This window comes from Bacteroidales bacterium (genome assembly GCA_016709865.1).
Classification (GTDB): Bacteria; Bacteroidota; Bacteroidia; order Bacteroidales; family VadinHA17; genus LD21.
Genome location: JADJLX010000002.1, coordinates 807,401 through 862,045, shown reverse-complemented (window position 1 = coordinate 862,045; position 54,645 = coordinate 807,401). Strand labels below are relative to the sequence as shown.

General features: G+C 41.0%; 51 protein-coding genes and 1 pseudogene (1 of these 52 running past the window's edge). 22 read left to right on the top strand and 30 right to left on the bottom strand.

Annotated elements, in window-relative coordinates; translation table 11 throughout:
• Nucleotides 1-181: 181 nt before the first annotated feature.
• From IPJ16_05750 to IPJ16_05740, 3 genes are all read left to right on the top strand, one after another.
• On the top strand, nt 182-784 hold the full coding sequence (locus tag IPJ16_05750; protein MBK7626695.1) for a hypothetical protein: 603 nt from the start codon (nt 182-184) through the stop codon (nt 782-784).
• A 117-nt stretch (nt 785-901) separates the two neighbouring features.
• Nucleotides 902-1,021, top strand: coding sequence for a hypothetical protein (locus IPJ16_05745; GenBank protein MBK7626694.1), 120 nt, complete (start codon nt 902-904; stop codon nt 1,019-1,021).
• 60 nt (nt 1,022-1,081) lie between these two features.
• Nucleotides 1,082-1,294 (top strand): AIPR family protein, encoded by a 213-nt coding sequence (locus IPJ16_05740; GenBank protein ID MBK7626693.1) that lies wholly within the window; start codon nt 1,082-1,084, stop codon nt 1,292-1,294.
• Between the two features lie 906 nt (nt 1,295-2,200).
• Here the strand turns inward: IPJ16_05740 and IPJ16_05735 are convergent.
• The 6 genes and pseudogenes from IPJ16_05735 to IPJ16_05710 all read right to left on the bottom strand — a co-directional run bounded on the left by IPJ16_05735 (nt 2,201) and on the right by IPJ16_05710 (nt 5,779).
• Nucleotides 2,201-2,620, bottom strand: a complete 420-nt coding sequence (locus IPJ16_05735) for a DUF2075 domain-containing protein (GenBank protein MBK7626692.1) — start codon at nt 2,618-2,620, stop codon at nt 2,201-2,203.
• Nucleotides 2,550-3,353, bottom strand: a complete 804-nt coding sequence (locus IPJ16_05730) for a DUF2075 domain-containing protein (protein MBK7626691.1) — start codon at nt 3,351-3,353, stop codon at nt 2,550-2,552. Before IPJ16_05730 ends, IPJ16_05735 begins: the two co-directional genes overlap by 71 nt.
• A gap of 37 nt (nt 3,354-3,390) precedes the next feature.
• Nucleotides 3,391-3,675: a hypothetical protein gene (locus IPJ16_05725; protein MBK7626690.1), complete on the bottom strand. Its 285-nt coding sequence runs from the start codon at nt 3,673-3,675 to the stop codon at nt 3,391-3,393.
• Nucleotides 3,676-3,691: 16 nt separating this feature from the next.
• Nucleotides 3,692-4,018, bottom strand: a complete 327-nt coding sequence (locus IPJ16_05720; protein MBK7626689.1) for a hypothetical protein — start codon at nt 4,016-4,018, stop codon at nt 3,692-3,694.
• Nucleotides 4,019-4,176: 158 nt separating this feature from the next.
• Nucleotides 4,177-4,513, bottom strand: a pseudogene (locus IPJ16_05715) (nucleotide pyrophosphohydrolase).
• Between the two features lie 966 nt (nt 4,514-5,479).
• On the bottom strand, nt 5,480-5,779 hold the full coding sequence (locus IPJ16_05710; GenBank protein ID MBK7626688.1) for a type II toxin-antitoxin system HigB family toxin: 300 nt from the start codon (nt 5,777-5,779) through the stop codon (nt 5,480-5,482).
• Between the two features lie 359 nt (nt 5,780-6,138).
• On the opposite strand from IPJ16_05710, the gene IPJ16_05705 reads away from it, so the two are divergent.
• A complete protein-coding gene (locus IPJ16_05705; protein MBK7626687.1) occupies nt 6,139-6,387 on the top strand; it encodes a hypothetical protein in 249 nt (82 codons plus the stop codon).
• A gap of 8 nt (nt 6,388-6,395) precedes the next feature.
• On the top strand, nt 6,396-6,551 hold the full coding sequence (locus tag IPJ16_05700; GenBank protein ID MBK7626686.1) for a hypothetical protein: 156 nt from the start codon (nt 6,396-6,398) through the stop codon (nt 6,549-6,551).
• 246 nt (nt 6,552-6,797) lie between these two features.
• On the opposite strand, the gene IPJ16_05695 is transcribed toward IPJ16_05700, so the two are convergent.
• The 4 genes from IPJ16_05695 to IPJ16_05680 form a co-directional block, all read right to left on the bottom strand.
• On the bottom strand, nt 6,798-7,016 hold the full coding sequence (locus tag IPJ16_05695; GenBank protein MBK7626685.1) for a hypothetical protein: 219 nt from the start codon (nt 7,014-7,016) through the stop codon (nt 6,798-6,800).
• A complete protein-coding gene (locus IPJ16_05690; GenBank protein ID MBK7626684.1) occupies nt 6,982-7,173 on the bottom strand; it encodes a hypothetical protein in 192 nt (63 codons plus the stop codon). Before IPJ16_05690 ends, IPJ16_05695 begins: the two co-directional genes overlap by 35 nt.
• Nucleotides 7,174-7,437: 264 nt before the next feature.
• Complete coding sequence (locus tag IPJ16_05685; protein MBK7626683.1) at nt 7,438-7,653, bottom strand: hypothetical protein; 216 nt, start codon at nt 7,651-7,653, stop codon at nt 7,438-7,440.
• Between the two features lie 366 nt (nt 7,654-8,019).
• On the bottom strand, nt 8,020-9,453 hold the full coding sequence (locus IPJ16_05680) for a hypothetical protein (GenBank protein ID MBK7626682.1): 1,434 nt from the start codon (nt 9,451-9,453) through the stop codon (nt 8,020-8,022).
• A 201-nt stretch (nt 9,454-9,654) separates the two neighbouring features.
• Between IPJ16_05680 and IPJ16_05675 the strand changes: the two genes are divergently transcribed.
• From IPJ16_05675 to IPJ16_05665, 3 genes are all read left to right on the top strand, one after another.
• Nucleotides 9,655-10,137 carry a hypothetical protein gene (locus IPJ16_05675; protein ID MBK7626681.1) on the top strand — a complete coding sequence of 161 codons (483 nt, stop codon included), beginning with the start codon at nt 9,655-9,657 and terminating at the stop codon, nt 10,135-10,137.
• Between the two features lie 604 nt (nt 10,138-10,741).
• On the top strand, nt 10,742-11,950 hold the full coding sequence (locus IPJ16_05670; GenBank protein ID MBK7626680.1) for a glycoside hydrolase family 99-like domain-containing protein: 1,209 nt from the start codon (nt 10,742-10,744) through the stop codon (nt 11,948-11,950).
• Between the two features lie 375 nt (nt 11,951-12,325).
• A complete protein-coding gene (locus IPJ16_05665; GenBank protein MBK7626679.1) occupies nt 12,326-12,922 on the top strand; it encodes a 3'-5' exonuclease in 597 nt (198 codons plus the stop codon).
• Nucleotides 12,923-13,209: 287 nt separating this feature from the next.
• On the opposite strand, the gene IPJ16_05660 is transcribed toward IPJ16_05665, so the two are convergent.
• Together IPJ16_05660 and thyA are read right to left on the bottom strand one after the other, a co-directional pair.
• Nucleotides 13,210-13,848: a hypothetical protein gene (locus IPJ16_05660; GenBank protein MBK7626678.1), complete on the bottom strand. Its 639-nt coding sequence runs from the start codon at nt 13,846-13,848 to the stop codon at nt 13,210-13,212.
• A 467-nt stretch (nt 13,849-14,315) separates the two neighbouring features.
• Nucleotides 14,316-15,407, bottom strand: coding sequence for a thymidylate synthase (gene thyA / locus IPJ16_05655; GenBank protein ID MBK7626677.1), 1,092 nt, complete (start codon nt 15,405-15,407; stop codon nt 14,316-14,318).
• 565 nt (nt 15,408-15,972) lie between these two features.
• On the opposite strand from thyA, the gene IPJ16_05650 reads away from it, so the two are divergent.
• Complete coding sequence (locus IPJ16_05650; GenBank protein ID MBK7626676.1) at nt 15,973-17,934, top strand: tetratricopeptide repeat-containing sensor histidine kinase; 1,962 nt, start codon at nt 15,973-15,975, stop codon at nt 17,932-17,934.
• A 271-nt stretch (nt 17,935-18,205) separates the two neighbouring features.
• On the opposite strand, the gene IPJ16_05645 is transcribed toward IPJ16_05650, so the two are convergent.
• Nucleotides 18,206-18,589, bottom strand: a complete 384-nt coding sequence (locus IPJ16_05645) for a DUF559 domain-containing protein (GenBank protein ID MBK7626675.1) — start codon at nt 18,587-18,589, stop codon at nt 18,206-18,208.
• A gap of 351 nt (nt 18,590-18,940) precedes the next feature.
• Here IPJ16_05645 and IPJ16_05640 point away from each other — a divergent pair, with 351 nt between their 5' ends.
• The 5 genes from IPJ16_05640 (at nt 18,941) to IPJ16_05620 (ending at nt 24,965) form a co-directional block, all read left to right on the top strand.
• A complete protein-coding gene (locus IPJ16_05640; GenBank protein MBK7626674.1) occupies nt 18,941-21,370 on the top strand; it encodes a TonB-dependent receptor in 2,430 nt (809 codons plus the stop codon).
• A 108-nt stretch (nt 21,371-21,478) separates the two neighbouring features.
• On the top strand, nt 21,479-22,441 hold the full coding sequence (locus tag IPJ16_05635; GenBank protein ID MBK7626673.1) for an L-lactate dehydrogenase: 963 nt from the start codon (nt 21,479-21,481) through the stop codon (nt 22,439-22,441).
• A 237-nt stretch (nt 22,442-22,678) separates the two neighbouring features.
• Nucleotides 22,679-23,653, top strand: a complete 975-nt coding sequence (locus tag IPJ16_05630; GenBank protein MBK7626672.1) for a hypothetical protein — start codon at nt 22,679-22,681, stop codon at nt 23,651-23,653.
• A gap of 225 nt (nt 23,654-23,878) precedes the next feature.
• Nucleotides 23,879-24,394 (top strand): RNA polymerase sigma factor, encoded by a 516-nt coding sequence (locus IPJ16_05625; protein MBK7626671.1) that lies wholly within the window; start codon nt 23,879-23,881, stop codon nt 24,392-24,394.
• Nucleotides 24,381-24,965 carry a hypothetical protein gene (locus tag IPJ16_05620; GenBank protein MBK7626670.1) on the top strand — a complete coding sequence of 195 codons (585 nt, stop codon included), beginning with the start codon at nt 24,381-24,383 and terminating at the stop codon, nt 24,963-24,965. The genes IPJ16_05625 and IPJ16_05620 overlap by 14 nt, the downstream gene beginning before the upstream one ends.
• A gap of 176 nt (nt 24,966-25,141) precedes the next feature.
• Here IPJ16_05620 and IPJ16_05615 read toward each other — a convergent pair whose 3' ends face one another.
• The gene (locus IPJ16_05615) at nt 25,142-26,140 is read right to left on the bottom strand and encodes a hypothetical protein (GenBank protein ID MBK7626669.1); all 999 of its coding nucleotides are present in this window, start codon (nt 26,138-26,140) and stop codon (nt 25,142-25,144) included.
• Between the two features lie 272 nt (nt 26,141-26,412).
• On the opposite strand from IPJ16_05615, the gene IPJ16_05610 reads away from it, so the two are divergent.
• Nucleotides 26,413-27,285: a hypothetical protein gene (locus tag IPJ16_05610; protein MBK7626668.1), complete on the top strand. Its 873-nt coding sequence runs from the start codon at nt 26,413-26,415 to the stop codon at nt 27,283-27,285.
• Nucleotides 27,286-27,357: 72 nt separating this feature from the next.
• On the opposite strand, the gene IPJ16_05605 is transcribed toward IPJ16_05610, so the two are convergent.
• Nucleotides 27,358-28,866, bottom strand: a complete 1,509-nt coding sequence (locus IPJ16_05605) for an NAD(P)/FAD-dependent oxidoreductase (protein MBK7626667.1) — start codon at nt 28,864-28,866, stop codon at nt 27,358-27,360.
• Between the two features lie 176 nt (nt 28,867-29,042).
• On the opposite strand from IPJ16_05605, the gene IPJ16_05600 reads away from it, so the two are divergent.
• Nucleotides 29,043-31,604, top strand: a complete 2,562-nt coding sequence (locus tag IPJ16_05600; GenBank protein MBK7626666.1) for a carboxypeptidase-like regulatory domain-containing protein — start codon at nt 29,043-29,045, stop codon at nt 31,602-31,604.
• Between the two features lie 37 nt (nt 31,605-31,641).
• Here IPJ16_05600 and IPJ16_05595 read toward each other — a convergent pair whose 3' ends face one another.
• From IPJ16_05595 to IPJ16_05565, 7 genes are all read right to left on the bottom strand, one after another.
• The gene (locus IPJ16_05595) at nt 31,642-32,913 is read right to left on the bottom strand and encodes a fibrobacter succinogenes major paralogous domain-containing protein (GenBank protein MBK7626665.1); all 1,272 of its coding nucleotides are present in this window, start codon (nt 32,911-32,913) and stop codon (nt 31,642-31,644) included.
• A gap of 93 nt (nt 32,914-33,006) precedes the next feature.
• Entirely contained in the window at nt 33,007-33,945 is a 939-nt protein-coding gene (locus IPJ16_05590; protein ID MBK7626664.1) for a family 43 glycosylhydrolase, read from the bottom strand.
• Nucleotides 33,946-34,017: 72 nt separating this feature from the next.
• Nucleotides 34,018-36,666: a hypothetical protein gene (locus IPJ16_05585; protein MBK7626663.1), complete on the bottom strand. Its 2,649-nt coding sequence runs from the start codon at nt 36,664-36,666 to the stop codon at nt 34,018-34,020.
• 119 nt (nt 36,667-36,785) lie between these two features.
• The gene (locus IPJ16_05580; protein MBK7626662.1) at nt 36,786-37,421 is read right to left on the bottom strand and encodes a DUF4097 family beta strand repeat protein; all 636 of its coding nucleotides are present in this window, start codon (nt 37,419-37,421) and stop codon (nt 36,786-36,788) included.
• Between the two features lie 67 nt (nt 37,422-37,488).
• Nucleotides 37,489-38,259, bottom strand: a complete 771-nt coding sequence (locus IPJ16_05575; protein ID MBK7626661.1) for a DUF4097 family beta strand repeat protein — start codon at nt 38,257-38,259, stop codon at nt 37,489-37,491.
• A gap of 95 nt (nt 38,260-38,354) precedes the next feature.
• Nucleotides 38,355-39,152, bottom strand: coding sequence for a HEAT repeat domain-containing protein (locus IPJ16_05570; GenBank protein MBK7626660.1), 798 nt, complete (start codon nt 39,150-39,152; stop codon nt 38,355-38,357).
• Complete coding sequence (locus tag IPJ16_05565) at nt 39,149-39,703, bottom strand: RNA polymerase sigma factor (protein MBK7626659.1); 555 nt, start codon at nt 39,701-39,703, stop codon at nt 39,149-39,151. The genes IPJ16_05570 and IPJ16_05565 overlap by 4 nt, the downstream gene beginning before the upstream one ends.
• Nucleotides 39,704-39,888: 185 nt before the next feature.
• Here IPJ16_05565 and IPJ16_05560 point away from each other — a divergent pair, with 185 nt between their 5' ends.
• Entirely contained in the window at nt 39,889-40,668 is a 780-nt protein-coding gene (locus tag IPJ16_05560) for a lipolytic protein G-D-S-L family (GenBank protein ID MBK7626658.1), read from the top strand.
• Nucleotides 40,669-40,721: 53 nt separating this feature from the next.
• A complete protein-coding gene (gene acs / locus IPJ16_05555) occupies nt 40,722-42,674 on the top strand; it encodes an acetate--CoA ligase (GenBank protein ID MBK7626657.1) in 1,953 nt (650 codons plus the stop codon).
• Nucleotides 42,675-42,763: 89 nt separating this feature from the next.
• Here acs and IPJ16_05550 read toward each other — a convergent pair whose 3' ends face one another.
• Nucleotides 42,764-43,285, bottom strand: coding sequence for a hypothetical protein (locus tag IPJ16_05550; protein ID MBK7626656.1), 522 nt, complete (start codon nt 43,283-43,285; stop codon nt 42,764-42,766).
• 179 nt (nt 43,286-43,464) lie between these two features.
• On the opposite strand from IPJ16_05550, the gene IPJ16_05545 reads away from it, so the two are divergent.
• Both IPJ16_05545 and IPJ16_05540 read left to right on the top strand, forming a co-directional pair.
• Entirely contained in the window at nt 43,465-43,707 is a 243-nt protein-coding gene (locus tag IPJ16_05545; GenBank protein MBK7626655.1) for a hypothetical protein, read from the top strand.
• 85 nt (nt 43,708-43,792) lie between these two features.
• Nucleotides 43,793-44,440, top strand: coding sequence for an ATP-binding protein (locus IPJ16_05540; GenBank protein ID MBK7626654.1), 648 nt, complete (start codon nt 43,793-43,795; stop codon nt 44,438-44,440).
• A gap of 35 nt (nt 44,441-44,475) precedes the next feature.
• Here IPJ16_05540 and IPJ16_05535 read toward each other — a convergent pair whose 3' ends face one another.
• From IPJ16_05535 to IPJ16_05520, 4 genes are all read right to left on the bottom strand, one after another.
• Nucleotides 44,476-45,447: an NAD(P)-dependent alcohol dehydrogenase gene (locus IPJ16_05535; GenBank protein MBK7626653.1), complete on the bottom strand. Its 972-nt coding sequence runs from the start codon at nt 45,445-45,447 to the stop codon at nt 44,476-44,478.
• Nucleotides 45,440-46,960 (bottom strand): AMP-binding protein, encoded by a 1,521-nt coding sequence (locus tag IPJ16_05530; protein MBK7626652.1) that lies wholly within the window; start codon nt 46,958-46,960, stop codon nt 45,440-45,442. The genes IPJ16_05535 and IPJ16_05530 overlap by 8 nt, the downstream gene beginning before the upstream one ends.
• A gap of 182 nt (nt 46,961-47,142) precedes the next feature.
• A complete protein-coding gene (locus IPJ16_05525) occupies nt 47,143-48,267 on the bottom strand; it encodes a hypothetical protein (GenBank protein ID MBK7626651.1) in 1,125 nt (374 codons plus the stop codon).
• Between the two features lie 141 nt (nt 48,268-48,408).
• Nucleotides 48,409-49,131 (bottom strand): MBL fold metallo-hydrolase, encoded by a 723-nt coding sequence (locus tag IPJ16_05520; protein ID MBK7626650.1) that lies wholly within the window; start codon nt 49,129-49,131, stop codon nt 48,409-48,411.
• Between the two features lie 159 nt (nt 49,132-49,290).
• On the opposite strand from IPJ16_05520, the gene ygiD reads away from it, so the two are divergent.
• A complete protein-coding gene (gene ygiD, locus IPJ16_05515; protein MBK7626649.1) occupies nt 49,291-50,118 on the top strand; it encodes a 4,5-DOPA dioxygenase extradiol in 828 nt (275 codons plus the stop codon).
• 115 nt (nt 50,119-50,233) lie between these two features.
• Here ygiD and IPJ16_05510 read toward each other — a convergent pair whose 3' ends face one another.
• From IPJ16_05510 to IPJ16_05500, 3 genes are all read right to left on the bottom strand, one after another.
• Nucleotides 50,234-51,352, bottom strand: a complete 1,119-nt coding sequence (locus IPJ16_05510) for a metallophosphoesterase (protein ID MBK7626648.1) — start codon at nt 51,350-51,352, stop codon at nt 50,234-50,236.
• Nucleotides 51,353-51,492: 140 nt separating this feature from the next.
• A complete protein-coding gene (locus tag IPJ16_05505; protein ID MBK7626647.1) occupies nt 51,493-52,065 on the bottom strand; it encodes a hypothetical protein in 573 nt (190 codons plus the stop codon).
• Nucleotides 52,049-53,644 (bottom strand): hypothetical protein, encoded by a 1,596-nt coding sequence (locus IPJ16_05500; protein MBK7626646.1) that lies wholly within the window; start codon nt 53,642-53,644, stop codon nt 52,049-52,051. The genes IPJ16_05505 and IPJ16_05500 overlap by 17 nt, the downstream gene beginning before the upstream one ends.
• 148 nt (nt 53,645-53,792) lie before the next feature.
• On the opposite strand from IPJ16_05500, the gene IPJ16_05495 reads away from it, so the two are divergent.
• Nucleotides 53,793-54,645, top strand: the 5' portion of a protein-coding gene (locus tag IPJ16_05495) for a sulfurtransferase (GenBank protein MBK7626645.1). Its footprint extends 44 nt past the window's final position; 853 of the gene's 897 nt are visible here — the first part of the coding sequence; the start codon lies at nt 53,793-53,795; its stop codon lies off the right edge, out of view.

Sequence of the window (54,645 nt, the reverse complement as noted above, 5' to 3'; positions counted from 1 at the left end):
TCCTTTATGTATTACCGCAAATCATGGACAGGGATTCTTAGGCTTGAATTTAGCGGCATGTTATTCATGTGTATTATTACCAGAAACATGTTGTGAGAAAATGAATAAATATTTGGATAGAGCAACTATAATAGGGACATTAAAATCAAGAGACATTGGACTCTTTTAAGTAAAAATTATTATGAAACTAGAAGATTTCTTTTCTGACTTTATAGAAAATACATTAATTGACATAGAAGATAGTCTAGAGGCATTTGAAGAAGCTGTCACAAATGATATTTTGGAATATTTAAAAGATTGTGGTGAAGTCTTAGAACCGGAAATATGCAGTGTCAAAATGCGTAATTTTAAAGTTAATGCATTTGATTATAGTGATGAAAATGAATCTATTGACTTATTTGTTACTATTGCTAAGAAGGGGAATAGTATCCAAAAGATATCTGATACCGACGTAATTTCTGCGTTTGAAAAAGCTAAAAACACAATCTCTTTAATAAGAAATGGGGATTTTGAAGGTAAAATTCAAGATTCAAATGATTCAATCGATGAACTTATTGGGATTATTAATGATTCAAAAAATATAATAAAGAATGCTCGAATTTTTTGTTTTGACCAACGGGATTTGTTCTGCGGAAACATTGTACCAAAAGATTACGAGGATGATGGTTATTTTTGGGATTATGAATTATGGGATATTGAAAGAATTTTTCAACAATATCTTATCAGATCAGGGAAACAGAAAAATTGGAAATTGATTTCGAAAATGAATATAGATATCAGTTGAGATGTCTTCAAATGGAGGATGTTAGTAATAATGTTGTTGATTATATTGCGATATTGCCTGCTTCTATTCTTGCTGATATGTTATGGTAGATACAAGCAAGGTCTATTAGAAAAGAATGTGAGAACATTTCTGCAATTTAAAGCTAAAGTTAATGGAGGAATTAGGGAAACCATTAAAAATACACTGACCTGTTTCTGGCCTATAATAATGGAATCTCAACAACTGCAGCTATGTTGAAGTAAAATGGGGAGGATGGAATTCCATTTATAAGCAAAATCGAGAATCTTCAGATTGTAAATGGAGGTCAGACTACAGCTTCCAATTTATTATTCTTCTGGAGAAAAAGGCGTAGACCTTAGTAAGGTTTTTGTTCAGATGAAAATATCTGTGATTAAGAAAGATACGACTATTCCTGAATTGGTATCTAAAATATCAAGATATGCAAATAGCCAGACAGCGGTTAAGAAGTCTGATTTCAGTTCAAACCTAAAAATTTCATACATCTATTGAAGATTTTTCAAGAAGTGAATGGATTCCTGTTTCAACAGGAGCCAAATCAACCTCAAATGGTATTATGAAAGGATTAGAGGTCAGTATCTTGATGAAAGATCAAGATTAATAACTTCCAAAGAGAAACAACACTTTGATGTTGAGTACCCCAAAAAACTAAAATTTAATAAAACTGATCTGGCAAAGTTTGAAATGTATTTGGCTTCAACAACCTTTTGATGTTGCCTCGGAGGTGAGAAAAATTTTAATGCTTTTGAAAAGTAATTCAATTTGGATACTTCAGGGCTTAAGATTTCTTATTTCCATAAGCTTATTGCAAAGGCAATACTGTTAAATACTATCAATAGAATCTTTTTTGAAATGAAACTTGGCAGCTATAGAGCTAATGTGGCGGCTTATGTTTTAGCATGGATTTCTTATAAAACAAATAAAAAGCTAAATCTTGAAAAAAATATGGATGGATCAAATGGTAACAGATGAGTTAAACAATTTGATTAGGCTTATGATACTAATAGTTTTTCAGCATATTACAACACCTTCAAGAGCGGGGAGAATATTACTGATTGGTACAAAAACAGGAATGTTGGCTTTTTGAAAGATAAAACTATTGATTTGTCATATATAGAACAGCAACTAATGACAAATGAAGATCTTAATAATGGTCAACTGTTGGGGCAATATTCCCAACAAGAATTAGATAATATTGAGAAAGTCTCTGAAAATTAAGAGCGATGTATGGTTTCTTTTTTAGCAAAATGGGCAAGAAAATCAGAAATTGACCGCATTTGACAGAAACTGGCATATAATGTAGAATCTTAATTAATCGAAAAAAACGCTGTCCCAAAACAGGCAAAAAACGCATTAAGAATCTACCAAAAGGTTATTGAAGACGGGTTTTCTTTGTAATTAAGATACACCCCCTTCCATCCTTTCACTGAAATGCTTTTCCGTCTCCTTATCAGTAAAGTAAACATAGCACCCTTTCATACCGCGGGTAAGAAGGGTACGGTAGATATTCTTAACATGTTTTTCGAAATTATCGGGACTTCTTTTAAGCATAGGGTCTTTGGTGGCTGAGATGTCGGCACTAATCTTTCCGGTGTTTTTATTTACACAAAGATCATTGCCTATAATTACGCCGATATAATCGAATTCAAATCCCTGTGCGGTGTAGATACAGCCTACCTGTTTAATTCCCTCCGGTCTGTACGCCCATTCATACCACCTCACATAACCCTTTGGTATTGAGGTTATCTTATCGTGTGTCTCCCAGGGCATTGCAAACTCCCCGATCCTCACATCCTTCAACAAGCTCACCTTTTTCATCTGTTTTGCTGCTCCATGGCCAGCAGAATCCTGCAACCATTCTTGCCGAGTTGGGCTTCTCAGCCTCCTTTTCTTTCAGGATCTCCATTATCTCCCGAGGTGAGGAGAAGATCCTGAAATCAAATCTGCCATCCTTCCTGAAAATCCTCTCTTCTTCTGAATACCCAAGAACTGATTCGAGCCATAACAGGTAGTCATTCGAACCCATGCACCTGTACTGCGTTTCGAGTGTAACTTCATGTATCCCGGCTCCGTACTTCAGTGCAGCCTCTTTAATAAGTGCCGAGCTTCCTACCTCTGAGGAGCGCACATTCTGCCTGTCGTCGATAAAGAAAACAGTTGTTTTTGAGCATCTTACAAGCTGCTCCATCTGGGGCATATCTGTCCTGTCTTCGGGTTTTGTATACTGGTGGTTGCTGTTTTTTTCTATTCTGTGGGCTTCATCAATAAGAAGAATGTCAAACTCATTCTCCTTCGTCCGGCTCGGAATAAACCTGAAAAGATTGGAAAACATTACTTCACCTCCTCTGCCAACAAGCTTTTGTAGTCCCGATGTAAATGGTTTCGATTTGCAGCCATAGAGAACATTCTTCTTCCTTAAAGCAGCTTCAGCAAGCACATTCAGTGCTATCACTGATTTGCCTGTCCCCGGTCCGCCATGCACAATAATTACAGCTTTCTCCTTTTTCTTCTCGCTAACCTGTACCTCGCCCAGATGAGGTTCTGGCCACAAGCTGTCTCATTTAGAAGCGAAAAGACAACATCGTTGTTTATGATCTTATGTACATTTTTCGAGCAGTTTCTTGGAGGTGCAGCCGGCTCTGCATAAAACGGTTGAAGATCTCAAAGCCTGAACCATGCTCAAGAAGTTCCCTGATCTTTATTCCAAGCAGCTTTGTATCCTCCTTTGTAAAGAGCGGAAATTCAGCAATAAGTTCTTTGTAAACAGGATGGTGCAGACCTTTTCCGTCGCTTCTTGAATAGTTATGGCAATAGGCACAGCTGAACAAAGAAAGAGCAGGTTCTTTCTCAAACTCCTCAACAAAACCCTGCATATAGTAATGGTATCCCTTAACCTGCTGCGAAGGGTGGGGGACAATCCTTTCCTTCCCCCGGTGTAAGTCTCAACAAAATTGCCTCTTCTGTTAATGATTTCACAGAAGACCATTGTTTCAGCTCAATCAGAACTACGTTTGAAATATCGTTCTTCCCTTTACTGAATAACAGACAGTCAAGCCTGCTCTGGTTATATGGCACCTCATATTCAAGTGCAACAAAAGTATCGTGTAATTTCCTAGCTCCAGCAGATCCCTCACCCTCGAGAGGCTGTTCTGCCACAAGAAACGAACTCGGTGTCCCCGGTTCTTTACCAAGCCTTGCCTTGTAGTTCTCCGACATGATATCGGAAATTGTATTTTCCCTGCACATCATCAATAAATCGTTCGGATGGCGCCTGGTAGATCAGCATCTGTAAAAATTATCGGTATGCGGTGCGGGGTTTGCGGCTTGCGGTTTTAGATGCCGCAAACCGGATGCCGCACACCGGTTGCCCTTCTTCATAATTCGTTATATTTTTTGGCCGTCCCTTCGATTTCTCGACCGGATATTTCTCCCCGTTCTTTTTATCTTCTCGAGGAACGATCTCCTTAACATCAAGATTATGTTTCCCTGCCAGAAGCAAGGCAAACGCAAACACATCGGCAAGTTCCTCTTTAGTTTGGTCCGGTCAACCTTTTCGCACTCCTCAGTCGGTTTCCAGAGAAAGAGCTCATTCAGCTCGGCAGCCTCAATAGACAATGCCAGCGCCAGGTCTTTTGTGTTGTGGAACTGATCCCAGTGGCGGGCATCGCGGAATTTGACCAGTTCGTCAATCAGTATTTGAATGTCATTCATTGGTGGTGGATTGAGGGACTAATGTAGTGAAAAATGTATTATGTATTATGTACTATAGATGATGGAAGAAGGACGCACGATGCACGACACACGACGCACGATTCACGGCGCGAAGGCGTAATGGCGCAAGGGCTCAACGGCGAATACTTCTATTACGGAAGAAATCACTCTCTTTCCGGTGGTCTTCCTTCCGGTTCCGGCTGCCGACAGATTGTTTCTCAACATCGTAAGAAGTCATTGATTCAGGTTAAGATGCCATTGCTTAAGTCTATGATGTCATTGTTTAAGTAAAAGATGACATTGTTTCATGCTAAGATGACATTGTTTAAGTCGAAGATGCCATTGTTTGACTCTAAGCTGACATTGTTTCAGGTGAAGAGGTAATTGTTTGAGGAAAGAAGAAGAAACAGGCATTCAATAGTCATTCAATAGTCATTCAATAGTCATTATCAATCAATGAATATTCAATTGTCATTCAATTGTAGAACAATCAAATGACAACGAATGACGCCGAAGGCAAATGACGCGCAGCAAAAGACACGAAGTAACCGACGGCGCAGCCAAATGACACATCTTTCTATCATCTCTTATAATACATAATACATTGTTGCCTGTCTTCTGTTACTCCAGTAAGATCTCAGCTGGAATTCTCAACTTTTATATAAAGATTTTATCACGTTAAGAGTCGGCTTTCTTCTGTTCGTAATTTCGCTAACCCTGTTTGACTTCCCAATATATTGTATAAGGTCGGCCTTTTGTTATATCCATTTGTTCCATTCGGAAACTTAATAGCATCAACCGGGTCTGGCGGAGCAACGGATAATGTTTCATCTCATATGATTCAACTAAAGTTACCAGCAAATCCATTTCATCACCCTGCGGAGTATCTTTCTTTCTCCTAATAACTCAACCTGCGAACCGCTGAATTATAGTCCTGCTCTGTTTTAATAGGTCTGATCTCCATAATTAAATCGTTTTAACATCAACTTTGTCATACTGCTTATGAGTTCCGATAAACCTTACAAATACCACCTGAAATTCATAATCAATTGCAACAACTAATCTGTAGGCATTTCCTTTTATATTAAAGACAACCCTGCCTTCACCAACAACACTGGCATTTTTATACTGTTGCTTCAAATCATTGGAACTGGTCCACTCTGCTGTCTTTACCTCATGATACCATGCCCGTAATGAAGCTTCAGAATCTGCATATTCCGGCTTTTCAAAAAACTCTCTCAATGTTTTGAAAGCAATAATTCTCATCTTGCAAAAATAAGAATAATTTGTATAATATCCCAATTTGGGATATTATTTTTTAAATGCTTTTTAATGAAGTTTTCATATTTTAGTACTTAATAATTCCGGGAGTTATGTACTATCTGGCTTTCAAAATCCCGGAAAAAGATTGCCCGTGTTGTAATGGATAATGTAAATACTGTTTTTGAATAAGGAAAAACTGAATTTAGACATGTTCTGGTTTGATGCTTAAAAGACTAAAGACATAAGACTGAAGGATTTTAAAAATAAGACTTATTTGTGATGATAATACAAAGATCTCAGAAAAACTGATCGATAAGTTCTTACTATACTATGCAGCAGGCCGTAACAATCTGGAGCATGATATGAACCAAAGATTTATGGCTTACAGGCATCTTGATCCTTTCTTCACCACCGACCGTGGTTTTACGGCACTCGTTGATGGCTTAAATGAATATGGGTTTAGTGTTTCTGACGATCCGTTTCTAAGAGTCAATTTGTCGATGGTTACAACTGCATCTGATATTCTGACAAAGCAAATTATGCTGTCAGAATATGAAGGTCTGTTTGCTAAGAATACCACCCGGAATCAAAGAGAAGCATTGATGACCTGAATTTTTTTATGAACATTGTCCTTCCCGATATAAATGCAGGTATTGAACCTGATATTGATGCTGCCGCACAAATGGCAGGAATTGATATTGGCACTGCGAAAAGTCTTGTTAAGAAGTTACAGGGAAGTATTAATAAACTCAAAAAAGATACCCGTAAAAAATAGGTGGATAAAAAGGTTCTCCATCTACAATTCCTTTTAGCGCCGGTGATAGCCTTCACACATAAACAGATACCGCTCCGGCGCCAGATCTTATTGGAGCCTGGGGTTCTACAAATAGTTCGCTGCTCTGCAGCTGAAAACCATAAAGTATGCTTCTCCTGGGCCCTGCGCCCTACTAGTAAATGACGGCGCAGCCAAATGACATCGTTTCTTCTTCCTACTTTACCCGCCTTTTTTCACCGGTTTTTATTATAATCCCTTTCTCCATTCATATTTTACACCGTTCCCGTAATTCACAAGGACATCATATGTTCCGGGTGGACAAGCTGTAACATGGGTTGCAGGTTCATATGAAATGATCTCAAGTTTAGTCAGTCTTGTGGCTTTTCCTTTTGAGTTGCTGCAGTGCCTGACGGATAGAGATGCAGAATCTTTACCTGTATACCCCGCCGGTATATGTAATCTCACCTCCATTCAGGTTAAAAAAGATCTTATACGACATATCAGGCTTCATTTCGAAGTTCTCCAGCCATACTTTTTGTAATTTGCCTTTTATCTCGATTGCAATAAGCACATCGTAGTGCCGCCTGGTTTGATCTTCCTGCACAATCACCCATAGGCTCATCAGGAGGAATTGCTTTTTGCATGATTTCCTTTGGATAGAACCTTGGGAGACCCCAGTTCAGATTCTGCTGGTTGTTGCCTTTATATCTGTTAACTGTGGAAGTATAATATGAAAGGCCTTTCTGATTTCCTGTACTGCTTCTTGATCCTTACCTGATACTCATAGACGTTTACCGATACAGTGGTTTGGCTTCTTCTTAATAATTACATTCCCCACATCGAAGCTGATTGGTTCCCGGCTGACCCGAGAGGTTCAGCACTATCTTCAGAGAATAGGTCCCGGTGTAAGATTCTGCTCATCTATTTCTTTTCCCTCGCTGAAGACCTTATATGACGATCCTGATATCAGATCACCGACAGTACTGATGTTAACGACAAGTGGTTTTGTTGAGGAATTAAATCCTGCTGTATCGTACCGGGAGTTTACCTGCACCCTGTTCCAGCAATTCTCCGTTTTTACAACGATTCCATTATCCAGCACATACGAATAGTTAGATATATTCTGCCCCTGCAGAAAAAGTAAGCACTGACAAAACTGATGATAGAACGACAATTTTTTTCATAACTCTTTATCTGATATGGTAATACATATACCAAATTTAAACAATTCATAACAAATAATAGTATTCATCAGACGTTCAATTCGCACCGAAATGGCAATGGTCATTAGATTGCCATTCAGTAGTCATTCAATGGTCATTCAATCGCAGAACAATCAATGACCACTAATGACGGCCGCAGGCCAAATGACACGAAGTAAATGACGGCGCAGCCACATGACGCCGAAGGCTAATGACACGAAGTAAATGACAATAAATGACACGAAGTAAATGACGCCGCAGGCAAATTACATTCTTCCGTACCCCGTAAACTCCGTCGGATACGACGTATCCTCAAGCCACAATATCCTGGCCCCCTTAATACAGCTGAAATAGGCATTATAAGTCTTTGGTTTTCCCTCGAGATCGGAGAAATGGATCTGCCAGTTATTGGGATGGGTTGCCACACCTGACGACTTCGCATTCTGAAACTTTATGCTTCCGACAAAACCGCTGGCCACCGAGATCTCCCACTTGTAGTTGCCGCCCGCCTCAAACTCAAATGTCTGCGATGAGGAGTGGGTGTTCATTCCGGCATTGGCTCCCGTATAGACATTAACATACTGAAGCATTCCCGAGTAGTTATTTGTCCATTTGCCCGTGAGATCGGCCGGCGCTACAGCAAAACGGTTGTACCACGACAGTTTACTCAGCGGATCCCACATGCTGCTATCGGTATAATAATCAGGTTTATTTATGTCGATCCCGAAAGCCTGAACAAAAGCGTTCCTGTCGGGACAGATGATCTCAATCCAGCCGGTTTCACCCTTCCTGAAGAGAGCAACAAACATTCTTTTTCCCGAGGCATTATCAGTTACATCGCCTGTGCCAAAATATGCCGGCTCGTAGGCCACAGCTCCCGTCAGGACTGAAAAATTCTGAAGGTTTGAATACCTGCCGGCAACAAGAATGTTCCAGGCGTTAGAGGTTACCGCAGTGTAATCGTAACTCGGTGTCCCGGCTGCAGGATTGGGATAATGCAGTAATACTGTAATGTTGCCCTTCACAACCTCCACCCAGTCGGACCTCTCGGTTCCTTTCCAGCCATCGTCGAAGTTTGTGGAAGAGAAGAAGTAGGCGGTAGAGGCTTTAGAAGCTGTAGATGTTGGAGGTGTTGAAGGAGTTGAAGGGGTTGAAGGAGTTGAAATGGTTGAAGGAGTTGAAGAGGTTGAAAGACTTGCAGGACTTGCAAGACTTGCATGACCTGCAGGACTTTCTTGACTTGCATGACCTGCAGGACTGATTTTTTCTTCCGGTTTTTGTACTTCCGGAAGAATCGCATTTGCAAAATATAGAAGAGTCGATTTGGAGTCGGCATTGAAATAGCTTATTACTGTTCGTTTTTCTTTATATAACCACGAATATCTTTCATCGTCAGTTACCGGAACAATACTCCAGCCCTTTGCCTTCAGTTTCAATGAAAGGGAGTCTTTATTGAATCCACCCGGCACTGCAGCAGGCAGCATCAGCACCTCAGTCCCTGAAAGACTTGCCTTTACCTTATTCGTTTCGATACCCAGCAGGATATCTGTTGCAGCAACGCTAATAAACCTGCTGTCTTTTTTGCTCCCTGCTGGAAGAGAGATTCCGGTAACTGATGATGCTGAAACAGGAGTCACATTTTTCTGAGCAACGACAGGTGCCGAAAAAGCAAGCAGAACAAACAGGGCAAAAGATTTCATATTTTTCTTACAAACGGGTTAATAATAAATCACTAACAAACCGGATGCGTAATATGTTTAACTTTTGCATTTCTGGTTTTATATTGTAATTTTGAGTTGAAACGCTCGCTGCGTTATACATTTTAATTTTTTAGAAAAGAAAGGAAATCACAAATTGTGACACCCTTATGCTGTGCTGTTATTTATTAAATTATATAAGTTATGTGGACTCCAATTTCCATTGATAAGTTCTTAAAGATTCACTTAAAGAAGAATCCCGATGAAAATGAAAAAGTTTTAAGAGTACGGATTGAAGCCGCCCTTGATGATTATAAAAATGAAGTAAAATGCCAATGTGGCAAGGATATCTGGATTGTGGGATCGGCATCTGCCCCATTTGCCTGTTTCAGTTGCATTACAGGGATAGCTCATCCCCGGGGTGATTATGAAATTGATTCGGCTCTTGATAAAAGAGATAAATATGGCCGTAGAAATATTGATGAAATGGATCCGGGGAATATTTCGGGAATCTTCGATGATGACGGATATGAGATCAGACGCGAAACTATTAAAATGCAGCCTCTCTGTTTATCATGCATAAAAAATAACAGTGATGACTGGGAAGATGATATTTTGTGTAATCTGAATCGTGCAGACCGGACAAACGATGAAGAATTCAAATGTTACTCCTACGAGAAATTGTGATGAAATCAGAGTTTTCAAGAGTTTGGAATCTTGAGGCCGTAATTTGCGTCCTCAAAATATGTGTATAACAGAAATGTACAGGAAGGGCATAAAATTTAAACGTTCCGCTTTTGGCGGAACGTCGGCCCGAGGATGCTATCTTCGGGGCTGTTCAAGTGATACAAATGTAATACAAAGTCCTATTTCATACAAATATTTAATAACTTAAAATGCAAATGCTGATAAGTATGATACTGCAATTTTGAACTCCGGAGGAAGTCACAAAAGCAGATGGTTACATTCTGCATAAGCCAGTCGAATGGTAACCCTCTTTCAGTCTGGTCATACCTTGTTAGAACAATCGAATGACCCCTTCGAGTTCTTCTCAGTGTAGCTCCATGCTCTCCGTGTCTCCGTGGTTATTGGATTTGCCCTGCCCCCTTCGCCCTGTGCCCTGTGCCTTTCTCACATCATCTATCATCTATAATACATAATACATAATACATCCTTCCGTCTTCGGTCTTCGGTCTCCGGTCTTCCGTCTCCTCCAAACAATTTACAATGCAGCCATAATTATTTATTCCCCAATCTTAATATCTTTACTCTCCTAATAAAATTTACAATAATGAAGAACACAATGTTAAAGAACCGCTTACTGATTTCCCTGATAATCCTCCTTGGATTGTCAGCAAATGCACAGACAACTAACACTAAAGCAGTAAAAAACGACTATTACGTTGCTGCATATATCTGGCCTTCGTGCCATCCCGATCCCCTGGCCACAAAGATGCTCTGGGCCGATGGCACCGGCGAGTGGGAGGTGATAAAGAAGGGCAATCCACGCTTCGACGGACACTATCAGCCGCGTCAGCCGCTATGGGGATATGAGCTCGACAACGATCCGAAAGTTGTTGAGAAATGGATAGACGTTGCCACCGACCACGGTGTAAATGTTTTCGTTTACGACTGGTACTGGTACGAAGAGGGTCCTTTCCTTGAGAGCGCCCTGAACGATGGTTTCCTGAAAGCCTCCAACAACGGGAAGATGCAGTTCTACATCATGTGGGCCAACCACGATGTGAAATATAACTACTGGAACTATCATCGTTATAAGGATAATGAGAATATCCTCTGGAACGCCAAAATAGACTGGAAAAACTATAAGATCATTGTCGACCGGATCATCAGACAGTATTTCAAAAGGCCAAATTATTTCAAGATAAACGGAGAACCGGTCTTTTCAATCTTCAGCATTGAGAAACTGCTCGAGAGCTCTGGAAACAGTGCCGAAGAAGCACGTAAGGCGCTTGATTATTTTCGCGATGAGGTGAAGAAAGCAGGTTTCCCCGGACTGCATATCCAGTGGAACCAGGGGGGAGGCTCCGTGATGTCGGCAAAGGCTGCGGAAGAGTTTACCAGGAAGGTGAAAGTAATGGGCTTCAACAGCGTTGCCATGTATAATATGGGTGGACGTGTTGAAGACTATATAACTTACGGTACCAACTCAATTAAGATCCGCGAACAGATGGATGCCATACTCGATGTCCCGGTATTCCCGTGTGTCTCCATCGGCTGGGACGATACACCGCGTTTCCCCGCCAAGGGCATTAAGGATGTGGTGCATTACAATAACACACCGCAGAGTTTTGCAGCTCTCCTCTCGAAGGCAAAAAAGTACGCCGACTCACATCCCGAACAGCCTAAGCTGATAACAATCAATGCCTGGAATGAATGGGTGGAAGGCAGCTATCTGCTGCCCGACATGCAAAATGGCTTCGGCTATCTCGAGGCAGTGAAGGAAGTCATCCTCGACGGCAAATACGGGAGGTATTAGGGATAGCGAAGAGCCTGGCTCATGGATGGCGATGAGTTGTAAAAAGGTTTCCCCTCCTTTTGAAGGAGGGGTGGCCGCAAGTAAATCTTAGGTAGACGATTTAAAATTCTTGTTGCGGCCGGGGTGGTTGATTAGTAATTTCTTTGTTTTTAATTTGCATTAACAACAGAAGAAAAGAATCAACCACCCCGTCCGGGAAATTAGTTTTGTATTAATCAGACAATTTGCTGTCCCGGCCACCCCTCCTTCAAAAGGAGGGGAAACTTACTATATAGTATCTCATTTATCCCAAAGTTTAAGTTTTGGTTACGACTCTGAAGAGTAGTTAAGTTTGTAACAGGTAAATTAATTAACTTCGAACAAAGATTTGATTTCATGATAGTACTCGACATAGAAACCACCGGCACTGATCCGCAGCTTCATTCGATTGTTGAAGTGGGAGCTATCGATTTTGATCATCCCGACAATTATTTTAATGAAAGATGTCAGATCCGGGAGGGGGCAGAAATTGATCCTGCGGCATTGGAAATAAATGGCCTGACGGTTAAGGAAATTAATGATAAGTCTTTACTTAATCAGAGGGAATTAATATCCCGCTTCATTGCATGGATGGATCAGATAGAAGATAAGACCATTGCAGGTCAGAACGTGGATTTTGATATAAGCTTCTTTAACGAGAGTTCTGCGCGATGCGGGTTGAACTTCAGACTTGGAAAAAGAAAAGTCGATCAGCATTCGATTGTGTACGCTCATTATCTGAAAAGAAATATAAAGCCTCCTCTTAAAGACGGATTCTCAGGACTGAACAGCGATTTAATAATGAAATATGTCGGATTGCCTGCGGAGCCAAAACCACACAGGGCAATCAACGGAGCACGATATGAGGCAGAAGCCCTGTCGAGACTGATCAATGGAAAGGGCATGTTTGATGAATTTGCAGGGCATGTAATACCGGATTTCCTTCAAAAGTAGAATAGAGTACCCGAAAAGAAGAACTTACACAGAGTTCCACAGAGAAGACACAGAGTGCCACAGAGGACTTTTGCCCTGAGCTCCGTGCCCTGCGCTTTTAACTTCGGTCTTCGGTCTCCGGTCTCCGTGCCTCTCCGTGTTCTCAGTGTCTCCGTGGTAAAAAAAGAACTTACACAGAGTTCCACAGAGAAGACACAGAGTTCCACAGAGGGCTTTTGCCCTGAGCCCCGTGCTCCGTGCCCTGCGCTTATTACTCCGGTCTTCGGTCTCCGTGTCTCTCCGTGTTCTCAGTGTCTCCGTGGTAAAAAAGAGCTAACATCCTGAATATAGGAATCGAAAACAATCCTGCTCCACGTCTCCATCCCCTCATAAAACTCAGCCAGATTGGATCTCTCCACCCACTCTGCAGTCATTTTCTCGGTTTCATTTATAAATACCTCTTTATTTGAAACCCTGATGTTGTAAAGGAGTCCGGTGTGAAACCTGCCCACCGGTATTGTATCATCATTTATGAAGCCTATAAATTCTATATCCTCTATCCGGCATCCGTTGAGCAACCTGACCTCTTCAGATAATTCTCTTTTTAATTCATCGGTGAGGTACTGCTCATCAGGTTCCTCAGAGCCCCCGGGATTCATATGCCCCCCGGCTCCCAAAGTAAATAAATTGTGTAATCTCTTTTCTCTCTGTCCCGTTGATCTCCTGAATAAATAAAACCAATCTCCACATGTTATTACCCCATACGGAATAATCTGTTTAAATGACGGATCTTCCTCCAGTTCAGCTCTTTTCCGGAACAGACCCTGCTGTACAATCCTCTTTAGTACCTCACGCTTCTCCGGGATTAACCCCTTCTCTTTATATGGTATAAATTTCCAGAGCTCATCTGTTGGAACGGCAAAAACGGACTCGTCTATTTTATTCATAGTCTAAATCTTCGGGATAAAGGTAACAGTTAATTCACAAAGTTTTCGTCAGCAAAAAGACCTCATCCGGGTAGAGGTATAGAATTAATCCCTGATAGGTTTCCCCTCCTTTTGAAGGAGGGGTGGACGCAAGTAAAATCTATAATATTTATTTAAAAATTTCTTTTGCGGCCGGGGTGGTTGATTACTTGCATTCTACAAGACAAATTTGCGTTCCAGGAAACTGAGATTGTAAAAAAAGAGATAAGGAATACCTCTAAAAATATTAGGAACCTAAATAACAAATCAACCACCCCGGCCGGAATCAGAATTTGTCTCATAATTAATAGGCGGTCCGGCCACCCCTCCTTCAAAAGGAGGGGAAATTTTATAATGGTCAATCTCCTCCAATTTTTCAATCCGCATACCGCAATTTGCACACCGCATGCCACGTACCGCACACCGCACACCGCACACCGCACGCCGACTCACACCGCCATACTTCTCCTTATCGCCGGATGCGGATCATAATCCTCCACAACGAAATCATCAATTGTAAGCTGATCGAAAGGTTTTTTTGTTATACGCAGTTTAGGCATCTTCTTCGGCTCCCTCGAAAGCTGTTCCAGGATAGCAGTTACATGATCATATTTCTCCTCATTGCCATCGCTTGGCGCATTTTTATTGATCCATTCCACAACATCCAGGTACTGTTCCCTTGCAGTAACGGCTCTGATCCTTTTCTGCACCTCCCTGAAATTCTCTTTATGCCATGCTGTTCTCTTGCCGATGCCTGCATAAAAATGTGAATCACCGAAAGTATGTATGAATGTCTTCGGAACCATCCCTGCTTCCTGTGCAATTACCTGCGTAAGGGCAGCATAACTGGCTATGTTGAAAGGAACACCGAGGAACTGATCACAGCTGCGCTGGTAGAGCTGCAGTTCCATCTCGCCCTCCTCGTTGGCTGTTGCCTGGTAGAGAACATGACACGGAGGTAAAGACATCTGCGGAGTGTCGCCCGGATTCCACGAATCAACAATATGTTTCTTCCCGGTAGGTTTCTTGCGGAGTCCGTCAATCAGGTTACTCAGCTGATCTATTTCAATAAACTTCTTTTTATCGTGATCAAAATATTCCCATCTTCTCCACTGTTTCCCGTAGATTGGTCCGGCATCGCCCCAGCGGGCTGCGAACTCAGCATCTTCTCTTACCCTCTGGCCGTATTCTTCCATAGCCTTATCCCAGTCGGGGGAATACTTGGCAATGCTCTCGGGGAAGATCCCTTCTTTTTTCATCCCGGGGAGGTTGGCCTGAAAAGCATCGGGCCGCCATACAGGGGCATTATTATCTTCAAGATATTTGATATTGGTATCACCTCTGAGGAACCAGATAGTCTCATGGAACATAGACCGTGTAGCCATTTTTTTGGTAGTCAGCAGCGGATATCCCTCCCTGAGATCATATTCGTTCTGATAACCAAATAAGGATATTATCCCTGCCTCTTTGCTTCCCCCTTTAAAATTAGAACGGTTGGAAGTTAAAATTGCTTTTGAGTGATCTAGATATTGTTGTGCCATTTTTAATCGGTTTAAAATCAGTACTATGCCTTAAGGATAATTACAATCCGGTAATTTTTAAAATTAGTTATTATTCCTGTCCGGCATCAGAATACCGACTTTACTTAATAGACAAATTATTAACAATCAATGACAATAAATGACAGCGCAGCCAAATGACGCCGAAGGCAAATGACACACAGTAAATGACTGCACAGCCAAATGACACATTCAAAATCTCAGTGTACCTCTATGCTCTCCGTGTCTCTGTGGTTTTTTGCCCCCAGCTCCCTGCCCCTCGCCCTCTGCTTTTTTTTACCGCAGAGTGCCGCAGAGTTTTTTCGCAGAGAACCGCAGAGAAGAACCATCGGAATAAGGAGAAAGGGAGATGGGGGGAAGGGGAGAATGGGAGATATGAGGACCGCAAGACTGCAAGACCGCACGACCGCAAGACAATTCTCCCCATCATCTATCATCAATAATACATAATACATTATTCCTCTTCCAAAGATTTTTTTTTAAATGTTCTGAACGGATTGAAAAGATTCAATACATTTGGGTAGTGTTGAATATTTATCGCTCCTTAATGAGGAATATAGTTTTTCTTTTTCTTTTGGTCCCTCTGACTCTGAATGCCGGGGAGTTGTCATACAGATGGAAACACACTGATACCCTGAAAGTAGAGGGAGATTCTGCAAGGCTAAGTTATCTTCTCACCTTATGCTGGGAGCATAGAAATGCCGCCCCTGAGCTCTCTGTAAAATATGGCACTCAGGCAATCGATCTTGCTGTTCTGACAAACGATTATAATAGTCTTTCAAAAGCTTATGGTTTTGTGGGAGTCGCTTACAGGATTATGGGGAAATACTCCAGGGCCGTCGACTATTACTATAAGGGTCTGGAAGTATCTGTTAAATACGGTTTAACCGAGCAGGCCGGTTATTCATATCTTAATCTTGCTAACCTCTATGTTTATCAGGAATTGTCTGCTCTGGCGACAGAGAACCTGAAAAAGGCCGGAAAAATAGCCGGGGAACTTGCTCTGAAACCGATGCTTGCTTATGTTAATATGTACCAGGGCAGAATTTTCAGTCTCGACGGAAAGCTCGACAGCGCGCTGATAAGCTACAGACAGTCACTATCGCTGAGGCAGGAACTTAATCAACTGGCAGAGCAGGCTACCTGCTATAAATATATTGGAGATATCTATTTTATGCAGGGCGACTTAAAAGCTGCAAATGACAACTATAACCTGTCGCTTGAAAAAGTTGACAAAGAGAATGATAAGGATTTGTATGCCAACCTTTTGATTAAGAAATCACTTATTTTTCTGAACCATAATGATATCAGGCAAGCCTCATCCCTGGCCGGCGAAGCTTACAAAACTGCATGTGAAATAGGGGCTAATATGACAATAAAAGATGCCCTGAATGTACTTGTTAAGCTGTCTTTATTAAACAAGGATTATAAAACAGCATCAGAATTACAGCAAAAAGTAATTCAGTATAATGATACTTTATTCAGCAAACAGTTATCTGAAAAGATCTTTTTATTAGAATACCAGCTTGAAAAGCAACAGAGAAATGCTAAAATTGATTTGCTGAATAAGGATAACACAATAAAAGATCTCCGTATTCGGCGAATAAGGATAATAAGTATTGCTCTAACAACATTGGTTCTTCTGCTGGCAGCAGTTTTTATTGTTCTCCTCTCACTTCTGAAGCAAAGGAGAAAGCATGAAGAGCTTCTTGAGCTGCAAAACCGCGAAATTACTAAACAGAGTGAAGCTATTGAACTGCAAAACAAGAAACTGACTGAATCGAATGAGAAACTCGAAATATCGGAAGCAGAACTCAAGAGGATAGTCCAGACAAAAGACAAACTCTTCTCAATAATAGCACATGATCTCAGGAATCCGTTTACAGCCCTCATTGGACTGACAGAACTTTTGCACGAGAATGCAGGCAATATCGACTCAAAGGAGATGTATGTTTATGTAACGATGATAAATGAATCATCGCATAAATTGCTGCAGCTTATTGAGAATTTACTGCAATGGGCAAGGAGTCAGACAGGTACACTGAAACTTGTAAAAAGTGAACTTGTTCTCTGGAACCTGACAGAGGATGTGCTGAAGATTTATTCGACCCAGGCTGAAGCAAAAGGAATCAGTCTGAAGAATGAAATACCCGGGGATATTAAAGTATATGCAGATCAGGAAATTCTTGCAACGGTAATCAGGAACCTGATTTCGAACGGTATTAAATACACGCGGAAGGGCGGAAGTGTCAACTGCTCAGCTTCCGGGGATAATGGAAAAGTAGTCCTGAAGATTTCAGATACCGGCGTAGGAATGAGCAGTCAGATGCTCGAAAAACTTTTCAGTATTGAGAATACCTTCACAACGGAAGGAACCGGCAACGAGGTGGGGACAGGTTTAGGACTTGTCATCTGCAAAGAATTTATTGAAACACTCGGCGGCACTATTTCTATCGAAAGCATGCCTGGTACCGGGACTACAGTTTTTGTCACATTACCGGCTTCTTAAAAGGTCATTCAGTAGTCATTCAGTAGTCATTCAATGGTCATTCGATAGTCATTCGATAGTCATTCGATGGTCATTCAATTGTAAAACAATCAATGACAATCAATGACGGCCGAAGGCCAAATGACACGCAGTAAATGACACGCAATAAATGACAGACTGTAACTGAATATATGCATGATACATTTCCCCTCCTTTTGAAGGAGGGGTGGCCGGGAGTGCTGATTATCTGAATTTTACGAAGTCAGATTTCCCGGACGGGGTGGTTGATTGTTTATTCAAAAACAGGATTTTTATTCTTGAAGTTTTTCCTAATCTCATTTTTTACAAATTCAGGATCCTGGAATACTAATCTGTTTTCAAACCTAAGTATTGAAAATCCAAGGCCTTCAAGATATTGATCTCTTTTAATGTCTTTTTCTATTTTATGATATTCACCATGCGGATTACCATCAAGTTCAATTATTAGTTTTTCTGAAGCACAAAAAAAGTCAACTATGTAATTGCCAATACTGTGTTGTCTTCTGAATTTTCTTAAATCAAGTTTCTTTGACTTTAAAATGTTCCATAACTCAGCCTCAGCGGAAGTGGACCTGTTCCTGAGTGTTGATCTGAAGAACTTAAGACTTTTCCTGTTAAAGATGTTTTGGTTTTTCATACCAATAAAGGTAAGAAGAAAACAGGGAATCAACCACCCCGGTCGGGAAATAAAATATGGTAAATAAATGATAATCAATCATCCCGACCACCCCTCCTTCAAAAGGAGGGGAAATTTTATAATGTTCAATCTCCCTCAATCTTCAATACGCATATCCAGTCCTCAGTACCCAGTACCCAGCACCCAGCACCCAGCACCCAGCACCCAGCACCCAGCACCATTGCTCCTGTACTGAGAAATATTCCGCATTTAACTAATTATTTGTTTGTAATACTAATAAATTAGTTATAAATTCGTTATAGTTGAATTAAACACAGTATTCATTCATTCTTATTCACTTATACTTTTCTTATGAAATATTTATGTCTGTTATTGTTAAGCCTTACTGTTTCCTTACTGTTACCGGCACAAAATAAAGTTACCAGCTACCAGGTAAGCGGACAGATTGTTGAGAAAACCACAGGCAAAGGTGTTCCTTTTGCCACTGTAATGATTAAAAACGATAGTCTAAAGATTGTAAAGGCAATGGCCAGCGATGCAACAGGTAAGTTCACTGTCAGTCTGACAGCTCCGCTTAAATATACTTTAACTGCTTCCTCAGTCGGTTTCAAGGAATTTAAAATACCAATAGTGGTATCCCAGCCGAGAACCGATCTGGGAAAACTGATAATGGAAGAGGGAGTTATGCTGAAAGAGGTCACTGTAACCGCTCAGAAGCCTCTTGTTAGAATTGATCCCGACAAGATCACCTACAGCATGGAGGCTGATCCAGAGGCACAGGCTAACAACGCTCTGGAAATGCTTCGGAAAGTCCCGCTCATTACAGTTGATGCCGAGGAAAATATAACTCTTAACGGTCAGTCAAATTTCAAAGTGCTTGTGAACGGTAAGAGCTCCTCAATGATGTCTGCAAACTTCAAGGAGGCCTTAAAGAGTCTTCCTGCCAATACAATAAAAGACATAGAGGTTATCACAAACCCTTCTTCAAAATATGATGCTGAGGGTGTCGGAGGGATAATCAATATTATTACAGCCAAAAAAACAATAAACGGGTACAATGGCAGCATCAACTCAGGTGTTGATGTCCGGGGAAGTGTTAACCTGGGTGCTTACCTGGCTGTAAAAATTAAAAAATTCAGTTTATCATCACGTTATTACGGCAGCCAGTTCGTTCAGCCCGAATCGCGTACAATAAGTAACACCGAATATTTTAATAATTCCGATTATCATTATTCAGCTTCAGAGAGCACCAGCAACTACAAAGGGTTATCCAACGGTTACCAGGGTGAGGCAAGCTATGATATAGATTCACTTAATCTTATCAGTCTCGCTTTCTGGGGATCTCAGAGCAATTACCAGAATAACAGCTTTTCCGAGACACAGTACATGAATACCGATAATGATATTACCCGGTTGTATAATAACCATATAAATAGCACCAACAAAGCAGGATTCCTCTCGGGGAATATCGACTATCAAAAGACTTACAAGAAGCCCGACAAATCCCTCACCTTTTCCTACAAGCTCGATAATAATCCGCGGCTTTCAAGGAACAACAGCGGTGTGGACGGATTAGTAAACTATCCTTCATACAGCCAGGTCTCGGAGAATGAGGCTGTGGGAAGGGAACAGACTTTCCAGGCAGATTACTATGATCCGATCACAAAGAAGCACCAGATTGAAGGAGGACTGAAATTCATCCTGAGGCAAAACATAAGCAGCTCCGAGATCATTCGCGACAACATAAAACTCGACAATGTGAATGATCTCGATTATGATCAGTACATAATGGGTTTGTATGCCGGTTATCTGATTAAGTGGAAGAAGCTCAGCACAAAAGCCGGATTGCGTCTTGAGCGGACGTGGAACGATGGCACATCCCGGACTTCTGGCATCAACACTGATTTTACGAACAGGCTTTTCAACCTGGTGCCATACATTACTTTCTCATACATGCCTAAACAGGGCCAGACAGTAAAACTATCATATACCCAAAGGCTTTCGAGGCCAGGCATCTGGTACCTGAATCCTTATGTTAACAACAGCGATTCGCTCAATATTAGTTATGGTAATCCCATGCTGAAATCTGAAGTGTCGCATTCATTCGAGCTTGGGTATACATACTTTGCACCCAAATTCAATTTTTCAGTTACCTCCTCTTCAAGTTTTGCCAATAATTCAATTGAGAGGATCTCAAGAGTTGAATCAAACGGATCTACAGCCAGCACTTACGAAAACATCGGAAAGGATCAGCTTTACAGATTAAACACTTATCTATCATACCGTCCCTCCGGTAAGCTCAATGTCTTTTTCAACGGCGGAGTAACCTACAGTAAGCTTGAAGCCATGACAGCCTATTCTATAAATAACGAGGGCTTTAGCTATCAGGGTTATGTAGGAGGGAGGAGGACACTCTGGAAAGACGGCTCGGTAAATGTCAATGTGGGATTATATTCTTCGAGCATTATGCTGCAGGGAAGGTCTTCATCATTCTTTTACACAGGCTTAAGCCTTTCTCAGTATTTCCTGAAGCGCAAACTTATGCTCTCTGTCTCTGCCACAGACCCGTTCTGGTACAGGAAGACGTACAAAAGCGAATCGCAGGATATAACATTCTTCTCTCATATGGAGAATTCATATCCTGCCCAAAACCTCAGGATAAACGTAGCCTATAATTTCGGTAAGCTCGATCTGCAGGTGAAGAAAGCACGGAGAGGTATCAGAAACGACGATTTAAAAAGCGGCGGAGAATCCTCGGGTACAACTACAACGCAACAGTAGGAAGTCTTGTCATTCTAAGAGAAGCGGAGAAGGGGAGGATCGGAGAGGGGGGGATGAACAATACCATCCCCTGTCTGTTAATTAATTAACAGATGAAATATATTCGAAATGGAAAATTATATTAAAAACCTGGGCGGGAGAAAAGTGGTGGTGGTTGGTGCAGGATCGGTAGGTGCAACCTACTGTTATGCCCTTGCACAAACCGGAATGGCTAATGAGATAGTAATAATAGATAAAAATGAGGAGCTGGCAAAGGGACAGGTATCTGACCTGGTTCATGGTCAGCCATTTTTCCCGACGGTAAATATACGTCAGGGATCGGGCAAGGATTTTACCGATGCAAATCTGATTGTTATTACGGCAGGTGCCGCTCAGAAACCAGGTGAAACAAGGCTCGATCTGCTGAAAAAGAATGCAGCAATTGTGGGATCTGTTGCTGAGGAGGTTGCTGCAAGCGGGTCGCAGGGTGTTATGCTTATTGTCACCAACCCGGTGGATGTGCTAACCTGGGTTGCTCTTAAGAGGTCGGGCTGGGACCGCAGCCGGGTAATCGGCTCAGGAACAGTGCTCGACAGTGCCCGCTTCAGGCATTTTATTTCAACTCACTGCAATGTTGATGTGCATAATGTGCATGGTTATGTTCTCGGAGAACATGGCGACAGTGAGTTTGCTGCCTGGTCGATGACAAATATCGGAGGGATAGGAATTGATAACTATTGTCCTCTCTGCAACGCCTGTCAGGGCTGGAAGAAGGAAAGAATGAATATTGAAAAGCAGGTACGTGAGTCGGCTTATCATATTATAAATGCAAAAGGCTCAACACATTTTGCTGTCGGACTCTCTCTTGTGAAGATAACCGGATCAATACTGAGGAATCAGAACAGTGTACTTACCGTTTCAGTACTCCTCAATGGCGAATACGGACTTAGTGATGTCTGCCTGAGTGTCCCTTCAATTATTTCAGATTCGGGAGTGGTGAGGATAGTTGACGGTCCGCTGGCTCCTGAAGAACTTGTATTGTTGAAACACTCCGCAGAGGTGCTGAAGGATGCCATTGCTTCGCTATTATAGTCATTCAATGGTCATTCGATAGTCATTCAATTGTAAGACAACCAATGACCATAAATGACGGCACAGCCAAATGACGCGAAGCAAATGACCACCGAATGACACCAATTCTTTGCTTCGGTCACCGGTCTTCCGGCTTCCAGCCTTTTCAGATGCAATTTGTCACATTATTTGGACAGAATATATTATTTTCTATATTTACCAACATAAATTATTAATAACAATTTAATCTGAACTAAAATGACAGCACAGCTTCTACGAAAAGTTGCAGGGATATTTGTTGCATCTGCTTTATTGACAACTGTTGCATATTCACAGGACCGTAATGCGGTAATACAGGCATTTAATGAAGGGGCTAAAGCTTCTCAGACTGATGTACCTGCCGCAATTAAGGCTTTTGAAACAGCAATTACCCTTGCCGACCAGGTAGGAGAGACTGCAGCTGATCTGAAACAAAAAGCTTCAGCAGCTTTGCCCGGACTATACTTAAAACTCGTCACAGCTGCCATCACAGAAAAGAAACCTGCTCCCGAGATCATGAAAGCAGCGCGTACAGCCGTTTCAGTTGCTGAGAAATACGGAACACAGGTTCATAAAGATAATGCTTCAAAAACTCTTGTTCAGGCATTCAACGTCCAGGCTACCGGCTATTTCACCAAAAACGATTTCCCGAATGCACTGGTTACCTTCGACTCATTGCTGGCAGTGAATCCCGACTATATTAATGCCATCTATAATAAAGCACTTATTTACATCAAGCAGAATGACTCTGATTCATTTGAGCAGACTATCGATTCATATCTCGAAAAGGTGAAGGCTGCAAACGATGAAGCCAAGACAAAGCAGGCATCAACACTGGCACTTGGATATTTCCGTGGTGCTGGCTCCAAAGCCAACCAGGCTGAGAAGCTCGATGATGCTCTCTCTCTGCTGACTAAAGCATCGAAATATGGTGATGACAAAGACCTCTTTTATTATTTTTCCGATGTATATAACAAGAAGAAGGATTTCGACAAAGGTCTTGAATATGCTCAGCGCGGATTAGACCTCGAGACAGGTGCCGCTGAGGCAAAAGCCAAGTTTTATTTCCAGCTTGGTCTGGCTCAGGAAGGCAAAGGACTCATAGCTGAAGCATGCGCATCATTTAAGAACTCAGCCTTTGGTCCGTTTGCAGAACCATCCAAGATACAGCTGAAGAACCTGAAGTGCCAGTAGGGAAAGAAGGGGAGAAAAGGAGAGGGGGAGAAGAGGAGAATTGGAGATGAAAATACCTCTGCTAAGCGAAGTCTCCAGACTTCGCTTTTAATAAGTTGCAGTCTCCCGACTGCATTACTCTTTACAGTGAATCTTGGAAAATTCGCCAAGCCAGGGGCTTTGCATTAAAATTCTTTTTATGTAACATTTGTGACAGATTGTGGTCTAATTTACAAAAGGATAACTATGGACCAGGAACAAATGTTCAGGGAAGCAATTCAGGAAAGCGACAGAATGATTTTTAACATCTGCTGCCATTTCTTTGGCAGAGGCGATCAGGCTGAAGATGTCTATCAGGAAATACTATTAAAGGTCTGGCTTAATATTAAGAACTTCCGTGGAGAATCGAAGATCAGGACCTGGATTGGAAGGATTGCAGTTAATGTATGCCTTTCAAATATTGCGAAACTGAAAAAGAGCTCTGCAATGTTTGTCCATATCTCTATGCCTGATCATGCTGACAAGGCTGGCGAAAATGATGCTGATACTGAAGAGGAAGAAGCCAAACTGGCTTTTTTTGAATCCTTTAAAAGTAAATTGAATCCAGTTGACAAGACACTGATTTCTCTTTATCTGGAGGACATTGAGTACAGAGAGATTGCCCAGATCACAGGACTTTCCGAAGGCAATGCCAGGACAAGATTACACAGGATTAAGGAACAGATTAAAAAGGAATGGGAGGAGAAAAATGGAACTAGATGACTTTAAGAAAGGGAAAAGCAATAAGAGTTCTTCCCTTAACAGAATGGACGAGATGATCGGACTTTTTAAATCCTATCAGGCCGCGCAGAGGAAAAAGTCTGTATACTGGTCGGGATTTCTGATTCTGCTTTCGGTTATTTACTTAACGATTATGAGAAATACTGCCATATCGTCAAAAGAAGGGATGCTTCTTCTCGGAGCTGGTTGTATTCTCGGAGCAATATATTCCTTTCTCAGATTCAGACCGCTTCCGGCATCAAGTTTCACACTTTCAACAAAAGATTTTCTGTTGTTGGCAGAGGAGAATCTAAAATATTTCAAAGTGATAGACTGGCTGATTGTAATACCACTGCTTTTAATGCTGGGTACCGGCGGAGGATTAGTTTTTGTTAACAGTCTTCTTCATCACACTGATAACCTGATATTACTGATTGTAATATGGTGTATCTTCTTTCCGTCTTTATGTGTTTTTGGCTTTCTGGCAGGCAAGAAGAACTGGAAGCGAGATTATGGGACTTTCCTTAATGATCTGGAACATAGGAAGAATATAAATACTGAACAGACGTATTAAATCTTCTATCGCCTATATTATATAATACATCTATCTAATGCCGTAAACCTCCGCTAAGCGAAGTCTCCAGACTTCGCTTATAATAAGTTGCAGTCTCCAGACTGCATTATACTTAACGGCGAAGTCAGGAGACTTCGCCGAGCTTAAGGTTTTATATTTAGTTTTGCAGACTCGATTTACAGTTCCACAACAGCATATTTTGAAATCTTCCAAAATAGCGCCGGGTCTTTAATTTCCAGGGAGATGATCTTCTTATCAGCATCACGAAGAAACTCATATGATCCTTCGGGATGCTCAGAAATAAGTTTAGCATTTTTCGAATTGACAGGAATTGACTTCGTCTGTGTTAAATCGATCTGTATAAAAGCATCATCAGAAAAGTTTCCGGTCAGGGCTTCAGTTTTTCCGATTCCGATAAATCCTCCTTCTTTTGTTAAAAGGCCTTTGGCTTTAAGTTCTTTGAATGTACCGCATGCATAGAAGGCCTTGTTCATCTCGTATTTCTGGTTACTTATTGTCTCATCTTTCTGTGCAATGGTATCCTGCAAGAATGTCATCTGTGTGTTTAGCTGTTCAACCTCGAAGTTTTTGTCAACCAGGGCAGTTTTGAGTTCTTCAATTTCTGTCTCATTCTCTTTCATTGTAGCTTCCAGTTCTGTGATTTTATTCTGCAGAACTTTCAGTGTTCCGCCCGATTTCTTTAACTGCGCGGTAAGAGATGCAATCTTCTTCTTATTCTGATCGAGAAGAGTGTTTATATATTTAATATCCTCAAGTACCTGTTGTTTCTTGTCTTTTGATATCTCGGAATTAGCTGAATTAACTGTTATCACTTTTTCTTTTTCCTTGATCATCGCGATATTTTTCTCAATCTCGTCAAATGTCATAATCCATTCGCTTATTAAAGAATCGCGGGCAGATACTTTGTCTGTTAAAGTAACCTTCTGTGACTCCATGAAATTCAGAAGTTTTTTATGCTGGCTGCTGTATAGTAAAAAAACTACTATTCCAACAGTCAGCAGTACAATAAAGCTTACAATAGAAGCGGTCATGACTCCCTTTTTCACTCCTTCATCCATGATCCTCTTTTCATTTTCAAGCCTCTCCTTTTCAATCTTATTGTTTCCTGCATTTTCGTTTACAGGGTTGGATTTACCGTTGTCATCTGTTTTCATATGAAGTTGTTTTAGTTGACTTTTTTGTGATTTTAAAGATACCATCCTAAGTAGCTCATTTGTTATATAATTAACACTAAGAGTTACATCATTCACATACTATTAATAAACTGAAAGTCCCTCTGATTATTGCCCGAAGATACTCTTCCGTCTCCGGTCTCCGGTCTCCGGTCTTCCGTCTCCCGTCTTCCGTCCCCCATCATATTTATTACATTTTGTTTGCATTATCAATGTTTTTAATATATTTACCGTAACCTAACCGTAAGAAAATCATGAAGAACACAGGATTCTCTTCATTCATTCTGATCTCCGGACTCTTTATAATTATCTCATGTGCAAGGAAAGATTCCTCACCTGCTCAGATTGAAGATCTTGTTCAGCAGTCGGAAAAAGATGCGGTATTTGAGACGGTACTTAACAAAGCCGATGATCAGATAAACAAGGAGATTATTAAACTGGAAAGCCTGAATTATAATACTAACACAGGGAAATCAGATGTTGCTGAATGTAATGCCACAGTTACGGTTGAGACTCCTGCTGCATCAAAATTTCCAAAAACTGTCACTCTGGAATATGGGGAAGGATGTACTGATCCGGAGGGAAACTTCAGGGCAGGGAAAATTGTAGTTCATATAACTGGACCATACTGGACTAAGGGAACTGAACGGCACGCTGATCTGGTTGATTATCGTTTTAATGACCTGAAGATCTCCGGTGAAAGACTTGTAATAAATAAGGGACTTGACGAGAATGGTTATGTTGTTTTTGAACTGAAAAACACCGAGTTAATTGGAAAAACAAATGGAGAACTTCTGGTAGAACGCAAAATTGAAAGAACCCGTATATGCAACAGGGGAACCAACCATTCATCATACGATGATAATGAAGTATGGATTACGGGACGTTCATTTATTAAGAAAAACGGAAAAGAGGTGGTTCAGGAAATAACAACTCCTCTTTACAGAATGGTTTCCTGCCCGCACTTCCAGAGTGGTGTAATTGTCACATATATAAAAAATGAAAAAGTTTCCGAGCTGAATTACGGAAACGGTGAATGTGACGACAAAGCTATCTGGTCAAACGGAACAATTACCAAGGAGATAACCCTTAAGTCGTGGATCAACCAATACGCAATTAAACCTTAGACATTCGGATTAAGTTTAGCTAAGCGAAGTCTGGAGACTACGCCGAGCCATCGGTCACCCAGCATCCAGCACCTAGCACCTAAACTTCTCCCCGTCCTCCTTACAGAACTTCTTCACCAGCCTCTTAGCCGACATCAGTGCAGTCGGCAGCCCGCCTCCCGGTTCAACCCACTGACCGCACATATAAAACTTTTCGAGTCCGGGCAGTGTCTGCGACATAGGTTTCATCAGTGTTCCGGAATTTTCCGGAGTGATCAGCCATCCTTCAAAGGAGCCATTCCAGTTACCGGTATATCGTTCAAAAGTGAGAGGTGTTGCCACATCAGTAACCTCAACAAGAGGAGTGATCCCGGGGAATCGCTGTTCAAGCAGACTAATGATTGTTTTTGCAGCCTCATCCTTCTTCTGATCATAGTTTTTTCTGTTCTCAGCAAGACTTTTCCAGAAATAATAGTCCGATTCGAGCATGACATTTAATACAGTTTTACCGTCAGGGGCAAGAGTACTGTCCTGGTTAAAGATATGCACCGACAGCCATTCGCGCATCTTATCGGCTATCATTACCGGTTCTTTGAGTTTGAATGTCATGCCCGACACAGTTTTTGACACTTCGTCAAAACGCCTGTTAACTCCGAGTGAGACATATAACAATGATGCAAAACGAGGCCATTTTTCATAGGGCTCAAGGACCTTCTTATCGGCGTATTTACCTTCCAGCATATCAAAGATTGTTGCATGTCCGTCTGCCGCAGAAATTACCCTGCCCGCTGTATGTTCAGTGCCGTCGTCCAGACGTATTCCTGTTGCTTTACCTTCGCTGGTAAGTATCCTGCTGACTCTTTTTTTATAATTGATTTTGCCGCCGAGCTCTTTATATTTAGCTTCAAGAGCTAGTGCCATCGGTTTTGATCCTCCAATCGGATACCCTGCGTTTTTAGTATGCAGGTATGCAAAAGTAAACAGCATGAAGAACATCGAGAATTCCGGGATCCACATCTGTCTGAATGCTTCTGCAAGAAGAGGGTCGCTGAACTCTTTTGCAAAATCCCCGGCAGTTATCTTCATCCAGTCCTGCATCTTCTTTCCGTTGGCAATGAAGATCGATGCAGATCTGATCTGTTTCTTAATCTTAATATAAAACGGATCGTGTTTGGAGGGCGAGTCAAATGGAATGCACATCCTGATGCCTTGTGTGAACCTCTTTATAGGTTTCTCATCCTTCGGTGAAAATTCAAGCAGATGCTTTTCTAGCCGGTCAACATCATTATAAAACACAACAGTTCTTCCCGATGAATCCTCAACCCTGAAGTATTCATCAAGATTTATTATTGGTCTGTTCTGTATCACTCCCGTCTCCTCCCACATATCGTGCATCCCGCTTTTCGGATTTGATCCGACCAGCCAGTGAATACATCCGTCGAAGGTATATCCTTTGCGGTCCCACGAAGTACATAATCCTCCCGGGAGGTTGTGCATCTCAAAGATCTCTGTTTTATAACCATTCATCAGGGCATAGATCCCTGTTGCCAGACCGGCGAATCCTGCTCCGATAATTATTACTGATTTGTCGTTATTATTCATGATAAAGACTGTTTGATCAGTTAAAATTAGTCAAAATATTGAATTAATTATATCGTTATCTGTTTAGAAACCGGGGTCACACGGCGTTAAACATTTGTGACATTTTGATGTTATATGCTCGTTCGCAAAGCTTTTTGTTAACTTTGTATGTGCAATAAATTTCCTAACTTTTTCCGATGAGATTATTCATTATTAAATATTTGCCCTTAATTTCTCTTTTCTCCTCATTTTTAATAAGCGAGGATTCCTATTCACAGAATTCTGATAAAACGATTCTTAAAGGTGTTGTTACTGATGCAAAAACCGGAGAGCCTGTTCCTTTTGCCTCGGTCTCTTTTAAGGGCACCGCTGTTGGTACACTTACCGACAATGCCGGGAAATATATTGTTGAAACAAACACAGATGTGAAAATTGTAAGCTTTTCATTTATCGGATATGAAACCCAGGTTCATGAAATTATACCGCATAAGGAACAGACATTAAATATAAAGTTGGCTCTGTCCGTAATAACCCTTGATGAGGTGGTAATAAGTCCGAAAAGAAGGAATTACAGTAACAGGAATAACCCCGCGGTTGATCTGATAAATAATGTAATAAATAACAAAAAATCAAACAGAAAGGAGTCGTATGATTATCTCCGGTACAGGCAGTATGATAAGATTCAGTTTGCCTTAAGTAATATAACCGAGAATTTTAAAAAGGGAAGTGTATTCAGTAAGTTCAGATATATTTTTGAAAATGCTGATACAACCAAAAGGATTGGTAATACTGTTTTGCCAATATTCATAAAGGAATCGCTGTCTGATCACTATTTCCGCAGTAAACCGGAAGCCTCAAAATCTGTTGTTCTTGCCGAGAAGTCAGAGAACCTTAACGAGCACCTCGACAGCAAAGGGGTTTCAGGATATTTAAACTATCTGTACCAGGATATTAATATTTATGATAACAATATCTTGTTTCTGACGAACAAATTCCTCAGTCCTGTGGCAGAAACAGCTCCTCTCTTCTATCGTTATTATATACTCGATACCCTTACGGAAAACAATATAAAGTGTATAAAACTCTTTTTTGAACCTAGGAATAAAGCAGATTTCCTCTTCCACGGAAACCTTTATATAACGATGGATAGCGCTTATGCCATAAGAAAGATTGATATCGGAATAAATGAGGATCTGAATATCGACTGGGTTCAGGAGATCAGTATCACTCAGGATTTTGAACTGCATGGCAGCGAGGGGTGGCTGCTCTCAAAGGAGGATATTCTGATTGACTTCGGTATCGTTAAGAATTCCCTGGGACTCTTCGGGCAAAGGACTGTTTATATCAAAGATTATGAAATCAATAAACCGGTCGATGAGGTGTTTTTGAAAGGTCCCGATAAAATTGATAAGATCGATCCTGCATCTGAAAAGCCTGACTACTGGACCTCAAACCGGTTTGCCCCGCTTTCTAAATCTGAAATGGGGGTATATACAACAATTGACAGCATTAAGAAGATCCCCGCTTTTAACAGGAGTATGGTATTTTTCAATCTTGCAACTACAGGTTTTCTCGATGTCGGTAAAGTTGATATCGGACCCTTTGAGAGTTTTTTCAGTTATAATCTTACTGAGGGACCGAGATTACGATTCGGAGGAAAAACAACAACAGATTTCAGCAAGAGAGTGACTCTCGACGGTTATATGGCATATGGTCTTAACGACAGGGTCACAAAATATAATGCAGGTATAACGTACTCTCTTACAAAGAATACGATATATCAGTTTCCTGTTAAGTATCTGAGAATTGGTGTACAGAAAGATACCAAGATCCCCGGGCAAGAGCTTGAGTATACACAGGAGGATAATGTTTTTCTATCTCTTAAAAGGGGAGTCCACGATAAATTATTCCTGAACAGGAGTTTCAGAGCAGAATTTTTTAATGAATTTGAGAGCCACTTTTCATATACCCTGGGTTACAATTATATTCATCAGGAGCCTGTCGGTAAACTATATTTCAATACTTTAGATTATGCTGCCGCAGTTAACGACCCTCCTTACATTGTTGTATCTGAATTAAAACTGAATCTCCGTTACGCTCCGAATGAAACATTCTACCAGGGAAAATTATACAGATTCCCTTATCCTTCGAGATATCCTGTACTTGAACTTAATGTGGCAGGCGGATCAAAAACAATTGGTAACGACTATGACTATCTGCGGCTCCAGCTTGATGTGAGTAAGAGGTTTTATGCTTCAGTTCTCGGATACACAGATATTTCATTTGAAGCAGGAAAGGTTTTCGGGAAGGTGCCTTACCCTCTGATGTTTATGCATCGTGCAAATCAGACCTACTCTTACCAGATGAATTCCTATAATTTTATGAACTTCCTGGAGTTTGTCAGCGATCAGTACGTATCGGCGAATATAGACCATTGTTTTAACGGCTTTATTTTTAACAAGGTTCCTCTTTTAAAGAAGCTGAAGCTGAGAGAAGTAATAACCTTAAAAGCTCTCTACGGAGGTGTCACTAAAACGAACAATCCTGATTTTCAGCCAGGACTGTTTAAACTTCCGACCGACATAAACGGTAATCCTCTTACCTATACACTTGAGAAAGAGCCATATGTTGAAGCCGGAGTAGGTGTCTCAAATATCCTTCATGTTGTCAGAATTGACTTTATCAAACGTTTCTCATACATGGATCATGCAAATGTATCAGGCACTGGATTCAGACTGCAGTTCCGGTTTGATATTTAGAATTAAGCTTACCGTCCATCACAAGGGATTCCTTATTTCAGTCTTTAACACACCTGACGGAAAATCCGTTTTTCTTGTTTTCCTCCCATTGTATTGCCTTCTCATAGGTGGCAGGTCTGCAATAAACTGACCATGCATTAGTGGAAGATGCTTCTGTTGAACTCCACCAGTAAGTTCCATAATTGGAGCCATACGGGAACTGCCCGTTAGCGTAACGAAATCCTGCCATCTGAGCCCAGAATCCTCCTTCTGCTCCTGTGATATTTAGCTGTCTCGACCAGTCCCAGTTATACGACTGTCTGAGATTTCCGTCCAGATGAACTAAGAGCTCATTCCACTCATCTATTGAGGGAAGATGCCAGCCTGCAGGGCAAAGTTTTCTGCTGTCAGTGGCAGTGAACCATGTATAAAGCCTTCCGTCGTCATCAAGAAGTTCAGGGTGATCCTCATGTCCTAAAAACGCCCATTGGTAAACTGGTTTATCCTCCTGTTCAATATTTATGGTCGCAGTGCCGGTTGTATTAATAAATTCTCCATTTGAAAAGTAACGGGTCTCAAGGTTACGGTTCATCCATTCCTGTTTCCCCAGACGGATTGTACTATAGATATGACCTTCATAATCTGTCATATACCCGTCGTATGTTTTTATTATCTTAGTCCATCCGTAGGAGATTCCTACTTCGTTGGAAGCAAAGCCCCTGAAATAGTAAACTGTTCCGGGAGTGAGTCCTTCAATTATACAGCCTAAGTCACCTGTGCCTGGTCCCAGATCAATCTTGTTATCATTTATTGTCGGATCTTTCGAGGTTGACCAGCAAATGCCTTTTGATAAGATCTCCAGTGTGTTGTCAGTACTGACTCCCAAACCCATGAAGGATGCAGAATTATGCGTTAATGACCACATGTAGGGAGTTGAGACAATTGGAACTGTATTGGGTTTTGTGGTGAAATTTGCCTCCAGACCATAAGCAGTCCCTAACTTACTTTTTGCGTAAGATCTTACAAAATATTTTGTTCCGCCCTTAAGAGTATATGGTTTCCAGGTTATTTTACCCTTAATAACATCAACCGCTACAGATGAATCTGATAATGTTGGATTCCCGGTTGTATTATAACAGAAACCACATTCAGTTAACTCAGTGTCTCCGTTCCATATTATCAGACTTACGATTGTTGCCCCCTTGGCTGTTATTGCCGAAATAGTGGTTCCTCCGGCAATATGCGACTTTGTTACTTTGTCGCAAGAGCTAACCAACAATATTATAAGAAATACTGTACTTGTTAACGTTGGAAATAAAGCCCGGTTCATTATTTGCAAGTTATAGCAAATCAGGAATATAATGAAATTTTCTCTGTTAAATCATTAACAGCACCCAGCACCCAGCACCCAGCACCCAGCACCTTATTTCGTCATCACAACCGGCAAAATATTCCCCTCCCCGTCAAACTCCATCCGGTCAATACATACCACCCTGGCATTACGGTCAGTTTCGTTAAGCGGTCGTCTATGATATACAATGTAATAATTGTCTGTACCTGGCATCTTAATTACAGAATGATGTCCTGCGCCCGTTGCGATAGTCGGATACTGTTTAAGAATTTTGCCCTTCCTTTCAAATGGTCCGAAAGGGGAGGAGGCTACTGCATAGGCCACACTGTAATCGGGACCTGTCCAGCCGCCTTCCGACCACATGAAATAGTATTTGCCATTGCGTATAAACATGAAGGGACCTTCTACATAACCTTCAGGGGTTATCTCTTTAAACATAGTGCCGTCGGAAAATGGTTCAGTACCTGTAAAATCACTTTTCAGCTTCACAATATTGCAGTGGCGCCATCCTCCGTATATAAGGTAAACCTGTCCGTTTGAGTCCCTGAACGCAAACTGGTCAATTGGCTGTGCCCCATTATAAAATTTATCAATCAGAGGTTTACCAAGGTAGTCTTTGTATGGTCCGCCGGGAGAATCAGCCACAGCCACGCCAATACCTCCCGTTTCATCATTACTCTGAATATCATTTCCCCCGAAGAAAAGAAACCATTTTCCGTTGTTCTCAATTACAGATGGTGCCCACATTGCCTTTTTCAGCCATTTTACAGATGATGTATCTATTATCCTTTCATGTTTTTTCCAGGTAATAAGGTCACTTGAAGAGAAGGCATCAAGGAAGACCTGTTTCCCGTAAGGTGCTGAATAAGTTGGAAAGATCCAGTATTCTTTGCCGGCAACTATTGCCTCCGGATCGGCATAGAAGCCTTCAAATACCGGATTGACAGGTTTCGGTTGCTGAGCGCTGCATGCTGCAGCAAAAGCAATAAACAGTAGAGTAAAGTATTTCATTAAAACAGTTCATTAAAGGTTTTTTCGAAATACTAATGTAGTACAAAATCTTTTAAAGTGTTTGTTTTGGCACTACATTGCAAACCAGTATGAGAACTTCAGAAGAAATACATTACGAGGAGTGATTTTGAAAAGATCTTTCATATCGTTTCCGTATGAGAACATACCATTCGAATCAGTACTGGTTCTTCCCTGTGACCAGACAAGGTAGATTGTAGATCCTGGCAGGTACTCCCATCTGACAACAAGATTTGAACGGAACTGCCTGAAATTAAAATCAGGATTTCCGAATGAGAAATCATACGTATTATCATTATTCATGTCAACAGAATACCCGTTATTTGTTGCATCGTATTCAATTTCGTCAGTTGTAAATGAATGGTACCTCTCCCTGAATACATCGGCTTGTACATCTGTTATTTTCTTGAATGCCGAGTACTTTCCTGCAGATATAAATGGCTGTCCGTAATATTCGAGACTCAATTCCGGATTAACAGTGTAATTAACTCTGAAAGTAAAACTTAAAGTCTTCTGGTCAAGCTTACCGAATAGGTAAAGAGGATTCCCGTTTACCTGCAGCATATTTACATATTGCATTTCTGACTTCTGAATGCCGTATCCCGGTTCAAACGAGACAGAGATAGAATTCAGAGGTCTTATATTAATACTGGAGTAGTACTCATGGCCTGAGGAGCTCTTAGCATCGCCCGAACCATGATAATTACCAATGAAGAATGAAAACTTTTTGGATGGATCTGAACCGATATTGAGATTAAAGCTCTGACTCCCTGGCAGGATCATAGCAGGACCTCCCCGTAACAATGTTGTAGAGATATTTTCACTTTGCCTGTTAAAATTTCCGTTTAATCTCCACCTGTTCTTGAATTGCGAATTGAAGTTCACATTGGTATGTGTCGATAAAAGGGTTCCCGAGAAGTTCCAGTACATCCAGTAATTCGTATTAAGGTAGAAATTATTGAATATTGCGAAAGGATTCCTGATATAATATGCAATCCATGTTCCATGGTGAATGACATCAGAATATCGCATATATCCAATATCATTGAATTCCAGTCCGGGCGATCGTAATGTAAGGCTGGTCTCAAACTGGATCTTTTTCTGACTGCTTTTTCCGAATTTTAATGATGTTCCATATCCGGGGAGTGAGGTTATAGAGGAATCGACTGAAAGGTAATCAGCATCTGGTCTCTGAAAATACCTTGCAGAGGATGTCTGTGTATTAATCAATGCCTCCGGTTTCCCTCTCACACTGCTGAATTCAGCATTCCCTGCAAGATACCATGTTCTCTCTTTCCAGTTATGCCGGAAATCAATTCCCCCCACGTAAGCAGCACTATGAAGATAGTCCAGTGTTGCAGAGCTGATATCTCTGTTTACTGCAGTGATTATACCGCCAACAGTTGTTTCACCTTTGTTAAAATCCTGCTGGATCCTCCCTGTAAAATAATTTGTAAGAGGTTCAACTGTCTCTTTTCTTCTTGATCCCTCATTATCTATAAGTGCTTCCTCCATTGCCGTTACACTCTCGAGTATTCCAACTGATAATCCCTTTTTTGTCTTGCCTGAGATTTTCATTGCTCCAAGAATTGTTGTTGATTCAGGCATACGTACAAATTCATTACTGCCGGTTGAAGGATAATTATGTGGATACCTGCCTATCCGTCGTGAGTAGAACAGGTTGTCGGAGTACATGTTGTGTATCACAATTGACTGATTTGGCATGAATTCGAATATATTTTTCCCTTCAACAAAGAATGGCCTTCTCTCTGAAAAGTAAGATTCAAAAGCTGTAAGGTTTACCTCGGAAGGGTCAGCTTCAACCTGTCCGAAATCGGGATTTACACTGAAATCCAGGGTAAAATCATTGGTTATGGCCACTTTGCCATCAATTCCAGCTGATAGTTTTGAAAGTTTGCCAGTATTGAAGGGATCTCCATCTACTTTTTCAAACCTCTCGGTTCTTGCTACAGCATATGGCATTATCTCCACCTGGTGTTTTGGTTTTATATTGTTAATGCCATGTAATTCTCCAAACAGATGAACTCTTCCGGGTGAACCTTTAGGAATGAACTGCCATTGTGAGCGTTCCTGGATTCGATAAATATTGCGGGTTACTTCCAGTCCCCAGATCTGAGCTTCTTTTTTTCCGAATCGAAGCTGACTTAACGGGATCTTCATCTCGGCACACCATCCTTTATCGTCAATTGATGTTTCGAGATACCAGATCGGATTCCAGCTATCATCTTCATTCTGTCCATTCTGACTCACTGCTGCATCACTCTTAGCACCTGAGGCTGATGCTGCGAACAGGAAATCTGTCTGTTTATCAAAGTAACTGTCGATGTCAACGAACACCATATCTCCGCTGAAATTATCTCTTCGTGACATAATTCTGCTAATCTTTTCCGGCTCATTATCAAAGGCCCTGATAAAAATGTACAGGTTATCATTGTCATAAAGTATTTTAAACGCAGTCTCCTGTGAGGGTGGCTTATTTTCTGCCGGATGTGTTTGAATGAAGTTGGAGCTCCATTCTACCAGGTTCCAGCATTCATCTTCAATCAGCCCATCAATATTCGGAATAGTTGTAGTATAAGCTGTCTGATATGTTCTTTTTATAACTATTGAATCTATTGTGAGTGCGTAGGCATTAGTCAGAAGAACTATAAGAACCTGACTAATCAATATTCTTTTTAACATAGGTTGATATGTATTTTTTTAAAGACTATCACTGCGTAGAAAAGCTGCACCTGGAGTTATTATTATTTACTTCCTGGTGTAGCTACCCGGATAATTCCGGACGAATAAATTAAAACCTGTTAGTTTGATTTTCTGAAGTAAATATCACCACTGATTGTTTCAAGTTTAATAGGTGGCCCGCCATTATTAAGTTTATCGTTTATTCTTGAAGGGATCCCTTTATTTTGCTTGTTAAGAGCAAGATTATGATTTGAGTACATTCTTCCTGATATCGTTGAAAAATCAACATCCGCCTTTTTGTCCGAAGGCACAGCCAGATCTATATAACCACTAATCGACTTGACCCTCATTTCAGTTGTCTGCCCCGTAATTGTGATATCGGCATTTATTGATTCTACCGTAAATCTTGTGTTTTCCGGAATATAGATCTGCCAGTAGATGTCAGATTCATTACAGCAATTGTTCTTCCCCTTAAAGTAGTTTTCTCTGAAGGAGGCATTCACTGTTACACTCTTACCCGTCTCATCGAATGATGTCTCATAGGCCTCATTATCTTTATTCTCATTTATATTAACTGAAGCTTTCACATATACTTCGTTTTTGTTCCATGTTATGATTTTAATGGAATCTGCGATCTGAATTTTCAGGTTAACTGATTCTTTCCCGGAAAAACTCAGGTGTTTTTCTATTATCTGCTGTGCCTGCACCGAAGCAAAGCAAAGCCAGATTACAACAATAATTGTAATTTTTTTCATTGAACTTTTTTATTAATGATTTGACTGAATCCGCAATCCGCAATCCGCAATCCGAAATCTACTTAGGTTAGTTCCCTTTCCTAAGATAGATATTCGCGCTGATGCTGTTGATTGAAAATTTGAATCCCCCTCCATTGAGAGAATGATTCATTACGTTACCTCCAACCTTCTTAAGATTTTTCTGAGTGTCGGAGAAGTCAAAGTCTGAATAGAATGCACCGTTAATGGTTCTTAATTCAAGGTCAACCGGTGTCTTTGCAGGCAAAGTAATATCAACATCACCGCTTATTGCATTAATTGATGATGATTTTGCAGCATTTATACTGCTGAAAGTGACATTAATATCTCCGCTGATAGTTGCCAGAACCAGTGGTCCTGTTACATCTTTCAGATCAATATTATGACAGGTATTAATATCAATTTCGTTTTTCATACCTGATACTGTAACGTCATTCGATCTTTCACATCCGCTGGAGAGTTCAATCGCAAGATTCTCAGGAACTCTGATCTTGTATTCTCCTTCCTGAGTAAAAGGGATAAGACATGTTATCGTAATAAGATTCTCAGCCTTCTGAACATCGAGTCCAATTCCGGTATTATCTGTCCCTGAGGGGAATATAGGCTTTAATCCTTTTGCCTTTTCCGGTGGAACCACCTTTCCGGAAGTTGATGTAATTACTATCTCATTTCCGTTATAACCTTCAATTGGCAATAACCCGTTGAAGTCTTTCAATACAAGTCGTGTCTCTTTTGTATTCTGAACGCTCATTTTATATTCCTGAGCAGAGAGTATTCCTGTGGTAAAGAAAATTGCTAGTGCTATAATGCTGGTTTTCATAGTTTTCATAAGATTTATTATTATGTAATTAACTTTTCTGACATGGCAGACCGCGAATCTGACATGATCTATTTTAAATTGAATTCAATCTTTTCTCATATAAGTGTCCGGAGACTATTCTGAGCCACTACTCTTACTTCCGGTAAAGTATTTTTATTTGCTATTATCTGCTGTATTGGTTTGAATGCACTTTTCTCATTTTTTTCTGCCAGAATATTTATCAGGGTTATCTGCAGAATCGGATTCTGCTGCAGAGTAAGTGATTTAACAAGTGAGTCGGATACGGCATTCTGATCAGCAAATTTTGAGAGTGCATAAGCTGCAGCCATCCTTACGTTAATGTTTTTATCGTTATTAAGAGTTCTTACAAGGACATCAATTACATTCTGATCAGGGATCTCAAGTTCTTCTGCGTACCTGACAGCCTGTATCCTGTTGCTTGAGGAAGATTCGTTTAGCATTGTAAACATTGTATTCTTTTTTAATTCAGAGACTTCTGCTCTCAGTTGATCCAGTTCAGCAGAACGAACTGCTCCTGAGCGAATTAACATTCCGAGAAATGTTCCTGCAATAAGCAAGGCAATACCTGCAGCAATTCTCATCAGGCTCCTATTAAATCTTCTATCTATAGGAAAAGTGATTTTCTGAGTGTTATGCATTTCACTTTTTCTTATCTCACTATGAAGCATGTGATAGAAGTTGGTTCGGAGTGAGTCATCTGGTGTTGATGTCTCTTCATTCGATATAAGATGAATAACCTTACGGCTCTCAATTAGCATGTCAGTGCATCTTTCACATTTATCAAAGTGATTTTCAACTTCCCTCTTTGCTTCTTCATCGAGGATATTGTCGATATAATCTATTATCCTGGCTTCCGCTTCCTCGCATTTCATAATACCTTGTCTTTATTATGTTTAAAATAGTTCTCTCTTAACTGTTTAATCGTTCTGTGCATTGCAACCTTTATGGCAGGTACAGATTGATTTAATATTTCAGAGATCTCTTCATATTTCAGCCCCTGATAGCGACTCAGGATTATTAATTCTTTTTGTGAAGTGCTGAGTCGCCCAAAAGCTTCATCAAGTCTTTCATAATCATCCTCCTTGAAGCCGGTATTTTCATCGGTCATATCAACAGGATAACTGTCGGTTTTCAGGAAAAGGTCATCAGATCTCTTTTCCTCCCTGCAATAATCGATATGAAGGTTCCTTGCCATCTGGTACATCCATGATTTTACGCTGTGATCTTTTTTATATGAGTTTTTATATCTTATCATCCTGTAGAACAAATTCTGGGTAAGATCCTGGCTTATTATTTTATTCCGGGTAAGTTTAAGAAAGAAGTTATAGAGCCTGAGATGATAACGTTCAAACAATACCGACATCTCTGCAAGATCTCCATCTTTCACCCTTTCCATTATTATCTCATCCGGAATATCTGCCACTGTTCGTTTCTTTTTGTTCTCTATTCTGGTTACTTGTAAAAGTACAAATGGTTACAACGAAACAGGAAAAATATTTTAAAAAACACAAAAACATAATATTTTTCTATTTTTGATTAATCAAAATAATATAACACCAAATCACCTGATAACCCAATAACCCAATAACCAAATAACCTAATCACTTCATGAAAACAAGGCGCCTCTTACCATCTCTCCTGTTTCTGATAGTCACCATATTACCCCTATCCGGTCAGCCAGGACCTCTAAACCTTGATCTGGTATTTATAGGCAACAGCATAACCCAGGGAGTGCAGCTGGAGAATTCAAATGAGACAGCACCTCCGGCTACCGCAACTGCTCATATCCGTACATTGAAGGGGGTCGAATCGGCACAGGTTCTGAACCGGGGGCGGAGCGGGTACACAACAGTTAATTTTTTACCATCTGCTGATGGCGAATTATCGAAAGTTATTGCTGCTGTTAAGCTTTTCCACACCGATATGACCCGGTTACTTGTCTTCTCAATCTCGCTGGGAACAAACGACAGTGCTGAGGAGGGACCAAGAGGTGCTCCACTCTATCCTGAAGAATACCGAACCAATATTAAAGCAATTACTGATCAGTTGCTGAAGGATTTTCCCGGATGCAAAGTAGTTTATCAGCAGCCAATATGGTATAGTATCACCACTTATAACCGGTCGCGGTATCTTGCTGCCGGACTGGCCCGTCTTCAGACATATTTTCCGGAATTAAAAAATCTTGTTGCCTCATATTCTCAATCCAATCCGGGACAGGTTCTTATGGGCGATACAAAAGCGTTTGATTATTTTAAGGAGAATTACCTCACCGATCTGATACCGGAGTCGGGTAATGCAGGCACATTCTATCTTCATCCGAACAAAAAAGGTGCTGAAGCCCTCGGTAAATTCTGGGCTGAAGGGATTTGGAATGCATTATTTCTGTAAACCTCTTTGAACCAGAGTGCTTTTACTTTTGTTTAATCATATATATTATTGTTATGACAACAAAAGTATCCGGTACTCACCTGCCGAACAAAGATCTTTTTAAGGACTCATATGTTTCCTCATTAGAACAATACAAAAAGATCTACGCGGATAGTATAGAAAACAACTCTGAATTTTGGGATAAGAAAGCACATGAGCTATTACACTGGCAACACGATTTCCAGCTGGTAAGTGATTGTGATTTCTCAGAAGGTCTGGTATCCTGGTTTCTCGGAGGAACCCTTAATGCCTGCGAGAACTGTGTCGACAGGCACGTTAAGGACAGAGGCGACCAGGTAGCAATAATCTGGGAAGCAGATGAACCCGGTAAGGAGGAGAGGATCACTTACAGGGAACTACAGAGAAAGGTATCGCGTCTGGCTAATGTGCTGAGGCATAACGGCATTCACAAGCGCGACAGGGTGGCAATCTATATGCCAATGATCCCGGAAGCAGTTTATGCAATGCTTGCCTGTGCAAGAATTGGTGCAGTGCATTCGGTTGTATTTGCCGGATTCAGCGCTGAGTCACTGCGCGACAGGATAAATGATGCAAAATGCAAAGCAGTTATTACTGCTGATGAAGGTGTCAGGGGGAAAAAGATAATTCCTCTTAAGCGTATGACTGATGAGGCTGTGATGGCATGTCCAACTGTTGAACATGTCTTTGTCGTAAAAAGAACCGGTGCTAAGATTCCCTTTTATCCTCCCCGTGATATATGGCTCAATGAGGCTATGGAAGGTGAACGTCCTTACTGTCCTATTGAACAGATGGATTCGGAGGATACACTCTTCCTGCTTTATACTTCGGGAAGTACGGGTAAACCGAAAGGAGTATCTCATACAACTGCCGGATACCTTTTATTCACTGCAATGACTCATAAGTATGTTTTTGATTATAAGGACGGGGAGATCTTTGCCTGTGTGGCTGATATTGGATGGATAACCGGTCATTCATATGTTGTGTATGGTCCGTTGCTGAATGGTGCCACCACTGTTCTTTTTGAGAGTGTTCCGAACTATCCCGATGCAGGGAGGTACTGGGAGATGGTTGAAAGGCTTAAGGTAAACCAGTTCTATACTTCACCAACAGCTCTGAGGGCAATACAGCGCGAAGGAGATGAGTATGTAAAGAAATATGACAGAAAATCACTCAGGATTCTTGGTACAGTCGGGGAACCTATAAATCCAGATACCTGGGAATGGTATTACAACGTTGTTGGAGAGGGGAGATGCTCCATAGTTGATACATGGTGGCAGACAGAAACAGGAGGGATCCTTATAACGCCCCTTCCCGGTGCTATACCCACCAAACCCGGATCGGCAACCTTGCCCTTTTTCGGGATCGAACCTGTGCTCCTTAGCGCAGAGGGCGAAGAGTTAAAAACTGTTGAGGCATCGGGACTCCTTGCCATCAAAGGTTCATGGCCCAGCATGGCCCGGACAATCCAGGGTGACCATTTGCGTTTTTATGAGACCTACCTGAAGACATTTAAAGGATACTATCTCACCGGCGATGGTGCAAGGCGCGACAGTGACGGATACTACTGGCTCACCGGACGTGTTGATGATGTGATGAATGTATCTGGACACAGGATTGGCTCTGCCGAGATAGAGAGTGCACTGGTATCTCATCCTTTCTGTTCGGAGGCTGCAGTGGTAGGTTGTCCGCATGAAGTAAAAGGAGAAGGTATTTTTGCCTATGTTATACTCAAGGATGGTTACGAAGCTGATGAAGAGCTTGCCGGAGAATTGAGGAACGAAGTCCGCCGTCACATCGGGGCCTTTGCAACACCCGATCAGATTCTTATTGCCCCCGGACTGCCCAAAACACGTTCAGGTAAAATCATGCGCAGGATTCTCAGAAAGATTGCAGCGAATGAAACGGAAGACCTTGGCGATATAACTACACTGGCAGATCCTGCCGTAGTTGATGTGCTGATTAAACTCAGAGGAGAATTGGATTGAGAACAGGAGTCCGGCTTCTGATATTTTATAAAATACAAAACCCCGCATATCGTTGATAATGCGGGGTTTGTATTTAAAACTTTAAGCTCCTAGAGCACATATGCCACAACTTCAACACCGAAATTCAGACTGACCGTAATGTTCATTGGTCCGCTTACATTTCCTGATAGTGTAAGTGTTATCATTTTATCATTCAAAAGCTTTGTTGATACCTGTCCGAGAACCCCTGTTGCAAGTGTAGGAGTAAAGGAATTATTTGTTGAAGTAATGTTTGTCTGGGTAAAAACATTACCAACACCGGTAACATCGAGAGCTACTGAATTGATTGTCTGACCTGCAGTCAATCCTGTAACAGTAACAACAAGCGAATTAAGATCAATCTCCTTTACTTTATCAAGATATGGTTTGATGTCAGTATTATCAGACAGAGAAAGTGTCTGTGATTTATTAAAGACAATTGCATTAACTGATTTTGTTCCGGGTGTAACAATAACCAGTGGTACATCGGCTTTCAGCTGAGTAGATATAGGTACGGTAGCCTTATCTTTAATCAGTTCGCATCCTGTTAGTGCAAAAATTAATGTCAGTGATAAAAGTAGTCTGGTTTTCATAAGGTAAATTTTAAATTTATAATGTTAAAAAGAAGAGTACTCAGATTTGATACTTAACAATCAGATAATTTGAATTGTTCATTTGTAATAATTAATTGTAATTTTCTTTATGTAAAAATAGTGTACAAAATAAACAAAACAAAATCCGGATATCTTTGCAATCAACATTTTAGCACCAAATGACTCCAATAATTGACAAAGAATATATAATCTGTGGTAAATGCAATTATAAATTTGACCGCATAAAAGTGAACAAACACTGTTCAAATTGCATAGTTTGCACCGGCTGTGAAATCTACTATTGTCCCGGGTGCGATGAGGAGATTGTTATAACACCAATCAAACCAATATATTCTGAGGAGGGCGAGAAGAGGAGAAAGGGCGAGGGGGAGAGGAACAAAGACCGAAAACCTAAGTCGTAAGCCTTAATGCCATATCGCCGTAATGCCGTAATGCTATATCGCCGTAATGCCGTAACACCGTAATGCCGTAACACCGTTAAAAAATATGGAGCCCTACCTGAGAAAGTTAATTGCCGGGGGTGAAAACAACCATCTCGATTTCAAGTACTGCGTATCCGACAGCAGAAAGATAGCCCGTACTCTGACTGCCTTTGCTAACAGCGACGGAGGGCGTTTGCTGATAGGAGTGAGGGATAATGGCAGCATAGCCGGCATCAGGTCTGACGAAGAGTATTACATGGTGGAGACCGCTTCGCATCTCTATTGCCGTCCCGAAATAGAGTTTACAGTTAAGCAGCATACAACTGAAGGAAAACAAATTCTTGAAATTGAAGTTAAGAAAGGTGAAAAGCGACCCTACCAGGCAAAGGATGACAATGGGAAATGGGTGGCTTATTTCAGGAATAACGATCAGAACCTCGTGGCGAACAGGGTATTGCTGCAGGTCTGGCGGAAGGAGGAGAAGCCTAAGGGCGTGATGGTGAAATTCAGTAAGGCTGAAAACCTGCTGATGGAGTATCTTAAGGAGTATGGGTCGGTGACCCTTTCCGGCTTCAGAAAAGCTGCCCGGATCCCTGCTCACCGCGCTGAGGCGATACTCGCCAACCTCATTATTTTCAAAGTACTGATAATGAAAGCATCGGAGAAAGGTTTCAGGTATGAGCTGAACCCTGAAGAAGAGGAGAGGGGGTGATGGGGAGAAATGGAGCCTTTACGCCTTTGCGCCGTTTATACCCTTACAATGACCTTCCCCCTTGGCCTTCCATGTTCAGCCATCTCAAAAGCATCAGCCGCATTCGCCAGAGTAAAAACGTTCTCTATTACAGGAATAAGCTTCTTTTCGAGGAATAATCTCTCTATCTCTTCAAAGTCTTCAGGCAGCGCCCTCATATTAGAGGATGTTATTTTTCTTCTTGTGAAAAGTTTCACAAGAGATGTAAGGAATGCCGGAGCTGCAAGGATGAGCGGGGAGGCATAGGTTCCCCCTTTTTTGAGCAGCCGGAATATATCAGCAAACTTCATCTTACCATATGCATCGAGGATAGCATCATATTCATCCGGTATTGCTGCAAGATCCTCTTTTTTGTATCCCGAGATCTTATCCGCACCAAGCTTTTTTGCCAGTTCACTGTTTGTCTCGCTGCAGGTTGCTGTTATAACAGCTCCTTTTGATCTTGCTATCTGAACTGCAAAGTGGCCTACCCCCCCGGTGGCGCCGTTTATAAGCAGATTAGTTCCTTTTGTAACTCCGCATCTTCTTAATCCGTTAAGTGCTGTGAGTGCAGCAACAGGAAGTGATGCTGCCTGTTCAAATGACATACTATCGGGTATATGTCTGGCACGCTTCGGATCTGCTGACACAAGTTCAGCTAAGGCTCCCTGTTTTCCTGTAAATATAGAGACTGCACCATATACTCTGTCTCCGGCTTTAAAATGTGTGTCACCTTTTGCAGGCTCTTTTACTATCCCTGCAAAGTCTGAACCAACTATTTTAGGCAATTTTGAAGCCGGCAGAATCCTTGTGTCTGCGTTGTTCAGTTTATAGTCAACCGGATTTATTGAAACAGCTTTTACTTCGATCAGCATTCCGTTCTCTCCTGCAACAGCATCGGGTACTTCACCGTATACAGATTGTACTGATTTACTGAAGGATGATTTGTAATATGCTTTCATTCTTCCGTCTTCCGTCTTCTTACGCATTATTAATTATATCCTGCACAATCCTCGTAACACTCCTGAAGTCAATCTTTCCGGTACTCATCATTGGCAGATCCCTGATAACAACAAATTGTCTCGGGAGAGCAATATTAGGTAGCTCATTACCCATCTTTCTTAGGATCTCGGTTTTATTTACCTCTATGGAGACAGTAGCAACGATTGTCGAGCCTTTCTTTGCATCAGAAACTTCAACAACACAGCACGATACTCCAACCGGAAGAAATTTTTCAAGTGTATTCTCTACTTTGACAAGCGATACCATTTCGCCGCCGATCTTTGCAAATCTCTTGAACCTTCCTGCATGGAACAGGTAACCATCCTCATCAAAGTATCCCATGTCGCCGGTATTATACCAGCCGTCTACAAGAGCATCAGCAGTTAGCTGAGGATCATCATAATACCCCTTCATAACTGAGTCGCCTTTAACGAGTATTTTTCCGACTTCTTTTATCTTGCATGGTTCGCCTGTCTCAAAATTTTCGATTTTAACAGTCATTCCCGGAATAACCCTTCCCGTGCTGCCGGGTCTGTTAAACTCATGAGAGTTAACTGAAATAACAGGAGATGTTTCGGTGGCACCGTAACCTTCGAGCAGAGTGACGCCATGTTTTGTCATATAGCCCTCTCTAAGTGCATCGGGACATTTATCAGCACCGGCAACCATAAGCCTGAGGCTCTTGAAATCGCCGGGCTCGGATTTATGCAGATAGCCCCAGAAGAAACTGGGTGTTCCAACCATAATAGTCGGTTTCTCTTCACGGGCAATTGTACTAACAGTCTGGAAGTCGAGGGGATTTGCATAAGTAACCATTGTCATACCATAGCAGAATGACACCCACAGGTTGACAGTAAGTCCGAAGATATGAAAGAATACAAGGTTTGCCAGTATTATATCTTGATCACTGATCTTTACATAATTACCGAAATGCTCAATATTTGAAGAGAGGTTAAGATGTGAAAGCTGAACTGCTTTGGGATCTTTCTCGCTTCCGCTTGTAAACAGAATAGCTGCGGTATCATTTTCATCTCCCTTGTGAATAGTATTCAGGATCATGTTTACCGGCAGCTTTGTTGTAAGTGCTGCTTTCAGTTTTTCAACTGTTGTCACACTCTCCATAATATCCTCGATAAGTACCATACCATCAATCACAGGACATCCTATTTTTTCGAGTAAGGCCTTTGATGTTATTATTGTTTTGAATTTGCATTTTTTCTGGGCATACCTGGCATTGGTTTCAGCACCAGTGGAGTAGTTGATCATTACAGGTATCCGTCCGCTCATCAGTGCACCCACTGTTGCCAGTGCGCAGCCAGCCGAGGTAGGTATCATAATACCAATAAAGCCTTTGTCGTATTTTTTGAATTTTGAACTGAGTATAAGGGCTCCTATAAGCGCTCTTGAATATGGAACATTTTTACCAGTAGTTCTGTCGATTATGGCAAGTTTGCCTGCATGCTTCTTTGCCATGCGTACGAATTGCTGATGTAGAATCATATAGGTTTATTAATTAGTTTTTTTGCAATAATACATAAAAAATTCCGCGACCAAAATAGAGTAAAACAATATCATATTCCTCAATAAGTGATAATTATCAGACACTCAGCCCTCTCAGCTCACTCCTCATTCTTTTCTCCATTTCCCCCCTTCTCCCTTTCTCCCTTTCTCCTTTTCTCCTTTCAGACCAGGTCCTTCTGATATATCCTGAAACGTTTTATTATTTGTCCACCAACCCTTTCACACTCTGCCCTCATCTTGGTGTTTGTTTCAAGTACAAGATGAAGATCAATAAGCTCCATCTTATATTCAATACTTGCCTGGAGCATCTTAACAGCCATCAGAACATCGATACCCCTGCCTCTGTAATCTTTCCTTACACCACCCAGAAGCATAAGGAGTTTCTTTGACCTTCTTGACTCTAAAAGGATCCTCAGAAGTCCGAAGGGAAACAGCCTTCCCTTTGACTTTTTTATTGCCCCGCTGATGTCGGGCATACCGATAGCAAAGCCAATGAGTCCGTCCTTTGCCTCAATAACCTTTATGAACTTGGGATCGAGAATAGTCAGGTATCGTGCTGTCAGCTCTCTCTTTTCCGCATCCGTGAGGGGAACGAATCCGTAGATCTCCATAAAGGTCTGATTCATTAATTCCAGTGCCGGAATGACATATGGCTTAAGCTCCTTTTTTGATTTGAACTCTACAATTTTATAATCCTTATTCTCTGAAACCCTGCTTAATATTTTCTTATATATTTCAGGAAGGTCTGCAGGTGTCTTAGCAAGGTAATTTACAAGGTCACGGTTTTTTACATAACCCTCTGCCATAATCATTTCAGGCAGGTAACTGCTGTTTGTTGGCGAAACTATAAACTTGGGATAATCGAATCCTTCTATCTGAAAGCCCTGCGGGTCTTTATCTGAGAATGCAAGAGGACCAACAATTTTTTCCATTCCCTTTGCCTTTGCCCATTCCTCAACTTTCTGAATTAGAGCATGCACTACATCCTGATCTTCATAACACTCCAAAAAACAAAAACGGCCATGCTGCTCATTATGAATTTCATTATACCTGCGGTTGATGATCCCCATTATCCGGCCAACGGTCTTCCTGTTCCTTTCAGCAAGGTACAGAACAGTATCGGCGTACTTATATGATTTGTTCCTTTTCTCATCAAACAATTCCCATTCATCCATATAAATAGGGGGAAGCCAGTTTGAATCGTTCTTATGGACTTTTGAAGGCAGGTAAATAAATTTCTTTTTGTCCTTTCGGGACAGAACTTCTTTAATTATAATTTCACCCATTAACGACTCAAGTTAAATTATAATAAAGAAACATAAAATCTTTAATATTTTTCAATTGCAGCATTATTTCTTACTTCCGTCTCCGGTCTTCGGTCTCCCTTTGGCCACCGAAGCCTTGGCGAAGGTGGCGGTCTTCCGTCTTCATTGACCGATCTTTATAATCCCGTTATGACTAGATAATATGTATCTGAACTCTGATGCAGGGGGTAGACTCTTAAGCGATTCTTCCTGCTTGGGGGTATCCATGTTAAACATCTCGGTAAAATGCTCGTATTGCCCTTTTGTATATATAAGATTGTCACCGGTAAGGAGATACTCATCACCAATTTTGAAGCACGACGACCCCGGGGTATGACCCGGAGTATGAAGGATCTTTATCCTTAGTCCGTCAATTATGAGAGTATCATTATCGTTCATAAGGTTGTACCTGCCGTATTTCCACTTTGTTTTTGAGAACTTGCTCTTGCCTGTTGTTCCGTTGATCATCTGTTCCTCATCCTTATGAAGATATATATCCGGATTTGTTAAGAGTCCGGTAGCTCCTGTATGGTCACCATCAGTATGTGTCAGAAGAAGTGTTTTAATCTGATCTGACCTGATCCCGATTTTTCGTAATTCTGTGTCAACTCCTTTCTTTGAAATTCCGGCATCAACCATCAGATAATCATTCTTTCCTTTAAATACATATAAATTCACGAACTTATCCCTGATGCACCAAACTGAATCATTTATTGCTGTAGTATCGGAAGGTGTCATCTTCTTTGTTGCACTCAGAAAATTAATAAGGAAAACAACGGCTATTATGAGAATTATTCCCAGCAAAATCCCGGTTACCAGGAGAATTCTTTTTACAGGTTTCTTCATGGAGGATAATTTTGTGTGAATATATAAAAAAAGTAAATATCAGACTACTTTATGCCCGACCCCCGCTTTGCCATCCGTAGCTTTAGTGAAGGATGGTTGCCTTTTTCATCTTATCTGATATTTCTAAACTTTGTTGCCCATAAATTGTTACCTGAGAGTATGAAAAGCAACGAATTGAATAATCTTATCAGGTCCGGAGAGAGCACAGAACAAATGCCTGTACTCTTTATCGGTCATGGCAGTCCAATGAATGCCATCGAAGAAAATGAGTTTTCAGCCTCATGGGCGAATATTGCAAAATCAATTCCGGTACCGAAGGCTGTCTTATGCATATCCGCTCATTGGGAGACCAAAGGAACATTTGTTACAGCTATGCAAAAGCCAAAAACAATCCACGACTTCGGAGGGTTTCCTCAGGAGCTGTACGATGTTCAATATCCTGCTCCCGGAGATCCTGCCCTTGCTGAAGAAATTAAAAAGAATGTTTCATTTACCGGAATAGGACTTGATGATAAGTGGGGATTAGATCATGGTGCCTGGAGCTTCATAAAACATATGTATCCAAATGCTGATATACCAGTGCTTGAGATGAGTCTCGATTATTACAAAGCTCCTCAGTATCACTACGATCTTGCTAAGGAGCTTAAAATATTAAGGAGTAGGGGAGTTCTTATAACCGGCAGCGGTAATATGGTTCATAACCTTGGCCGCATAGCCTGGGACCATGCTTCTGACCCTGAATTTGGTTTCGACTGGGCGATACAGGCTAATGACATCTTCAGGAAACTTATCATCGAAGGAAATCATAAAGAGCTTATAAATTACCAGTCGCTGGGACGCGAAGTTCAGCTGGCAGTTCCAACCCCCGATCACTACCTGCCGCTCCTTTATACTCTAGCACTTAAAGGCGATAAGGAAGAGGTTACTTTTTTCAACGATAAAGCCATAATGGGATCACTTACCATGACCTCACTTCGGATAGGATGATAGAATTTGAACGGGAGAGTGGGAGAATCCACCTTCGCTAAAGCTACGGTGGACGAAGAAGGAGATGGGGAGATTAATTGCTCCGTGACACTCCGTGCTCTCCGTGTCTCCGTGGTTAGTCTTCTGTAAATGTAATATCAACTACCAGAATCTCCGATTTGGCAACAGTACGTACCGGCGGGCCCCATAACCTTATGCCGCTCGAGACAAAAAAGTGAGTTTCTCCTTTCTTCAGGTAGCCATAACTTAATTCATATACCTTTTTTGTTATAAGGTTAATAGGAAAAAGCTGTCCGTGATGAGTATGTCCGGAAAAAACAACATCTGCTGCTGTTTCACTCAGCTGCTCAGTTTCAGTCGGACGATGATCAAGGACTATTATCGGCAGACTGTCAGGAGCTTCTGCCAACAAATCTCCCGCACTTTTCCTTCTCTCGTCGCGGCTGTCATTTCTGCCTGCAAGTACAAATGCCCTGCCCGATATAATTACAGAATCTTTCAGGATTGTTATTCCCGCTCTTGAATAAAAACCTGAAGTCCCGCTCCTGTAATTCCGGTCGTGATTACCCAACACTCCATAAACTCCATACTCAGGCTTGATACTAATCAGGAGTCTCTCAAACCTTTCCATCTTTTCTGCCTCACTGAAACCTTCCATGATATCTCCGCCATAGAGCAGAATATCAGGTTTTAGGTTATTAATTTTCCTGACAAATTGTTCCACAAAACTTAATGGTGTCTTTTCCTCGAGGTGAAAATCGGATATAAAGGCGATTTTCAGATGACTTATTTCCGGCGAATCTGTCGCCAGACTAATCTCTTTTTCAGTAATCCTGATTGTGTTAAAGTTGATTACACCTGCAATAACTATAATTGCTGAAAGAGATATATTGAAAACCATCATCCTGTTCCTGACAGATCTTTTCTTCAACAATTCCCTCGGAATGATTTTTATACCAAGATTGAGGAGGAGAAAAAGATCGGTAAAAAGGATAGTGAGAAAAAGATACAGAAAGAACGGGAGGAGGTAGTTTGAAACCGTTACAATTATATTACCCAAGCCGCCTGCAGTTCTGTCATCAAAAAGTCCGCCTGAAGGATATAATAAAAAGAGGAATGCAAAAATGAATATAAACCAGATCCTCTTGTTCTTTTCAATATAAAACTGCCAGAACCTGGCAAAAAGATATATTGAAGGGATTGTATATGAAAGGGTTATAATTGTGTGGAACATACTCTGATAAATGTAGGTTTATCAGACTAAGATAATACAATTCCTTTTGAGATAATGCAGACTGAAGACCGGAGACCGAAGACAGAAGTTTTCTCTGATTGAATTGGTATTAAACCCGAAGTTTGGAATAGGATACCTGCTTATTTTATGAGGTGCAGTCTTTTTCGATCAATATCCGTTGGGAGGCCCATTGGAAAGCGGGCATACTTTTTAAACTCGTTAAGAGGTTTCCTTGAAGGAAACATAAGCAAATTTGAATCATCATATCCCTCAAACATAGAAGTAAGTGTTCCTGTAATAAGCCAGGGTATTCCAAGAACAAGATAGGCACCAGTACCTTTAACAATAGCGGCAACGATATTTGGTATAAAAAGTAATCCGGTTACCACTCCTATTGTTCTTGACTGATTGTCAAATATATAAAGTATGGCTTCATCAATGCTTTTTGATGATACTGCTTCCAGTTTAAGTTCGGTAAGGATATATAATGTGTCAGGATGAACTGCAATCAGTTCTCCTGATATTTCTAAAGGCAGGTCCTGGGTTGATTTGGATAGAAGGGTGAGCTTTGTCCAGCATCCTGTAATTCCTTTTTTTACCCGCGAAGGAGAAAACCTGTAGTAGGCTGGTATCTGTGATGTCTTGCAGCCTTCCGATAATGAAATACCAAAAAACAATATCAATATCAATATGTATCTACTTTCTTTTAACATATCTGCTATTCCAGAAATTTTCCTCCATTGAGGATTCGACAAGTTTGAAATTTTTTGCGGTCATTTTCATGTACATCTTTGGAAAACCGAACAATAGGGAGGCTTTCTTAAGGTTTTCTTCAGCTATCCATGGTTCTCTCATCCATTCGATATAATAGCCCTTACTGCATAAAAATAATTCGTAAGATTCTGTTGAGTGCGGAAGGTTATATTTAAGATTGTATGAATCACCCGGCAATGTTATCAACGGATTTAGAGTATCTGATAATGCCATCATTCCGGTGCACTCATCTGTCTGATTGGTAGCTCTGACTACTGAGGGTTTAATTCTCAGAGGGTCAGTTTTTTCTCCTGTTTTGGCAAGAGCCAGGTAGTCAATCCTCCATAACCCTTTAGTGAGGATGAGCCTTACATTAAGTACCGGTGTATCTGTCTGTGGCAGCCTGATCATATGAACATCTGAAGCAATTGGTCCCATCTCTTCATAACTGTTCACTTTTATCCATTTTCCTCCGGAGTTCTTTACGAATACTTCTATCCCGCCAAGAACATCCCAGACTCTGTTTACCCGTTTCTGAAGTTTTTTGTCACCGCTTTCGATTTGTGCAGCAAAATTGCCTGCAGAATTGCCCATGTAGGCGAGACTCTGGTAGAACAGATAGGTTGTTAGGAATGTCTGCCTGCAGCCGATTAACAAGCCGTGTTCACCATGAGATACATTATTAAAAGTAAGATCAATATATTCCTTCTCTGCAAGATCTGTCTCATCTGTAACAGAATATCTTTCCCTGCTATCCATCTTTATTACAGCATCCAGACAATCTCCTTCCTGAGCAGTACAGGTTGAGGGATTAGTCACCTCAGATGTTTTATAGAACGAACCATCCTCAGCGGCGAAAACGCGTTCACCGGGTTGCCTTGGAAATGCAAGAAGATCGGCATACCTTATAACATGTGTTTCTAGAGCCTCATTAGTCAGTTTTAGATTTACCTCGTTTCCTGTAATCCTGGTATTATATAGCATATCTATGTCTTTCTTTTCAAAAGACCTCAATATGCTGGACGAGAACCCCTCGGCCATCAGTACAGTATCTTCGCCATCCCAGGCATAGAATGTAGGACATGAACCGAAGCAGGCTTTGGGATTAAGAATACAGAAGGTCGTTACTATTAATGTTGGGACTCCCACAAGGGTTAGTGCGAGAATTTTACTATTCAGGCCTTGGATGTTATTTGTTTCAAATAAAGCTACTTTAGCTAAGGGAATCCGGAATGAAGGTGCAGTAAATTTCCCCTCAGCAGTTTTATTTGAACTGATCAATTCTCTGTATTGATTGTAATGTTTTCCATAACCTGATACTGTATCCTGACTATTGATTGACAACAAAGAATCAAGTAGGTATAGCGATCCGTCGGTCATATGGACCTTAATCAGTTTGTTGTTTACCGAAGAAGTTTCGAGGCTGACAGGATCGTGGAACTCGCGTATAATTCGTGTGGATGAGCAACTGACTGCAATAACGAATACAGGAAGTATTAATAAAAAGTATTTAGTCTGAAGAATATCAGTTTTAAGCATGGTCTGGATTGATATTTCAAAGAATGCTGGTACTCATTATCAAAATTAGGCTATATGACAACCATTTGCAAAATATTTTTCCTGTCAACTATTATATTTGATACATTTGGAACTTAAGTTTTTAATGTGAAACCTATTTAATCTCAGAATGAAAAAACTACTTATTACACTATCCTTAATACTTTTGCTTTTTGCAATTCCGGGTACTAATGATGGATTCTCATCACAGGATAATATTGACAAGGTTATGCCCCTGGTTTCAACTTCATGGTTAAAGGATAATTTAAAGAATCCGGAAATCGTAGTTCTTCATGTTTCACCCACCCGGCTTGATTATGATAACGGACATATTCCTGATGCAGGTTTCCTGTGGCCGGGATATATAATAATTTCCACAGAGTCTGAATCTACAGTTCCTGCTCCTGTAGAAGATATTGTAAAATTGCTACGGACTCTTGGTGTGAACAATAACTCGCATATCGTTCTTTGCGGAATATATGGAAATATCATACCTGTATGCCGTGTATTTGTCAATCTTGAACATATAGGATTAAAAGGAAGAGTATCAATTCTCGATGGAGGCTTTGATGCCTGGGCAGAAGCAGGATATGAGATATCTAAAGAGAATCCTGTAACAGCTAAGGGTAAGTTTAAACCATCAGTAAATGAGAATCTGGTAAATGGCAAATGGATGTTAACCAACCTTGAAAACAAATCATACACTATAATTGATGCGAGGGCAAAAGCTATGTACGACGGAACTACCGGTTTGCCCCGTGCCGGACATATTAAAGGTGCAAAGAATCTGCCTCCGACAGAGATCTATGATGCCAAAACAACCCGTTTTTTCGATTCACAGAAAATAGCAGAAACGTTCAGTAAGCTTGAGATCCCGGCTAACGCGAGACCAGTCTTTTATTGTCATACAGGAAACTCTGCAAGTGCAGCATATGTAGCAGCGCTAATAGCAGGATTTGATCCGGTTATATATGACGGATCGA

Bases quoted from the DNA above. Each gene is read 5' to 3' on its own strand.
- thyA (MBK7626677.1), bottom strand. From the start codon at position 15,407: ATGGCACAACAATATCTAGATCACTCAAAAGCAATTTTAACTTCCAAC.
- IPJ16_05540 (MBK7626654.1), top strand. From the start codon at position 43,793: ATGGAGCCCTACCTGAGAAAGTTAATTGCCGGGGGTGAAAACAACCAT.
- IPJ16_05535 (MBK7626653.1), bottom strand. From the start codon at position 45,447: ATGCGTAAGAAGACGGAAGACGGAAGAATGAAAGCATATTACAAATCA.
- ygiD (MBK7626649.1), top strand. From the start codon at position 49,291: ATGAAAAGCAACGAATTGAATAATCTTATCAGGTCCGGAGAGAGCACA.
- IPJ16_05725 (MBK7626690.1), bottom strand. From the start codon at position 3,675: ATGCAGGGTTTTGTTGAGGAGTTTGAGAAAGAACCTGCTCTTTCTTTG.
- IPJ16_05710 (MBK7626688.1), bottom strand. From the start codon at position 5,779: ATGAGAATTATTGCTTTCAAAACATTGAGAGAGTTTTTTGAAAAGCCG.
- IPJ16_05635 (MBK7626673.1), top strand. From the start codon at position 21,479: ATGGAAAATTATATTAAAAACCTGGGCGGGAGAAAAGTGGTGGTGGTT.
- IPJ16_05525 (MBK7626651.1), bottom strand. From the start codon at position 48,267: ATGGGTGAAATTATAATTAAAGAAGTTCTGTCCCGAAAGGACAAAAAG.
- IPJ16_05595 (MBK7626665.1), bottom strand. From the start codon at position 32,913: ATGAACCGGGCTTTATTTCCAACGTTAACAAGTACAGTATTTCTTATA.
- IPJ16_05705 (MBK7626687.1), top strand. From the start codon at position 6,139: ATGAACCAAAGATTTATGGCTTACAGGCATCTTGATCCTTTCTTCACC.
- IPJ16_05660 (MBK7626678.1), bottom strand. From the start codon at position 13,848: ATGAATAAAATAGACGAGTCCGTTTTTGCCGTTCCAACAGATGAGCTC.
- IPJ16_05645 (MBK7626675.1), bottom strand. From the start codon at position 18,589: ATGAAAAACCAAAACATCTTTAACAGGAAAAGTCTTAAGTTCTTCAGA.
- IPJ16_05505 (MBK7626647.1), bottom strand. From the start codon at position 52,065: ATGTTAAAAGAAAGTAGATACATATTGATATTGATATTGTTTTTTGGT.
- IPJ16_05600 (MBK7626666.1), top strand. From the start codon at position 29,043: ATGAGATTATTCATTATTAAATATTTGCCCTTAATTTCTCTTTTCTCC.
- acs (MBK7626657.1), top strand. From the start codon at position 40,722: ATGACAACAAAAGTATCCGGTACTCACCTGCCGAACAAAGATCTTTTT.
- IPJ16_05530 (MBK7626652.1), bottom strand. From the start codon at position 46,960: ATGATTCTACATCAGCAATTCGTACGCATGGCAAAGAAGCATGCAGGC.
- IPJ16_05550 (MBK7626656.1), bottom strand. From the start codon at position 43,285: ATGAAAACCAGACTACTTTTATCACTGACATTAATTTTTGCACTAACA.
- IPJ16_05585 (MBK7626663.1), bottom strand. From the start codon at position 36,666: ATGTTAAAAAGAATATTGATTAGTCAGGTTCTTATAGTTCTTCTGACT.
- IPJ16_05625 (MBK7626671.1), top strand. From the start codon at position 23,879: ATGGACCAGGAACAAATGTTCAGGGAAGCAATTCAGGAAAGCGACAGA.
- IPJ16_05690 (MBK7626684.1), bottom strand. From the start codon at position 7,173: ATGAGCCTATGGGTGATTGTGCAGGAAGATCAAACCAGGCGGCACTAC.
- IPJ16_05575 (MBK7626661.1), bottom strand. From the start codon at position 38,259: ATGAAAACCAGCATTATAGCACTAGCAATTTTCTTTACCACAGGAATA.
- IPJ16_05620 (MBK7626670.1), top strand. From the start codon at position 24,381: ATGGAACTAGATGACTTTAAGAAAGGGAAAAGCAATAAGAGTTCTTCC.
- IPJ16_05630 (MBK7626672.1), top strand. From the start codon at position 22,679: ATGACAGCACAGCTTCTACGAAAAGTTGCAGGGATATTTGTTGCATCT.
- IPJ16_05665 (MBK7626679.1), top strand. From the start codon at position 12,326: ATGATAGTACTCGACATAGAAACCACCGGCACTGATCCGCAGCTTCAT.
- IPJ16_05720 (MBK7626689.1), bottom strand. From the start codon at position 4,018: ATGTCGGAGAACTACAAGGCAAGGCTTGGTAAAGAACCGGGGACACCG.
- IPJ16_05750 (MBK7626695.1), top strand. From the start codon at position 182: ATGAAACTAGAAGATTTCTTTTCTGACTTTATAGAAAATACATTAATT.
- IPJ16_05560 (MBK7626658.1), top strand. From the start codon at position 39,889: ATGAAAACAAGGCGCCTCTTACCATCTCTCCTGTTTCTGATAGTCACC.
- IPJ16_05700 (MBK7626686.1), top strand. From the start codon at position 6,396: ATGAACATTGTCCTTCCCGATATAAATGCAGGTATTGAACCTGATATT.
- IPJ16_05615 (MBK7626669.1), bottom strand. From the start codon at position 26,140: ATGAAAACAGATGACAACGGTAAATCCAACCCTGTAAACGAAAATGCA.
- IPJ16_05640 (MBK7626674.1), top strand. From the start codon at position 18,941: ATGAAATATTTATGTCTGTTATTGTTAAGCCTTACTGTTTCCTTACTG.
- IPJ16_05680 (MBK7626682.1), bottom strand. From the start codon at position 9,453: ATGAAATCTTTTGCCCTGTTTGTTCTGCTTGCTTTTTCGGCACCTGTC.
- IPJ16_05650 (MBK7626676.1), top strand. From the start codon at position 15,973: ATGAGGAATATAGTTTTTCTTTTTCTTTTGGTCCCTCTGACTCTGAAT.
- IPJ16_05545 (MBK7626655.1), top strand. From the start codon at position 43,465: ATGACTCCAATAATTGACAAAGAATATATAATCTGTGGTAAATGCAAT.
- IPJ16_05610 (MBK7626668.1), top strand. From the start codon at position 26,413: ATGAAGAACACAGGATTCTCTTCATTCATTCTGATCTCCGGACTCTTT.
- IPJ16_05735 (MBK7626692.1), bottom strand. From the start codon at position 2,620: ATGAAAAAGGTGAGCTTGTTGAAGGATGTGAGGATCGGGGAGTTTGCA.
- IPJ16_05675 (MBK7626681.1), top strand. From the start codon at position 9,655: ATGTGGACTCCAATTTCCATTGATAAGTTCTTAAAGATTCACTTAAAG.
- IPJ16_05500 (MBK7626646.1), bottom strand. From the start codon at position 53,644: ATGCTTAAAACTGATATTCTTCAGACTAAATACTTTTTATTAATACTT.
- IPJ16_05740 (MBK7626693.1), top strand. From the start codon at position 1,082: ATGGAGGTCAGACTACAGCTTCCAATTTATTATTCTTCTGGAGAAAAA.
- IPJ16_05590 (MBK7626664.1), bottom strand. From the start codon at position 33,945: ATGAAATACTTTACTCTACTGTTTATTGCTTTTGCTGCAGCATGCAGC.
- IPJ16_05570 (MBK7626660.1), bottom strand. From the start codon at position 39,152: ATGAAATGCGAGGAAGCGGAAGCCAGGATAATAGATTATATCGACAAT.
- IPJ16_05670 (MBK7626680.1), top strand. From the start codon at position 10,742: ATGAAGAACACAATGTTAAAGAACCGCTTACTGATTTCCCTGATAATC.
- IPJ16_05510 (MBK7626648.1), bottom strand. From the start codon at position 51,352: ATGTTCCACACAATTATAACCCTTTCATATACAATCCCTTCAATATAT.
- IPJ16_05605 (MBK7626667.1), bottom strand. From the start codon at position 28,866: ATGAATAATAACGACAAATCAGTAATAATTATCGGAGCAGGATTCGCC.
- IPJ16_05520 (MBK7626650.1), bottom strand. From the start codon at position 49,131: ATGAAGAAACCTGTAAAAAGAATTCTCCTGGTAACCGGGATTTTGCTG.
- IPJ16_05580 (MBK7626662.1), bottom strand. From the start codon at position 37,421: ATGAAAAAAATTACAATTATTGTTGTAATCTGGCTTTGCTTTGCTTCG.